We start from the raw sequence: 54105 nt of genomic DNA, 5'->3' as shown, positions 1-54105 counted from the left end.
CCGGGCGTCGCGGAGGTCCGCGGACTGACCGAGGCGGGGATAAACTCGCGCTGGGGCCCCGCGCACCGCTCGCGCCGCGATGGCGCGTGCTGGAAGGGCGACGATTTCTCGGTCTGCGTCTATTAGCGCAAACGCCGCCAGCCTTGACTTTTTGCACTGCAGCATGCATATGCCGGTCCATCGAGGCGTCATGCAGCGTGATCGGGTGTTCGCATCCAGGCTCCGCCTCGGTCGATAGCTAACAGGCTTCCCAAGTCACGCGGGGTGTCATTTTACCCCCGCCGCCCGTGCGTCCTTTCGGCGCGCGTGAGGCATTACAAAGAGATTCCATGACCAAATTTTCCCATCTCGGTCTCGCCGAGCCACTCGTTCGTGCGCTCGAAGCCAAAGGCTATTCCGTGCCCACCCCGATCCAGGAACAGGCGATCCCGACCGTGCTCGAAGGCCGCGACCTGCTCGGCATCGCGCAGACCGGCACCGGCAAGACCGCGGCGTTCGTGCTGCCGTCGATCCAGCGCCTCGTCGAAAGCGGCAAGCGCGTCCTTCCGACGCATTGCCGCATGCTCGTGCTCGCCCCGACGCGCGAGCTCGCCAGCCAGATCGCCGACAGCGCGCGCGAATACGGCAAGTTCAGCCGCATCTCGGTCGCGACCGTGTTTGGCGGGACCAGCATCAACAAGAACCGTCAGGACATGAGCCGCGGCATCGACATCCTCGTCGCGACGCCGGGGCGCCTGCTCGACCTGGTCGAACAGCGTTTCGTCAGCCTCGCGCTGATCGAGACTTTGGTGCTCGACGAGGCCGACCAGATGCTCGACCTGGGCTTCATCCATGCGCTCAAGAAGATCGTGAAGATGGTCCCGCGCCAGCGCCAGACCTTGTTCTTCTCGGCCACCATGCCGCAATCGATCCGTGACTTGGCCGACCAGTTCATTACCAACCCGGCGACCGTCGCGATCAAGCCCGCGGCGACGACGGCCGAGCGCGTCGATCAATACGCGACCTTCGTCAACCAGGCGGAGAAGCAGGCGCTGCTGACGATGACGCTCGCCGATCCCGCGATCGACCGCGCGCTCGTCTTCACCCGCACCAAGCATGGCGCGGATCGCGTGGTCCGGCTGCTTGGCCAGAACGGCATCGCGGCGAACGCGATCCACGGCAACAAGTCGCAGCCGCAGCGCGAACGCGCGCTTGGCCTCTTCAAGTCGGGGCAAGTGCCGATCCTGGTCGCGACCGACATCGCCGCGCGCGGGATCGACGTGTCGGGGGTCAGCCACGTGATCAATTTCGAGATCCCCAACGTGCCCGAGCAATACGTTCACCGCATCGGGCGGACGGCGCGCGCGGGCAATGACGGGATCGCGATCAGCTTCGTCGCCGACGACGAAAAGCCGTATCTGCGCGATATCGAGAAGACGATCCGCCAGAAGGTGCCGCTCAAGGCGCTGCCCGAGGGCTTCTTGGCGGAAGCGGCACGGCTGGCGTCGGTGCGCAAGAAAGCGGGCCATGTCGAGGTGACGCGCGACGAACGTCCGCGCGGCCCGAGCGGGCATCGCCCGCCGCGCAAGACGCACGATCCGCGTCCGGCCAACCCCTATGCCTCGCGTGGCCGTGGCGGCAATCGCCGCCGTGGCTCGTCGCAGCGAAATAGCGGCGCTATTTCGCGCTGAGCGGCGAGCCCGGCTGACGGGCCAGCGGCCCGATCGACGACGCGGCTTTGCCGCGGCGGGCCTTGGCGGGAACCCGAATTCCCTCTCCCCGATAGGAGAGGGTTTTTTCGCGTCCTTTCTTCATCGGCCCCGTGCGCTATCCTTGCTCGACAGGAGAGCGATATGGCGCGCAACGATTTCGACCCGGCCACCCTCACCCCCGACGGCCGTCCCGCCGCGAAGGAGCGGCTGTTCGATCCGGCGGCCGATGGCCCGTGGCGCGGCTTCGTCAACGGCGAGACGCTCGGCGGGTCGGTCACCGTGCTGACCTATGGCACCGACGAGATCGGCGTCGGCCCGCGGCTACACGTCCACCCCTATGACGAGACCTTCGTCGTAGTCGAAGGCCGGGCGCGCTTCTTCGTCGGCGATACCGTAATCGACGCGTCGGCGGGCGAAATCGTGTTCGGCCCCGCCGCGGTGCCGCATCGGTTCGAAAATCTCGGCCCGGGACGCCTCCAGACCGTCGACATCCACCACTCGCCGCGCTGGATCCAGACCGACCTGGACTAGAAGGCGCGAGCGGGGGCCGCCAAGGATCGTTGCGCCGCCTGGCGGGTTGAAACCGCGAGGAGGTTGCGCCGCCTGGCGGGTTGAAACCGCGAGGAGATTGTCATGCCCATCGCCACCACGACCGCCGCCGAACGCATCGCCCGCGTACTCGCCGGCCAGCACGCCAGCGCCAATGCCGAAGGCGGTGACGCCCCGGCCTCGCCGATCGTCGAGCAGACTTGGCGCGACCATTTGATGGATGCCGTCGCAGTGCTCAAGACGTTGCGCGAACCCGACGAAGCGATGGCGCAGGCTGGCGACGCCGACATGTGGGAACGCATGGTCCAGGCCGCGATCGAGCAGACCGAAGCGGAGTCGGTGGTGCTCTAATTCCTGACCGTCAGCCATTCCCCTTCGTCCGCCCGTTCGGTGCGCAACCGGTTGGCCGGCTCGGCCGTGTCTTCATACCCGATCGCCATCCCGCAGAAGAGCATCCGCTCCGCCGGCGTCCCCAGAAATGTTTCGATCGTGCGCGGGTAGATCGCCCAGCATTCCTGCGCGCAGGTCGCCAGCCCGGCCTCGACCGCGAGCAGCATCACGTTCTGCAGGTACATCCCCAGGTCCGACCATTGCGGCGGTCCCATCCGCCGGTCGACCGTGCAGAACAAAGCCGTGGGCGCGCCGAAGAAGGCGAAGTTGCGCGCGAACCACATCCGCCGCGCCGCCTTGTCCTCACGCGGAATGCCGACATGGCCGTACATCGCCTCGCCCACGGCGAAGCGCCGCTCGCGGTACGGCGCGGCGAGCTCGCGCGGATAGATGTCGTAGCCCGGCGTCTCGGTCTCGCCCGCCATCAGCTTGGCCGCCATGATCGTCTTGAGGTCGGCCAAGCTGTCGCCGCTCACCAGGTCGATATGCCAGGGCTGCAGATTGCCCCCGCTCGCCGCGCGCGCCGCCTTGACCACGATCTCGCGCAGCAAGCGCGGATCGACCGCCGTGTCGACGAACCCGCGCACCGACCGGCGCGCCGCGATGGCATCGGAGATGTTCATGCGCGCCACCCTTGCCGAGCGCTGCCGCACCTGCAAGAGGTCGGGTTCAGTCAATGGGGCGCAGCGGGGACCAACCATGCCGATCACGATGTTCAGCTTCGTCGGGCTGTACGACCGCACGCTCGCCTCGCTGGCGCATCTGCTCGACAAGGGCGCGGCGTTCGCGAGCGAGCAGGGACTCGATCCCGACGCGATCCTCGACTGGCGGCTGGTCGAGGACATGCATCCGCTGCGCTTCCAGGCCGAGGTGGTGGTCAGTTTCTCACGCCAATGGACCGCGCGCGCCGCCGGGCTGCCGGTGCCCGAGCGGCTGTCGGACAGCGCGAGCCTCGCCGATCTGCGCGCGGCGATCACCGCGGCGCAAGGCGATCTTGCCACGCTCACGCCCGAGCAATTCGCCGGCCGCGACGACGAGCCGATGACGGTCCCAATCACCGACACGATGGAACCGACATTGCCGACCGGCCAGTGGCTGTCGGTGTTCGCCACGACCAACATCTATTTCCACCTGTCGATGGCCTACGCGATCCTGCGGATGAAGGGCGTGCCGATCGGGAAGATCGACCTGTTCGCGGGACGGCTCTAGTCCTGAAACACCGCTGCGCGCTTGCCGATGTTGGCGGCGACCGCCTCCATCATGTTGGGCTTGCCGATCACCGCGACCTGTTCGTCGGTTTCCATCTGGAGCAGCGCGCGCGGGTCCATGTCGTGCGCGGCGTTGGCGAGGCGCTTGATGCCGCGGATTGCGTGCGGGCTGCGGCCGGCGATCGCGGTGGCAAGCTCCATCGCGGCGGCGTGCGGATCGTCGGCGATGCGGGTGATGAAGCCGTGGCGCAACGCCTCCTCCGCATCGAATTCGCGCGCGGTGTACGCCAGTTCGCGCAACACGTCGTCGCGCACCAGCCCGCGCCAGATCGGCCAGCCGGCCATGTCGGGAACAAGACCCCAGTAGCTCTCGCGGATCGCGAAGCGGCTGCCGGGGGCGGCAATACGGATGTCGGCTCCGGACATGATCTGGAAACCCCCGCCGAACGCCACGCCGTGGACCGCCGCGATCACCGGCATCGGCAATTGCCGCCAGCCCCACGTCACGTGCTGCGGCAGGATGCTGCCCTGATCGTTGCGCCCGCGCCCGGTGCCCGAGCCGCCGGCTTGCATGCTCGCCATGTCGAGTCCCGCGCAGAACGCCCGCCCCTCGCCCGACAGCACGACGCAGCGCACGTCGGTGCGCGGCGCCAACTCGTCGATTGCCTCGCCGATCGCGGCGAACATCGCCGGGTCGATCGCGTTCATCTTGTCGGCGCGGGTTAGCCGCACGTCGGCAATCTGGTCCGTGACGGTGATCGAAACACGGTCGTTCATGGGCATCCTTTCAAATCCGTTCGCTTCGAGCGCAGTCGAGAAGCGCGTTCCCAGCCCAGTGTCTCGACTTCGCTCGACACGAACGGGGGGGATCAGACGATCCGGCTCCCGGTCTCGCCCCAATACTGATCCCGCAGCAGGCGCTTGTAGAGTTTCCCCGTCGCATGCCGCGGCAGTTCGGCGGTGAAGTCGATCTGGCGCGGCATCTTTACCCCCGACAGCTCCTCACGACACCACGCAGTCAGTTCCTCCGCCAGCGCCGGCCCCGCCTCCGCCATGTCGACGGGCTGCACGACCGCCACCACACGCTCGCCCATTTCGGGGTCGGGCGCGCCGATCACCGCGACATCGGCGACCTTCGGGTGCGTGATGATCCGGTTCTCGATCTCCTGCGGGTAGATGTTCACCCCGCCCGAGATGATCATGAAGCTCTTGCGGTCGGTCAGATACAGGAACCCGTCCTCGTCGAGCCGCCCGATATCGCCGAGCGTCGACCAGCCGTGCGCGTTCCTCGCCTCGGCGGTCTTGGCCGGATCATTGTGATATTCGAACTGCCCGCCGCCCTCGAAATAGATCAAGCCCTCGGCGCCCGGCGGCAATTCCTCGCCATCCTCGCCGCAGATGTGCGCCACGCCATACGCCGGCTTGCCGACCGACCCCTTGTGCTCGAGCCATTGCGCCGATGTGATCGAGGTGAAGCCGTTCCCCTCCGACCCCGCATAATATTCGAAGATCACCGGCCCCCACCAGTCGATCATCGCCTCCTTGACCGGGATCGGGCAGGGTGCTGCGGCGTGGATCGCAGCATTCATGCTGGAGATATCGTGCCGCGCGCGCATATCGGGATCGAGCTTGAGCATGCGGACGAAGTGCGTCGGGACCCATTGGCTGCAAGTGGCGCGGTAGGTTTCGATCGCCGCCAGCGCCGCGAGCGGGTCGAAATGCTGCATCATCACGACAGTGCCGCCGAGCCGCTGGACGCTCATCGACCAGCGCAAGGGGGCGGCGTGGTACATCGGCGCGGGGCTGAGATAGATGCTGTCGGGCCCGAACCCGTAGAGCCCGGCGGCGAGCTGGATCAGCACGTTGGGCGCGGCGGGGCTGGGGTCCTCGGGCAGCGCGACGCGCACCCCCTTGGGCCGCCCCGTCGTGCCCGACGAATAGAGCATGTCGATCCCGGCGCGCTCGTCGGCGATCGGCGTGTCGGGTTGCGCCGCGAGCGCGTCCTCGAGGCTCTCCCACCCGATCACGCTCCCGCCGAGCACCAGCTTGCCGCGATCCCCAATCATCGGTCCGAGCCGCTCGACCGCCAGCCCGAGCGCCGCCGACGCCAGCACGAGCTTCGCCCCCGAATCCTCGACGATATAGTGCGCCTCCGGCGCGGTGAGCTTGGACGAGATGCAGACGTAGAACAGCCCGCTGCGCTGCGCGCCCCAGGTCAGCGCGAAAAACTCCGGCACGTTGTCGAGGAACAGCGCAACAGTGTCGCCGACCTGCAACCCCCGCGCGCGGAACAGCTGAGCCACCCGGTTCGAGCGGCGGTCGAGCTCGGCATAGCTCCACGTCTCGCCCGTTTCCGCGACGATCAGCGCGGGCTTGTCCGGGTTCGCCTTGGCATGGACGCTCGGGTGCATCCGCCCCTCCTTTTCGGCCACGCTAAGCGGGGTTGGCGGAGGCCGCAACTGGTTGCTAGGGCGGGTCGCGATGAACCACCTGCCCGGTTTCGACCCCCAGCGTTTCTTCGCCGCGCGAATCGGCCATGGCGGCGCCTTGGGCATCCGCTATCAGGCGCACGGGCCCGATTGGGCCGAACTGGCACTGCCGTATGACGAGAAACTCGTCGGCAATCTCGGCACCGGCGTGGTCGCATCGGGGCCGATCCTGTCGCTGATGGACATGGCGACGAGCATGGGGGTGTGGCTGCGTGCCGATGCGTTCGTGGCGCACGCGACGCTCGACCTGCGGGTCGATTACCTGCGCCCCGCGACTCCCGGCAAGACCGTGATCGGGCGCGGCGAATGCTATCGCCTGACGCGATCGATCGCGTTCGTGCGGGGGCAAGCGCATGACGGCGATCCGGCGGATCCGCTCGCGCACGTCGCGGGAACGTTCATGGCACCCGACGGCTATCCGCGATGATGAAGATGCCGCCCTATGCCGACCTGCTCGGGCTGATCGTCGAGAAGGACGACGCCGGCGCGCCGATGCTGATGATGCCGTTCCAAACCGACGTGCTCGGCCGCCCCGGTTTCCTGCACGGCGGCGCGATCAGCGGGCTGATGGAGATGGCGGCGATCGTCGCGCTCCACGACGCGCTGGAGGGCGAAGGCGGCGGCGAGATCAAGCCGATCAACGTCACGGTCGATTTCATGCGCGGCGGCCGCGACAAGGAAACGCGGTCGAAGGGCGTCATCACCCGGCTCGGCACCCGCGTTGCCAATGTCGAAGCGACCGCGTGGCAAGACGACCCCGCCAAGCCGATCGCCGCGGCGCGGATGAACTATCTGATCGTCAGGAGCTGAACCGATGATCGCCCTGCCCTTCCTGCTCGCCGCCTTGTCCGGTCCGCTCGCACCGTTCGATCGGCTGGTCGGGCATTGTTGGAGCACCGATATCGCCCCGGGCACCGCCGACCGGCACTGCTTCGCCTCGCTCTATGGCGGCGCGCATGTCCGCGACACGCACCAAGTCCGGCGCGGCGGTGCGGTCGTCTATGCCGGTGAGACGATCTACAGCGCCGAGGGTGACGCCATCGTCTTCACCTATGTCAATTCGCTCGGCGGAGTCGGCCGCGGCACCGCATCGGTCGATGGCGGCGCGATCACGTTCCGGTTGACGATGCGCACGACGCCCGCGTCGACGCCACAGGCGATGACGACAATCTGGCGCATCGCCGCTGACGGATACGAGACGAGCAGCGACGGTGTGGTACGCCGCTTCCGCCGCGACGATTAGGTCCGCGGCGTCAGCCGCACCAACTTGCCCTCGTCCTCCAACAGCCAGATCGACCCGTCCGGCGCCTGCGCCACGTCGCGGATGCGCGCGCCCATGCGCCATTGCGCGACCGGCGTCGCGGTGTCGCCTGCGATCCGCACCTGGATCAGCGCCTCGCCCGACAACGCGGCGATCAGCAGCGAGCCCTTGAGCGCCGGGAACATGTCGCCCGAATAGAGGATCATCCCGCCCGGGGAGATCGACGGGTTCCACCACAATTTGGGCGCTTCGAGGTCGGGGCGGCTGGGATGGTCGGGGATCGGCTGGCCCGAATAATTGTCGCCGTTGGAGACGATCGGCCAGCCGTAATTCCGGCCGGGCAGAATCAGGTTGAGCTCGTCCCCGCCGCGCGGGCCCATCTCCTCCTCCCACAACCTGCCGTCGGGCGCGAACACCATGCCGTACGGGTTGCGGTGCCCGGTCGTCCAGGTCATCGCCTCGACCCCGCCCCTGTCATACATCGGGTTGCCCGGCGCGGCCTTGCCGTCGAGCGTCAGCCGCAGGATCTTGCCGAGCGCCTGTTTGGGGTCCTGCGCCGGGGTGAAGCGCTGGCGCTCGCCTGAACTCAGGAACAGATATTTCCCATCGGGCGAGAACAGGATGTTTGCGCCGAACTGTCCGCCGGGACCGTTGGATCCCGAGCGCCAGATCACATGGAGGTTGCGTAACGCGGCGCCGCGGACCGGACACGGCGCTGCCACGCATTCGTCGTCGATATCGAGCTCCGCTTTGGCGAGCGCCAGCGCGCTGCCCCCCGCGCCGGATTCCGAATACGTCAGGTAGATCGTCGCGTTGCCGTGCATGAAGTCGGGCGCCGCCGCGACGTCGAGCAGTCCGCCCTGTCCACCCGTCGCGACCTTGGGCACGCCAGCGACATCCACTACCGCGCGGTCGCCGTTCCGCAGCTTCAGGCGGCCCACCTTCTCCGTGACGAGGGCCTTGCCATCGTGGATAAAGGCGATGGCGAACGGATCGTCGAACCTGCCGATCTCCGCGATCGCGAACGGCGGCGCCGTCGGGGTCAGGTTGGCGCGCCCTGTGGTCGCGGGCACATTGACGATATCCGGCTCGAGTGGCGAGTTGCGCGGCACGCTTTGCCCGCCGTCGCCCGGCGATGCTGAGCACGCCGCTATCGCGGCGATCCCGATCAGGAGGGATGTTCTCGCCACGATCATGCGCCTTTCACCTCGCTGTCCCCGCGCTCAACCGTCCGGCGCGCGATTTCGATCCGTCAGCGCGGCAGCGGAAAGACGCGCGCGGTCAGATACGCCCGGAACAGCTTCGCCGGCTTGTTCCCGCGCGCCATCCACAGCGCCATCGCGCCGGCGCTGACCGGGTCGTCGACCACCGCCGCGGGACCGCACATCCTGACCGACGGTTCGCTGTCGGCGCTGCCGTGCCCGTCCTCGCGGTTCGCCTTGTCGTAATAGAAATATTGCTTCGGCGGTTCGCACGCGATGACGGGGAGCAGCTTGTTCTTGCGGTAATCGCGCGCCGGCGGGTCGAGGCGCCGGACATGCCCCTGCGCATAGCTGTCCTGGATCGTGTGGAGCAGCGCGCCGAGCGCCGCGAGCCGCACCGCCGCGTCGTCCGATTCGGGTGCGGTGTCGCACGGCTTTTCGAGCCGCGGGTTGGTGCATTTGAAGGTGAAGAAGCGCCGCACGGTCCACGCCGCATCGGCGTCGCGGCACTTGGCGCCGTCGTCGAACACCGGCGCGAGCATGGAATCTTTCGACACCGTCGTGCACAACGAAGCGTCGGGCGCGACCGCGCCGGTCGCGACACGGTAGGTGAAGTCGGTCCAGGCCAATATCTTGTCGCGCGTCACCAGCTGCATCCGTGCGTTGACGGCTGGATCGGACGGCGCCGCGGCGATCAGCGCCGCGTCGTCAACGCTCATCATCGCGTGGAAGAAACCGAGCCGCCCATAATGCCCGCTGCACATCAGCCCCGCGCGATAGATGGTCGCGAAGACGCCCTTCTTTCCCACCTGATCGTCGCAGGTCTGCGACAGTTGAAAGAGATATTTGACCGTCTGCCCGGTGCTCATCGTCGCGGTCGCGCGGCCCGGATCGTCGCCCCAGCGCACCGCGGCCTCGATCCCCTTCTGGTCCTTGGGCTTGGTCGATACCGCCGGGATCGACGCGGCGATCGTGGCGTCGTCGAACGGGCAGCGCATCCGCCCGCCCGCCGGGACGACGCCCGACGCGAGGCATTGCTCGCTCATCCAGGCGAGCCGTTCGTGGACGGCATCGAGCGGGGCGATCTGAAACCCGCCGCCCGGCGCCGGAATCGTCGCCAGCACCGCCAGCGTAAGCAGGTATCGGCGCATGTTGCCCTCCCCCCTCGACCGGTCTTTTACTTACGCCGGAACGCGTTGCGATTGAAGTGCCTGTCCGGACCGTCGGGTGAAGCGCAGGCGTTCGCGTCAGCGCGTCGGGAAGACGTGCTGCTTCAGGTAAGTAACGAAATCGGTGGAGGGACGGCCCGCGCGTAGCATCGATATCAATGTCGCCCCGGCGCTGACCGGGTCGTCGACCGCGCCGCCGCTGCACGACACGGCATCGACCCACGGCTCTTCGTCGTAGGAACTGTGATATATGCGATTGCTTGGATCGTAATAATAATAAACCAGCGGTGCCGTACAAACGATGGCAGCGGGCGACGGCGATCCGCTCGACTGGCCATATCGCAGCCGCCGCACATGGCTTTGCGAATAGCTGTCCTGAATCATGTGAAGGAGGGCGCCCTCGGCGTTGGTACGGGTGGCATTGTCGTCGGCATTGTCAATGGCACCGCAGGGTTCGTTCAGACTCGGATTGACGCAAAAGAACGTGAAAAAACGCCCGACCGTCCAGGTGTCGGCGCGACCGGTGCAGAATGCCGGTTTGTCGAGATTGTCGCGAAACGCGTCGGTCAGTGCTGCATAGGCCGTGCTTGACGTGATCGCTTCGCATACCGGCTGACCGAGCGTTTGTTTGCCGACCGCGACATCGTAGGTGAAGGCCGCCCATGCGAGGATTTTGTCGCGCGTTCTGTCGCGCGCTTGCTCGCCTGATATGCGTGGAACATAGGCCAGGCCGCTCATCCGCTGCCAATCGTCGCTGCTCATCATTGCGTGCAGGAAGCCGAGCTTGCCGTAGTGCCCGCTGCACATCAGGCCGACATCGTACAGGGTCGTCCCGACATAATCCTTTTTCTTGCAGCCGAACTTCAGCAACGCACCGTATTTGGCGAGCGTGCGATGCTTCATGCCGGCGTTGCCGGGATCGTCGCTCCATCGCGTCGCGCGCTCCAACGGTTGCAGCCTCAGGAGCTTGGCGACGTTCCCTATGTCGCGATGCCGGAAATCCAATGACGCGATCTGCGAATCGCGCCAACGTGCGTCGTCGAATACGCAATGTACGCGGAAGCGGCCGTCGCCTTCATCGATCCCGTTATTGTCTTTTGCACATGCGGTGGAAAGATAGGTGAGCCGTTCGTGAATCGCCGGAAAAGTGGAGACCGTATAGCCATTGACCGCGACAGCCGATGACAGCGCGATCGCACCGACAAAAAGCCATAATGCTCTGCGCATCTTGCCCCCGATATTTGCCCGCAAGCGATATTACTGTCAGACTCGCCGACATCAAATCAAATTCGTCTATGTTTCGAACCTCCTTGCCCTCGCCCGCGGACCGGCTTATATCATCGCCACAATCTCTACATCGCCAGGTGAAGAGGTCGGAGGCTTCCGCTTCCGGCGCCGAACCTGCTTATCTGGACCACGCATGGCGGACATCGCCCGACTGACGCAATTGATCGAGCCCGAGGCGCAAGCGCTCGGCTTCGACCTCGTGCGCGTGCGGATGTTCGGCAGCGGCGACGACCGCACGCTGCAAGTGATGGCCGAACGCCCCGAGACGCGCCAGCTGACGATTGACGATTGCGCCGATCTGTCGCGCCGCATCTCGGACAAGTTCGACGAGATCGATCCGATCGAGGACGCGTACCGCCTCGAAGTGTCGTCGCCCGGGATCGACCGCCCGCTGACGCGCCTGCAGGACTTCGCCGACTGGGCGGGGCACGAAGCGCGGATCAAGCTGGCGCAAGAAATCGATGGCCGCAAGCAATTGACCGGCGACCTTGCCGGCGTCGACGGCGACCGCATCACCGTCGACATGCACAAGCATGGCAGCATGACGATCGGGTTCGACCAGGTCGCCGACGCCAAGCTCACGATCACCGACAAGTTACTAGCCGCAACCGCGCCCCTCAACGACGAGGGCGCCGAAGAATTCGAAGAAGAAGGACAGGATTGATGGCCACCGCCGTTACCGCCAACCGTGCCGAGCTGATCGCCATCGCCAATGCGGTCGCGACCGAGAAGATGATCGACAAGGGCATCGTGATCGAGGCGATGGAGGACGCGATCCAGCGCGCCGCCAAGGCTCGCTATGGCGCCGAGAACGACATCCGCGCGAAGCTCGACCCGAACACCGGCGACCTCCGCCTGTGGCGTGTCGTCGAAGTGGTCGAGGCGGTCGACAATTACTTCACGCAGGTCGACCTGAAGGGCGCGCAGAAGCTTCAGGCCGACGCCGCGATCGGCGACTTCATCGTCGATCCGCTGCCCCCGATCGAGTTCGGCCGCATCGCCGCGCAGGCCGCCAAGCAGGTCATCTTCCAGAAGGTCCGCGACGCCGAGCGCGAGCGCCAGTATGAAGAGTTCAAGGACCGCATGGGCGAGATCATCACCGGCGTGGTCAAGCGCGTCGAGTTCGGCCATGTCGTGGTCGATCTGGGGCGTGCCGAGGGCGTCATCCGCCGCGATGCGCAGATCCCGCGCGAGGTGGTGCGTGTCAACGACCGTATCCGCAGCCTGATCCTCAACGTCCGCCGTGAGAACCGGGGCCCGCAGATCTTCCTCAGCCGCGCGCACCCCGACTTCATGAAGAAGCTGTTCGCGCAGGAGGTGCCCGAAATCTACGACGGCATCATCGAGATCAAGGCCGCCGCGCGCGATCCGGGCAGCCGCGCCAAGATCGGCGTCATCTCTCACGATTCCTCGATCGACCCGGTCGGCGCGTGCGTCGGCATGAAGGGCAGCCGCGTCCAGGCGGTCGTGCAGGAAATGCAGGGCGAGAAGATCGACATCATCCCCTGGTCGGAGGATACCGCGACCTTCGTCGTCAACGCGCTCCAGCCGGCCAGCGTCAGCCGCGTCGTGATCGACGAGGAAGAGGACCGGATCGAGGTGGTCGTCCCCGACGATCAACTCAGCCTCGCGATCGGCCGCCGCGGGCAGAACGTCCGCCTCGCCTCGCAATTGACCGCCAAGGCGATCGACATTCTGACCGAGCAGGACGCGAGCGAGAAGCGCCAGCGCGAATTCCTCGAGCGCACCGAGATGTTCCAGAACGAGCTCGACGTCGACGAGACGCTCGCGCAGCTGCTGGTCGCCGAGGGCTTCGGCAGCCTCGAGGAAGTCGCCTATGTCGAGGCCGACGAAATCGCCACGATCGAAGGTTTCGACGAGGACCTCGCCGCCGAGCTGCAGAGCCGCGCGGGCGAAGCGCTCGAACGCCGCGACGCCGCAAACCGCGAGGAGCGCAAGGCGCTCGGCGTGTCGGACGATCTCGCTGCGATGCCCTATATGACCGAGGCGATGCTCGTCACGCTCGGCAAGGCCGGGATCAAGGAGCTCGACGACTTGGCCGACCTCGCGACCGACGAACTGATCGAAAAGAAGCGCCAGGAACCGCGCCGCCGCGCCGAGGACGCCCCCAAGCGCCCCGAGCACAAAGGCGGGGTGCTCGGCGAATACGGGCTGACCGAAGAGCAGGGCAACGAGATCATCATGGCCGCGCGCGCGCACTGGTTCGAAGACGAGCCCGCGGCTGACGGGGAGGACGCACATGCGGAATCCTCGCAATGACACGCTAGGTCGCCCCAGCAGTCACCAGCCAATCCGTCACCCCGGCCTTGAGCCGGGGCCTATGGCGCCCCGTGTCCGCCGATCACGATTTCGCGATCGGCGGCAATCCGAGGCTGATCGCCAGATCGTCCCAATTTGGGTTGTCGCGCTCGATCAGCACGATCTTCCAGTCGCGGCGCCAGCGCTTGGTCCGCTTCTCCGCGGTAAAGGCATCGTCCATTGTCGCGGTGGTGTCGAACCAGACCAGCCGCGTGCAACCATGTTCCTTGGTAAAGCCGTCGAATGTGCCTTCGCGGTGCTGGAGGACGCGCGCGACGATGTCGGCGGTCGCGCCGGTGTAGAGCGTGCCGTAGTGGCCGCTCGCCATAATGTAGACGCACGGGCTGCGCTCTCTCATGCCGGCGGGAGTTCCGAACCATGGGTCCCGGCTCAAGGCCGGGATGACGGCAGGGGGTGTGGCGCCGATGGTTGACCCGACCCGTACCTGCATCCTGTCGCGCGAACATGGGTCGCGCGATGGATTGATCCGTCTGGCGCTGGCGCCGGACGGCCGGGTGCTGCCCGATATCCGCGCCAAGGCACCGGGGCGCGGCGCGTGGATCGGGGTCGACCGCGCGACGCTTGATGCCGCGATCGCCAGGGGCAAGCTGAAGGGCGCGCTCGCGCGCGCGTTCAAGACGGGCGAGATTGCCATTCCCGCCGATCTCTCGGCGATGATTGCCGAGCAGCTCGAGCGCCAGTTCCTCGACCGGCTGGGGCTGGAGGCGAAAGCGGGCCACATCCTGACCGGCACCGCGAAGATCGATGCCGCGCTCCGCTCGGGCCAGGTCCACCTGCTGCTCCACGCCAGCGACGCGCGCCCCGATGGCGCGGGCAAGCTCGCCCAGGCATGGCGCGTCGGCCGCGATCGCGAAGGGTCGGGCGAAGGGGGCTTGGCGCTCCCGGTGCCGCGCACCATATTGTCCTTGGCGCTTGGCCGCGAAAATGTGGTACATGTCGCCGTGACCGACCCCGCTGCGGCGGTCCGCGTACAGGATACGCTGGATCGCTGGCGGCATTTTATCGGCCCTGATTTGACTCCTACGCCTTGCGAAACGGCCTCGCAGGGCGCATCGGCGCTTCCCGCGGAGGCAGACACGGCCGCAGACGATGAGGATTTTGCGTGAGCGACACCGATAACGAAAAGCCGAAACTCGGCATGCGCCAGCCGCTGGGGCTGAAGCGCACGGTCGAAACCGGCAAGGTGAAGCAGAGCTTCAGCCACGGGCGGTCGAACACCGTCGTGGTCGAGGTGAAGCGCCGCCGCGTGCTCGGCCCGGGCGCCGCGCCCGCCGAAACCCCGGTCGCCGAAGCGCCCGCGCCTGCGCCGGTCGAGGCCCGCGCGCCCGAAGCGCCGCGCGCCCCCGCCGCACCGCAACTGTCGGCGCAGGAACGCCAGGCACAATTGCTGCGCGAGGCCGAAGAGCAGCGGATGAGCGCGCTCGAGGATGCACGCCGCCGCGAGGATGCCGAGCGCCACGCCGCCGCCGAAGAGGAAAAGCGCCGCGCCGACGAGCGCGCCAAGAATCCGGCCGGCACCGCCCCCGGCGACAAGGCGCCCGAGCCAGAGATCGCTGTTGCCGCCCCCGAACCGGCGCCTGAGCCGACACCGCCCGCCGCGCCTGCGCCGATCGTCGCGCTCGAGCTCGACCCGTCGATGCCCGCGCCGCGCCGCTTCTCGCCGGTCGCGCGTCCCGAAATCCCCAAGCCGGCCCCTAAGCCGGCGCCTGCCCCGGCTGCCGAGGCGTCCGCGCCTCGCGCGCTGCCGAGCGGCCAGGCCACTCCGCGCCGCACCGCCGAAGTCGCGCAACCGCAGCGCCCCGCCGCGCGCGGGCGCACCGGCGACGAACGCCGCGGCGGCAAGCTGACGGTCAACCGCGCGCTCGGTGGCGAAGACGGCGCGCGCGCCCGTTCGCTCGCCGCGCTCAAGCGAGCACGTGAGAAGGAACATCGCCGGATGGGCGGCCCGCGCGAGGCGCAGGCCAAGCAGGTCCGCGACGTCGCGGTCCCCGAATCGATCACCGTCCAGGAACTCGCGATCCGCATGGCGGAGAAGGGCGCGGACCTGGTGAAAGCGCTGTTCAAGATGGGCATGCCCGTCACGCTGACGCAGACGATCGACCAGGACACCGCCGAGCTGCTCGTGACCGAATTCGGCCACAACATCACGCGCGTGTCCGACAGCGACGTCGACCTCGCGGCGGATATCGAGGTGGACGCGCCCGAGACGCTGAAACCCCGTCCCCCGGTGGTCACGATCATGGGCCATGTCGATCATGGCAAGACCTCGCTGCTCGACGCGCTGCGCGGTACCGACGTGGTCAAGGGCGAGGCCGGCGGCATCACCCAGCACATCGGCGCGTATCAGGTCACGCTGAAGGACAAGTCGAAGATCACCTTCCTCGACACGCCGGGCCACGAAGCGTTCAGCGAAATGCGCGCGCGCGGCGCCAACGTCACCGACATCGTCGTGCTGGTGGTGGCGGCCGACGACGGGCTGATGCCGCAGACGATCGAAGCGATCAACCACACCAAGGCGGCGGGCGTCCCGATGATCGTCGCGATCAACAAGATCGACAAGCCCGAAGCCAATGCCCAGCGTGTGCGCGAGCGCTTGCTCGAGCATGACGTCCAGGTCGAGGCGATGGGCGGCGAGACGCAGGACGTCGAGGTCTCCGCGACCAAGAAGACCGGGCTCGACCAGCTGATCGAGAAGATCCAGCTCCAGGCCGAACTGCTCGAACTCAAGGCCAACCCTGACCGCGCCGCCGAAGGCACGGTGATCGAGGCCAAGCTCGACAAGGGCCGCGGGCCGGTCGCGACCGTGCTCGTCACGCGCGGCACGCTCAAGGTCGGCGACGTGTTCGTGATCGGTGCCGAAAGCGGCAAGGTTCGTGCGCTCGTCAACGACAAGGGCATGCAGTTGAAGGAAGCCGGCCCGTCGATGCCGGTCGAGATCCTCGGCATGACCGGCGTGCCGGGCGCCGGCGACCAGTTGCAGGTGGTCGAGAACGAAGCGCGCGCGCGCGAAGTCGCGGCATACCGCGCCGGGGTGATCCAGGCGAAGCGCACGACCAACGCGCCCGCCAGCCTCGATTCGATGTTCTCCGCGCTCAAGGAAAAGCAGGCGATCGAATATCCGCTGGTGGTCAAGGCCGACACGCAGGGGACGGTCGAGGCGATCGTGGGCGCGATCAACAAGATCTCGACCGATTTGATTAAGGCGCGCGTGCTCCATTCGGGGGTCGGCGGTATCACCGAGAGCGACGTGACGCTGGCGGGTGCTTCGGGCGCGCCGATCATCGGCTTCAACGTCCGCGCCAACGCCAAGGCACGCGAGATCGCCGACCGGCAGAAGGTCGCGCTGAAGTACTATGACGTGATTTACGAACTGACCGACGAAATCCGCGCCGGCATGGCGGGCGAGCTCGGACCGGAAGCGTTCGAGACGGTCGTCGGCCGCGCCGAAATCCGTGAGGTGTTCTCGGCGGGCAAGCACGGCAAGGCGGCGGGTCTGCTCGTCACCGAAGGCGTCATCAGGAAGGCGCTCAAGGCGCGCATCACGCGCGACGACGTCATCATCTACACCGGCGAGATCGCGTCGCTGCGGCGCTTCAAGGACGATGTGGCCGAAGTCCGCGCGGGCCTGGAGTGCGGCGTGACGTTCAGCCAGAACTTCGTCGATATCAAGCCGGGCGACTTCCTCGAAACCTTCGAGGTCGAGATGCGCGAGCGGACGCTGTAATTACTTGCTCCCTCTCCCGTTGGGAGAGGGAGGGAGCCGTGAAGCGGCGGAAGGGTGAGGGTAGGTGACGGCGCCTTAGGCTGCCCTCACCCTCCCACTCGGCTTCGCCGAGCGGGCCCCACCCTCTCCCGCCGGGAGAGGGAATATGAAAGAACCTCAGGAAAAGTCCGTCCGCACGCTGCGCGTCGGCGAGCAGGTACGCCACATATTGTCGGAAATCCTCCAACGCGGCGACGTCCACGACGAAACGCTCGCCAGCCACATGGTCTCGGTCACCGAAGTCCGGATGTCGCCCGACCTGCGCCACGCGACGGTGTTCGTGAAGCCGTTGCTGGGGAAGGACGAGGAGGCAGTGCTCAAGGCACTCAGGACCAATACCGCCTACCTCCAGCGCGAGGTCGCGCATCGCGTGAAGATGAAATATGCGGCCCGGCTCAAATTCCTCGCCGACGAAAGCTTCGACGAGGGGCACCATATCGACACGCTGCTGCGCGACCCGCACGTCGCGCGCGATCTCGAAACCGACGATTAGCCGCGCCCGCCGCGGACCAGCAGCACGCCGCTCGCCCACAATATCAGCGCCGCGGCGGTCCCGGTTGCGAGTGAGCGGTCGGCCACCGGAAAGAACAAAACGGCCAACCCGACCACGATCAGCGCCGCGCCGGTGCGGTAATAGAGCGGCACCGGGATCCACCGCGCGAGCGGCAGGAAGTGCAGCCCGACGATGATCGCGATCGCGGGCATTACCACGGTCGGCACGTGCAGGTTGATCAGCACGTTGGCGACCAGGAAGATCGCGACGCCCTCGACCGCCGTCGCAATCCCCACCACGCGCCCCACATGGTCGCCCTCGACCGGACTGCCGGTCCCGACCGGTTGCCGGCTTGCCCAGAACAGCAAGCCGGCCGAAATCGCGATCGGCACGACCGCGAGCCATTCGGGCAGCTGTCCCATCCTGACCGCGGCCACGCCCCAGATCGCGGCCATGATGTTGAGCACCCAGATTCCGCCGCGCATTCGTCGTCCCCCTTGGCCTCCCGCGCCCGTAGACGAAGGCGAGGTTCCATGGCTAGGCTGGCGCCATGGCCAAGCTCTATTTCTACTACGCGTCGATGAATGCGGGGAAGTCGACCACCTTGCTCCAGGCGGATTTCAATTATCGCGAACGCGGAATGGCGACGATGCTGTTCACCGCGGCGATCGATGATCGCTATGCCAAGGGGACGATCACCTCGCGGCTCGACGTGTCGGCCAATGCGACGACGTTCGACCCCGAGACCGACATCGCCGCGATCGTCGCGGCCGCCCACGCGCACGAAAAGGTCGCGTGCGTACTGGTCGACGAGGCGCAGTTCCTGACCAGCGCGCAGGTCGACCAGCTCGCGCATCTCGCCGATGTCGTCGGCATCCCGGTGCTCGCTTATGGCCTGCGCACCGATTTTCAGGCCGATCTGTTCCCCGGATCGGCGCGGCTGCTCGCGCTGGCGGACTCGCTCGTCGAATTGAAATCGGTGTGTGAGTGCGGACGCAAGGCGACGATGAACCTGCGCGTCGACGAACAGGGCCGCGCGGTCGTCGCGGGCGCGCAGACCGAGATCGGCGGCAACGACCGCTATGTCGCTTTGTGCCGCAAGCATTTCGTCGCGGCGCGCCAGGCGAGCGCGGCGGCGGGCGCATGAGCCCTGACAATACGATCTACCAGATCGCGGTCTGGCTGATCCCGCTCGTCATCGCGATCGTGTTTCACGAAGTCGCGCATGGGTACGTCGCGCGGTTGCTCGGCGACCATACCGCCGAGCGGCTGGGGCGGCTGACGCTCAACCCCATCCGCCATGTCGACCCGGTCGGTACGCTCGCCGTGCCGATGGTCCTCGCGCTGGCGCATGCGCCGATCTTCGGCTGGGCCAAGCCGGTGCCGGTGGTCGCGGCGCGGATGCGGCATCCCCGGCGCGACATGGCATTGGTCGCGCTCGCCGGGCCGGGGACCAACCTGGTGCTCGCGACGATCACCGTATTGGTGGCGGCCGTGAGCGGCTTGAACCTGCTCGCCCCTGTCTCGATAGGTTTCGTTGGCGATAATCTCAGTAACTTCCTGCTAATCAATGTCTTCCTGGCAATCTTCAACCTGATGCCGATCCCGCCCTTCGACGGTGGACATGTCGTCGAGGCCGCACTACCGCGCCCGCTTGCCGCGCAATACGCCAGGCTTCACCGCTACGCCTTCCCGGTGATGCTGTTCCTGCTCGTCATCCTGCCGATGGTCGCGCCGCGCGCGAACGTCGTCGCGCAAGTCGTCGGGCCGATCGCCGACACGATCGTACGCGGGCTGCTGATGTTCGCGACCGCGCTGACCTGATCTTCAGCGCGGGTTCAGGCGGTGCGGGATAGAAGAACGCGAAAGGATCGTCTCATGCGCCAGTCGCTCGTCGCCCTCCCCTTGATCGCGCTCGCCGCGGCCACGCTCGCCACCCCGGCGCTCGCGCGCAAGACGCCGCCCGCCCCGGTCGAGCTCGGCAAGGAAACCAGCATCCCGTTCATCGGCACGATCGGGCTGTATAATTTCGAGGCGGACGGCCATCGCGGGGTGTGGCTGCAGGATCAGCGCCGCAAATGGTATTACGCGAGCATCTCGGGCATCTGCACCGGGCTGCCCTTCGCGACCCGGATCGGGGTCGACACGCGCTTCGGTGGGACGTCGCTCGATCGCACCGGCGTGCTGCTGGTCGACGGCGAGCGCTGTCACATCGACAGCCTCGTCACCAGCGCCGGCCCGCCGCCCAAGGTCAGGAAGCCCAAGAAGGGCTGAGCGTTTTTGTTGGTCCGGTACCGCCCGACCTAAAAGCGCGCTACGGCGCGGCATGCACGGCTGGATCATCCTCGACAAACCGCTCGGGCTCGGCTCGACGCAAGGCGTGAGCGCGGTCAAGCGTGCGCTTCGGCAGGGCGGCTATAGCAAGGCCAAGGTCGGGCATGGCGGAACACTCGATCCGCTGGCGACGGGCGTGTTGCCCGTCGCGATCGGTGAGGCAACCAAGCTCGCCGGACGGATGCTCGACAGCGACAAGGTGTATGATTTCACGGTTCGCTTCGGAGCGGAGACCGACACGCTCGACCTCGAGGGGAAGGTGATCGCGGAGAGCGACGTCCGCCCGACGCTGGCCGAGATCGAGGCGATCCTGCCGCGCTTCACCGGCCCGATCGATCAGGTGCCGCCGGCCTATTCCGCGCTCAAGGTCGATGGCGAGCGCGCCTACGACCTCGCGCGCGCCGGGGAGGAGGTCGCGCTCAAGAGCCGCAGCGTGACGGTGCATTCGCTGCAAATCCTCCCCGTTTACGGGGAGGGGGACCGGCCACAGGCCGGCGGAGGGGGCGGGCCGCAAACGTCTCGCTCGCGGCCCGCCCCCTTCGTCTATGCTTCGCATTGCCACCTCCCCGTAAACGGGGAGGAATTGCGGCAGGTAACCCTCACCGCGCAGGTCTCCAAGGGCACCTATATCCGCTCCCTCGCCCGCGACATTGCGCGCGCGCTCGCCACCGTGGGGCACGTCACCAAGCTCCGCCGCATCAAGGCCGGTCCGTTCGACCTCTCTTCCGCGATATCGCTGGACAAACTGGACGAACTCGCTAAGGGGCGCACCCTTGAACAACACCTCCTGCCATTGAGGGCGGGGCTGGACGACATCCCGGCTCTCTCCCTCGACCCCGACCAGGCAGGAGCGCTCCGACAGGGGCGCGTTCTGGCCGGGATTGCCAGAGACGATGGCCCCTACTTCGCAACCTTGGGCGAAACCCCTGTTGCATTGGTCGAGGTCACCAGCGGGGAGGCCCGCGTCGTCCGCGGCTTCAACCTGTAGTCACGCGATGTCGAAGGAAAGAACATGTCGATTACCGCCGAGCGCAAGGAAGCGCTGATCAAGGACCATGCCCGCGAAAAGGGCGACACCGGCTCCGCCGAGGTCCAGGTCGCGATCCTGACCGAGCGCATCACGAACCTGACCGAGCATTTCAAGACCCACGCGAAGGACAATCACTCGCGCCGCGGCCTGCTCATGATGGTCAACAAGCGCCGGTCGCTGCTCGATTACCTCCGCAAGTCGGACGGCGATCGTTATCTCGCCCTCATCGCGAAGCTCGGTCTTCGGAAATAACACGAAGGGCGGCCCCAAGGGTCGCCCTTTCGTCATCCCGGGCCCCGGCAATCCGGCCGAAGGCCCAAGGGACGCAACAGTCCCGCACCGCACGGGCCGGCTAGCCCGCACACAGGCCCCACGCGCATAGGGCGCGTGGCGTGAAGGAAATGAAATGTTCGATACCAAGAAGGTAAGCATCGAGTGGGGCGGCCAGACCCTCACGCTCGAAACGGGCAAGGTTGCCCGCCAGGCCGACGGCGCGATCATGGCGACGCTCGGCGAGACCGTCGTCTTGTGCGCGGTCACCGCCGCCAAGTCGGTCAAGGAGGGGCAGGACTTCTTCCCGCTCACCGTCCACTATCAGGAGAAGTACAGCGCTGCGGGCCGCATCCCCGGCGGCTTCTTCAAGCGCGAGCGCGGCGCGACCGAGAAGGAAACGCTGGTTTCCCGCCTCATCGACCGCCCGATCCGCCCGCTGTTCCCGGAAGGGTTCTACAACGAGATCAACGCGATCGCGCAGGTGCTGTCGTATGACGGCGAGAACGAGCCGGACATCCTCGCGATGGTCGCCGCCTCGGCCGCGCTGACGATCTCGGGCGTGCCGTTCATGGGCCCGATCGGCGCCGCGCGCGTGGGTTACGTCGATGGTGAGTATGTCCTCAACCCGACCGACGAGCAGGTCGCCGCGGGCGACCTCGACCTGGTCGTCGCCGCGACCTATGACGCGGTGATGATGGTCGAATCCGAAGCCAACGAGCTGTCGGAAGAGGTCATGCTAGGCGCCGTCCTGTTCGCGCACGACGCGTGCAAGGAAGTCGTCAAGGCGATCATCAGCCTCGCGGAGAAAGCCGCCAAGGACCCGTGGGAAATGGCGTCCACCGACGACAATGCCGCGATCAAGGCCAAGCTGAAGGATTTGATTGGCAAGGATATCGCCGCCGCCTACAAGCTGACCGACAAGTCGGCCCGTTCGAACGCGCTCAACGCGGCGCGCGCCAAGGCGAAGGAGCAGTTCACCGCCGACGGGCTGAGCCCGCAGGAAGTGATGGCCGGCATCAAGCTCACCAAGAAGCTCGAGGCGGAGATCGTCCGCGGCGCCATCCTGAAGGACGGCAAGCGCATCGACGGCCGCACCACCACGCAGATCCGCCCGATCGTTGCGGAAACGCACTTCCTCCCCCGCGCGCACGGCTCGGCCTTGTTCACCCGCGGCGAGACGCAGACCATCGCGACCGCGACGCTCGGCACCAAGGACGCCGAGCAGATGATCGACGGGCTCAACGGCCTGTCGTACCAGAACTTCATGCTGCACTATAACTTCCCGCCCTATTCGGTCGGCGAAGTCGGCCGCTTCGGCGCCCCCGGGCGTCGCGAAGTCGGCCACGGCAAGCTCGCCTGGCGCGCGCTGCACCCGGTGCTGCCGTCGAAGGAGGACTTCCCCTACACGATCCGCCTGACCAGCGACATCACCGAGTCGAACGGCTCGTCGTCGATGGCGTCGGTGTGCGGCGGCAGCCTCGCGATGATGGACGCCGGCGTGCCGATCAAGCGCCCGGTCAGCGGCATCGCGATGGGCCTGATCCTCGAGGGCAAGGATTATGCGATCCTGTCCGACATCCTGGGCGACGAGGATCACCTCGGCGACATGGACTTCAAGGTCGCGGGCACAGCTGCGGGCATCACCACGATGCAGATGGACATCAAGATCGCGGGCATCACGCGCGAGATCTTCGAGGCCGCGCTGAACCAGGCGAAGGACGGCCGCGCGCACATCCTGGCTGAGATGAACAAGGCGCTCGACCACACCCGCGAGGAACTGAGCGCCCACGCCCCGCGGATCGAGACGATGCAGATCGACAAGTCGAAGATCCGCGACGTCATCGGCACCGGCGGCAAGGTGATCCGCGAGATCGTCGCGACCACCGGCGCCAAGGTCGACATCGACGACGAGGGCGTGATCAAGGTGTCGTCGTCCGACCTCACCCAGATCGAGGCGGCGATGCAGTGGATCCGCGGCATCGTCGAGGAACCCGAAGTCGGCAAGATCTATGACGGCAAGGTCGTCAACCTGGTCGATTTCGGCGCGTTCGTGAACTTCATGGGCGGCAAGGACGGCCTCGTCCACGTCTCCGAGATCAAGAACGAGCGCGTCGAGAAGGTCTCCGACGTCCTGAGCGAAGGCCAGGAGGTCAAGGTCAAGGTGCTCGAGATCGACCCGCGCGGCAAGGTCCGCCTGTCGATGCGCGTCGTCGATCAGGAGACCGGCGCCGAGCTCGAAGACACCCGCCCCCCGCGCGAGCCGCGCGAGGGTGGCCGTGACCGTGGCCCCAGAGGTGATCGGGGCGGCGACCGTGGCGATCGCGGTCCGCGTCGCGATGGCGGCGACCGCGGCCCGCGCCGCGACGGCGACCGCGATCGCGGCCCGCGTCGGGATGGCGGTGGCGACCGTGGTCCGCGGCGGGAGCGTACCGATGCCGGCGAGGACCAGGGCCATGTGCCGGCGTTCCTGACGGGTGACCGGGATGATTGAGCCGAGAGGCTAGGTTGTTAGAAGAGGCCTCGGCGGTGACGCCGGGGCCTTTTTCAAATTTGCGCGATTTTGAGCGCTAGTCCTCTGACTTGCGCCGATCAAATTCAGCGAGACCAGAGAATAGATAACCGACCAAAGCTCCGCCCAACGCCGCCATTGCCGAGGCATCGAGCAAACCCTCCATTCCTAAAATTATTAGCGCTGGAGGAAGATTGCATACGCCAACCAGCTGCGTGATCCGCACGCCCATTCCGAAATGGGCACCTTCTTTGGTTTTTGCGAACATGCGTTGCACAAGGATCGCCAATGGAACGAGCATCATCGACGCCGCAAGAATGACCTCAATCCAAAACTTCGGTGTCATTTGGATTCTCCCGGCCAGTGCTTTATCTTCTCAATTTTAAGCTTTTCTTCGCGGCGCGTCTCATCCTCACCGCATTCCAGTTTGGGCGCGACCTCGCGAAAGCGTTCACTTTGGGCGTTTTTGTTGGCCAACGCGTGGACTCCTATGACATAACAGGCCGGTTTTCTTGAATTGAAACTGATGTTAGTGGGGGGAACGAGCGTGGCAAGTAGTCCGGCAATGGAGATAGTAGAGATAGGGCGCATTTTCCTCGACCTCGATAACCCGCGCCACGAGCCATACGAAACAGAAGCGCAAGTGATCGATTACTTGTGTCGATATGAAAATGTTCTTCCGCTTGCTAAGGATATTGCCACTAACGGTTTGAACCCTCTAGAACTACTGGCTGTCATTCCTGATGGCATCGCTGGGAAGGGCGAGAAACAATCTTATATTGTGGCGGAGGGGAATCGGCGACTGTGTGCGCTGAAGTTGCTCACCGACCCGGAACGCGCGCCTACGACGATGCGGAAGACGTTCGAAGCCCTAAGCGAGCATTGGTCCGCAATAGACGATCTCGTTTGCCGGGTCTTTCCAGATCGCGATGCTGTCCGCATGTGGCTCAGCCGCATTCACGAAGGCGAGCAGGGCGGCATTGGCCGGAAGAAATGGAACGCTGACCAGACGGCCCGCTTTAGCGGCGACACCAAGAACAAGGTTGCGCTGTCGATTCTCGATTATGCGGAAGCTGAAGGGATCATCACCGCCAATGAGCGGAAGGGCAAACTTACAACTGTTCAGCGGTACGTTGCTAACCCGCTGGTTCGTGAGGCTCTGGGCATCGACAACAGCGATATCGACAACGTTTGCCGCATTCGATCCAAGGACGACTTTGACCTGTTACTGCGCAAATTCCTCGGCGATCTCGGGCGCGGCTACGTCAACAGCCGCACGACAAAGGACCAGCATGTCGCCTATGCTCGCGAGCTGGCTAACGTACAGGGCCAGTCGAGCCAAACCGTACCACCCGAATCGATCAAGGTTCCTGTGGCGGGAAAGACCGCACCAAAGCGCCGAAAACCGGCAAAACGTAAACAGCCGAACGTACTAACCTACGAACAAGACATCATGAACGCGCTTACGGCGCTGGGCGGCGAAAAACTGCCGTCCCTATATAATTCAATCTGTACGGTGCCACTCAGCGACCACACGCCGTTGGTCACGATTGGCTCTTGGGCGTTATTGGAGTCGCTTTCGGGTCGAGCCGGGCGCAAGACAGACCAGGGCTTCCCGGCATACTTCAGCAAGTTGAAGCTCCAGCAATATGGCTTGGCCGTGGGCAAGGGTGACAAGGCAATCCACGACGCTCTCACCCGACTATCAACCTCAGGTGATGTTACGAAACACGATGGCAAGGCTGCGTTTTTCAACGGACCACAACTCATTAACGACATGGAAACATTGAAAGATTTAATTTTGAAATGTGCCGAGGAAGCCCAATCGAGTAAGCCGTAAAAAAGTTGTGGCCGAGCGGCCGACATGCCGGTAAATGGGCATGGCCCGTTCATCCTCTCCCCTGCGTTATCCCGGCGGCAAGACTTGCCTGTATGATCTCGCGGCGCGCATTCTTCGCCTCAATCGGTTGGAACGCGGGCATTATGCGGAACCCTACGCGGGCGGCGCCGGGTTGGCATTGTCCCTGTTATACGAGGGGCATGTCAGCGATATTCACTTGAACGATGTTGACCGGTCCATTTGGGCTTTCTGGCATTCCGTGCTTTTCGAGACTGAGGCTCTCGCTGCAAGAATCCGCGAGACTCGTGTCGATATGTCACAGTGGTACGAGCAGCGGCAGATCTACCTAAATCATCGTGACTATGACGACCTCACCGTAGGGTTTGCCACCTTCTTCCTGAACCGCACCAACCGCTCTGGCATCATCAAGGGTGGCGGCGTGATTGGCGGACTGGACCAAACTGGCAATTACAAGATCGATTGCAGATTCAACCGTGACGATCTCGCCAGGCGTATTCGCCGCATCGCGAAGTACCGCTCTCGCATTCACCTTTATCGCCGTGACGCGCTGCTTTTCATTGAGGAAATGGACGCGAACCTTCCGACACGCGCATTCTTCTGCATCGACCCGCCTTACTTCAACAAGGGGTCGAGTCTTTATACCAGTTTCTACAATCCAGCCGATCATCTGGCGGTCAGTCAAGCCGTGCTGCGGCTGTCGCGGCCGTGGATACTCACCTACGATCACACGCCTGAAATAACACACTTATATAAGACACGCCGTCAATATGGTTTCGATGTAAATTATTCGGTTCAGACGAAGCGAGTGGGAACAGAATTACTCGTTGCATCTAAAGGTCTAAAACTACCGGGCGAGGTGCGCGACCGGATGGTCTATCGTCCACAATATCGCACGGCCTAATAAGGATCGCGGGCTGCAGGCACCCGACTGACGCCCCGCCGCGGGAGTAAATCCCGCGTCGTCGGACGGCGCTGGGGGCGCCGCCGGCCGGCGCGGCGCTCTTTCGCGATTTAGCTTTCGCTAAATCTTGGCGCCGCGCTTTCCTACAGCCCCCGCTTCATCATACTTACCCGGCTTCCCCTTGTCCGCATCCCCGGGAGGCCACCCCATCATGCCCCGCAAGACATCCCCCGCCCGCGTCGAAGCCTTCTTTCGCGCGCTCGCCGAAACCGGCAACCAGACCATCGCCGCCGAACGCGCGGGCGTGTCGACCGTCTGGGCACGGCGGCACCGCGCGGCCGATCCCGTCTTTGCCGAACGCCTGGCGGCGACGATCGCGGCGGCGAGCGAGCGGCTGCGTGCCGCCGCTTCGGTCGGGCCGGATGGCAAGTGGCGCATGGCGGACGGCGAGGAGCTGGTCGTGCGGGGCCGATGCGCGCGGCGGGTGCAGATCGCCCGCGCCCGGCCGGGGCAATTCACGCCGCGGACCGAAGCGCGGTTCCTGAAGGCGCTCGCGCAGTGCTGCAACGTCGCGGCGGCGTCGCGCGCGGTCGGGCTGACCGCGACGGCGGCCTATTATCATTATCACCGCTGGCCCGATTTCGCGAAGCGCTGGGACGCGGCGCTGGAGGAGGGGTATGTGCGGCTCGAAATGGCGCTGTTCGAGGCGGCGGGGCGCGTGTTCCGGGCGGTCGATTATCCGCAGGACGTGCCGATCGAGCCGATGAGCTTCGACCAGGCGATCACGCTGCTCCACCAGCATCAGCTGCGCGTCCACGGCACCGGCAAGCCGCAGGGCGTGCGCCGGGCGTGGAAGCCGAAGACGGGCGACGAGGCGTTCGCCGAACTGGCGCACAAGCTCGACCGGATGGAGAAGATGATCCGCGCGCGCGAAGGCGGCGACCCCGCCGCGCAACCCGCCGCGGTGCAGCGCTCGCTCGCGCGCGGGATGCGCGTGGTGCGCGGCGACGGCGGCCACGGCTAGCGCCTGTTGGCGGGAGCAGAGCAAGGCGCCAGGCGCGGACTCGCCGCTCGCCCGGCCGGCGCGGCGCCGACCGCGCGACCGCCAACGGCCCGGGATACTGGCTGGGGCTCGCCGTGGTGCTGGCGGCGGTGCTGGCCGGGCTGATGGTCATGGCCGGGCAGATCGGCCAGGCCCGGGCCGGCCATGCGCGCGCGGAAACACCCTCACTTCGCGAAATAGGCGGTCACCTGGTCGACATCGCGGTCGAACGCGGCGATGTCCTTGGGCAGCAGATCGAAGCTCCACAGGTCTTTCGGCGTGCCGTTGGCGTTCACGCCGTTCCCGGCCAGCGTGAAGCTGATCGCGCCGTACCGCGTCGCGCTGACCCCCAATTCGGTCTGGCTGTCGAAATAATAGTCCTGCTCGGTGGCGTGGCCGGCCGCCCGGGCCTTCTTCCAGATCCTGACGAACTTGCGCCAGTCGTCGGCGGTCAGGAAGATCGCCATCAGCCTGGTGTACGGCGTGGTGGCGCGCGCTTGCTCGTCCAGCGTTTCGAATTCGACGCCGACCGTGGCGGTCTTCGCCGGGTCGGCGCGAGTCGGCTTGGCCGTGACGACGAACAGCGCGGACGTGCCGCCGTCGCTATAGAAGGTCCCGACGATCGTCAGGTTGCTCGGCGCGGTCAGTTGCGCGCGCGCCGCGACGCTCGGCACCGCGAGCGCAAGGATCGCCGCGAGCAGGCGAACGCCGCGCCAGCTCAACCGGGCACGCATTTGCCGCGGTCCGTCACGTCGCCGAAAATGTCGGCGAGCGTGTAGCGCGCCGTCGCGCGGTTGAAGAGGAAGACGTTGGGGCCGAACGCTGCGGTGAAGACGTTGCCCTTGTACGTGCAGTCCGCGGCCTTGGCGCAGGCGTTGGCGCCCCACGCGCCCGTGCCAGGATCGAACGTCCGGTAATCGCCGGCGCCCAGTTCGACGCGAAACGCCCTGGCCGATCCGTCGGCGGTGCAGGTATAGGTCTTCACGGGCGCGGGCGCCGCCCCGATCAACAGCGCCAGCGGTATCAGCAGAGCATGGTCCTTCACCGGACGCCCTCCAGCCTGATCTTCGTGCGCGCCAGGTTACGCCCATGCGGGGCGGCGCGAAAGCGAAATTGTTACGGGGGCGTTCGAAGCGGTCGGGCAGTGACGGTGCGGCGGTTTTCTATGGCGTTCGAAACAGCGGAACGAGGCATTGGTGATCCGCCACTAGACGAGCCACGCGATCGAGCTGCTGCTTTCCAATCGAATTCGAGACGACAATATTTGAAAATCGCGCGATCGTGATATGATGACTTCCGTATTGGAGATCGGAAATGAACACGATCGGCCTGATGGCAGGCGTATTGGGTTCAGCCTTTTTTGTGAGCTCGATCCTGCATGCGCTCTTCAACGCCGTTTACACGAAGATCGAAATAGCCAATGTCAAGCTGCTCTACTGGCACTACACTATCCTATATATGTTCACCGGAACAACGATTCTGTTCGGTTATCGCTATTTCGACACATACGCTCGCGTTCTTCAGTTTTTCGTTCCGTTCTGGCTCGCGCTGCATGGACTGAGGCTCGTCCTGGATTGGAGCGATGGCGTGGGCTCCCGACGGAAAGACGTGGTCATCCGTCAATTCAACGACGCGCTGGCGAACATCGTCACCGTCGTGTTCGTACTGTCGGTCGCAGCGAGCGGGGACCCGTATCTGATCGTCATCGCGCTCGGGCTCAGCTTCGGCATGGTGGGAAAGGAATTCCTCTTCCGGACATGGACCGACATCGTCAAAAGGCGAAAAAACAATCGAAAGACCGCTCAGCAAGGCCCGGGTCGTGCGAGTCCGGCCGAGTTTGTGGTTTTGCACGGCTTCGCCAACACGTTCAAATCCGCGGCTTATATGATCCTGGGATTCGCACTCGCGTATCGGTGCCTCGCGACGATCTATCCAGAGTATGTGAACCTCATCTTTGCGGGCCAGGCACATATCAATGAGTTTCACCGAGCAATCGCTTTTACGGCGAAGAATTTTCAGCTGACCGTGGGCGATGAAACCGATCAGCTCCTCTTTTCCATCGTTGGACTGGAGGGATTATGTGCGATCGTTATCGCGCTGTCTTTCGCAGCAGTGCCGTACAAACGAAATTAGGCTGGCGGTCGGGGCCCTGCCCGATCGGGAACGATCGCTGACGCCGCGCTTTCCTCCAGACGGGTGCCGGCATGGTTACGTCGCTTCCCATCTTATCCCTGGCCGGCCGACCCCCTACCCGCCAAATTATCCCTCCGCCCGCCACGTTCCTCGCGGTGCTGACGGAGACCGGCAACCAGATGGTCCACCGGGCGGCTGAACTCCGGACAGGAGGCTCCAGCGATAAGCTCACAGCACGATGGGCCCCGGCACGAGGCCGGGGTGCCGGGAAAAAGGGGAGAGGCAGCCGACACGGGGCTGAATCCCGTGTCGTCGGACGGGAGGCTGCGCGGGGCGCGGTTGGCTCGCGCCAATCTTGGCGCCGCGCCTAGACGCTCGATCGCGCGATATGATCCACCACCGCCGGATGCAGCGGGGTGTCGAACTGGACGCCCATCCGCGCGCCGTCGTTCCACACGACTTGGCCCGCGAACGACTGGAACTTGCTGATGTTGACGAAGATGCGCGCGCCGACCGGATAGTAACCCGGCGCGCTGATCGCGCAGCCGCCGACCGACAGGTTCTGGATCACCCCCGTCTCGCGCCCGCCGGTTTGCGCGCGCACGGTGACCGAGCTGCCGATTTCGACGCGCCCGAACTTGCGCTGTTCGACGCGAGGGCTTTTTTCCAGCGTGCAGGCCAGGTTGAGCATGGCCCGAAGAGTGACGCAGCAGGCGTTACCAGAAGGTAAAGACGGGGGTCGGCGAGCCGAGGGCCGAGGGCCCAGACCCATGACTGGCAATGGCCGTGATCGCCCGGAGAGCCACGCTGGCAAGGAACGCAGCGCAGACGCGTAGCTGGGGCTACGCGCAAGCAAGTGACGCCGTCCAGCGCGGCTCTCCGGGCGACCGCGAAGCGGCGGGCGGATTTTGGCGTAGGGGACGTCGTCGCTCGTCGGTCACGATGCGCAGAGGCATCGCTCCCTCCTCGCTCCTAGCCCTGCACCAAAATCCGCTCCGTCACGACCGTTGCCAGTCATGGGTCTGGGCCCTAGTGCGGCGCGACCGCCGCGAGCCGCGGCGGCGCCGCCTGCTCGGCCTTGTCGGCGTACATGTCCGCCATCTGGAGGTGGATGCGCGAAATCCCCGCATCGCTCGCGCTCGCGGCAAGGTCGCGCTCGGCGGCTTCGCGCTTGCGATAGTATTCGGCCTCGAAATCCTGCGTCATGACCGCTTCCCCATCGAGTCGCAGGCGATTTTGTCACAGCGACCGAGCGCCGCAATAAAGCAGGTTAATTCGTGACTTACTTGGCGAACGTCAGGTTCTGATCTCGACCGCTTCGCCGAACGTCACCGTGCCGACCGGCTCGCGCGCGGCATCGACGATGTGGATCCGGTGGCCGGGCGCGAAATGGCCGAGCTTGACCGTTTCCGCGGCGAGCGAGCGCGCCGCGGCGACGGCATAGGCGTGCGCGGCGATGTCGTCGGCCAGCTCGGCGCCTTCGAAATCCTCGGTCACGTCGTCATTGTCGATGTTGAAATAGTAGAGCGGCATTAGCCGCGTTTCTAGGCATCCGGCCGCCAGTTTGCCTTAACCCCCGTCAAACCCGCGCGTTAACTGCGGTCGGCTGGTGTGCGCCAGGTGGAGATAGCCGGGCTGGAAATCGCCGGCGCGCGCCAGATCGTGCCAGTTGGCGGTCGAGATCGCGCGGATCGTGCGCTCGATCAGCCCGTCGCGCTCGAGCCCCTTGAGCGTGCGGTTGACGTGGACCGAGGTCAGCCCGGTCGCGTCGGCGAGCTGTTCCTGCGTCATCGGCAACTCGTATCGCGAACGCTCGCCGAGCCCGGCGGCCTCCAGCCGGACCGCGAACTCGCACAGCAGATGCGCGATCCGCGCGCGTGCGTCGCGCCGCCCGACGTTGAGCATCCATTCGCGAAAGATCGAGCCGTCGACGAGCGTCTCGTGCCACAGCGCCATCCCGACCGACGGCATCGCGAAGGCGAGCGCGCGCACCGCGTCGACCGGGATGAACGCCGCCTCCACACGCGTCAGCGCCTGGACGCCGTGATCGGCCGCGCCGAGCAAGGCATTGTGCAGGTCGACCATGTCGCCCGGCATATGGATCGACAGGATCTGGCGCGCGCCGTTCCCGGCGACTTTCTGGCGAAAGGCATAGCCCCACAGCAACGCGCAGGCATGCGCCGGGCGCTCGCCTTCCCATACGATCGTCTGGCCGGGATCGAGGCGACGGACCGTGTGCGGCAGCGCGAGCACGGCCCGCTGCTCGGGCTCGCCCAGCGGCGCCCACATTTCGAGCTTTTTCAAAAGCGGCGCGAGCGCCGCGCACGGGCTGTCGAGCATAGCCAGGGCTCCTCTTGTGGCGGGAGCACTGACGACGGTCTCTCAGTCCCCGGCAGGCCATGAAACCCCGGGAATGGACTCGGCTTACGCTACTTTAGGGCCATAGCCTAACGAATATCACGGCTTAAGACTGATCTGCATCAAGCACAGCGCGCCGCGGACCGCGATTCAGTTCCGGAAGCTGGGATCGATCCGGTCGAGCTTCCTGAGCAATGCCGGCCACGCCAGCATCTGCGCCGCCATCGCCATCCCGCCCGGGGGCGTCTGGCCGGCGACCTTTTCCTCGGTGCCCTGCGGCGGGTTGTTGAGGTTCTCCAGCCCCGCCGACAGCATCTTGACCTGCGCCTGGCACGCGCGTTCGAGGAAATAGAGCCGCAGGAAGCAATCGCCGACGCTCTTCCCCACCGCGAGCGTGCCGTGATTCCTGAGGATCATCGCGTGCTTGTCGCCGAGGTCCTGCACCAGCCGCTCGCGCTCCTCCAGGTCGGTCGCGATACCCTCGTAATCGTGATACGCGACATTGTGCTTGGCGATCATCGCGGTCTGCGTGTGCGGGAGCAGCCCGAACTCCATCGCCGACACCGCCTGGCCGTCGGGCGTGTGGAGGTGCATCACCGCCGCGGCATCCTCGCGCGCCATGTGGATCGCGGAGTGGATCGTGAAGCCCGCCGGATTGACCGGATGCTCGGACTTGCCGACCGGGTTGCCGTCGGTGTCGATCTTGACGAGGTTCGACGCGGTGATCTCCTCGAACATCATGTCGTAGGGGTTGATCAGGAAATGGTGCTCCGGCCCGGGGACGCGCGCCGAGAGGTGCGTGAAGATGAGGTCGTCCCAGCCGTAGAGCGCGACGAGGCGGTACGCGGCGGCGAGGTCGACCCGCGCCTCCCATTCGCCGGGGGCCATGTCGTTGGTGGTGTCGACCTCTGCCAGCGTCGCCATTGATCCTCTCCCTATTCCTTGGTCGGGAGCGAGCATACCGCAATTTCAAACGTTAGGGGAAGGCGGGATCAAATCTCCCGTTCACGGGGAGGTGGCGCGCGTAGCGCGACGGAGGGGGGCGGGCCGCGAGCGATGCCGAAGAGGCGAACCCCCTCCACCAGCTTCGCTGGTCCCCCTCCCCGTAAACGGGGAGGATTCCAGTGGGGAGCTTCTGTTGCCCGGTGCTCCCCGAACCGCTGGATTCCCTTCTGTTGCCCGGTGGGTCCGACCGCGCATTTTAGTCTAACCTTGGGCCGTTAGGCCGTGGGGTTAGGCCGCCATAGCGAGTGCTTCGTTATCGTTGGCACTTGTGTATGGGCCGTCACGGTGGTCCCATTCCGGGCAAAAGCTGGCGCCTTTCAACACACGTCGATCCTGGTTCGGCCCCGTCAGAAACCCCCGCTCTCGCCGGGGCATATGGTGGAGCCGCCGGGTACTGCCCCCGGGTCCGATGCGTCTATTCTACGCCTGCGTTTATCGCCATAGCCGGGCCGAAACCCTTGCACCGCCAATATAGGCGCTCGGCGATTAAAGAAAAGTGGGGGAGGATTCCTTTGCGGCGCTCACGCGCCGAGGCGGTGCCAGCCCACTCCCCCTCCCGACCGCCCACAGAGTATCCTGAAATGGGCGGTCGGAGGGGGAGTGGGCTGGTGCCGCAGCGATTGGACGGAGGTCCAATCGCCCAAACAAAAAGGGCCGTATCCGCCACGCCTGCGCCACATTGTGCGGAGATATAGTATCGCAACCATGTTGACGCAGCGTTCCCGTTACGCGCTCCGCGCGATGCTTTATCTGGCCGAAGCGCCCGCGGGCGGCCCGCCGATCCCGATGAACCGCATCGCCGACCATGCCAACGTCCCGCGCAAGTTCCTCGAACTGATCCTCGCCGATCTGCGCGAGGCCGGGTTCATCCACAGCCATCGCGGCAAAATGGGCGGATACTGCCTGTCGCGCCCGACGCACCTGATTTCGCTGGGCGAAATCATCCGCGTGATCGAGGGGCCGTTGGCGCTCGTGCCGTGCGTCAGCCGCACCGCCTACCGCCGCTGTGCCGATTGCAAGGACGAGGCGACGTGCGCGATCCGCAATGCCATGGCGCGCGTCCGCGACGAAACCGCGCGGATCCTCGACGGCACCAGCCTGGCCGACGCGATCGCGGAGGATCTGGCCGCGGCCTGATCAGTCGTCGCCGGACCCTGGTTCGGCCATGTTGCGATGCTGCTGCGCCAGTACCGCCTGGGGCACGACGCCCGCCGCCGCGACTTGCAGCTTGTTGTACCAGCCCGACACGATATGCCCCTTGCCGGCCATCATCGCGTCCCAGCCGTCCTGCGCGACCTTCGCCGGATCGGCCTTGCTGTCGTCCTGCCCGACCTGCGTGTCGTCCATCCCCGCGCGATTGAAGAATTCGGTGTCGGTCGCGCCCGGCATCAGCGTGGTCAGCGTGACGCCCTTCGAGTCCTTGATCTCGTTGCGCAGCGCTTCGGTGAAATTGTCGACGAACGCTTTGGTCGCGTTATAGACCGCGTTGAACGCGCCCGGGATGTAACCGGCGATCGACCCGGTCACCAGAATCTTGCCGTCGTCGCGCGCGACCATGTCGGCCAGCACGCGCTGGAGGAGGTACACGGTGCCGGTAATGTTGGTGTCGACCGAGTGGCGCCACGTCGCGACATCCTGGTCGAGGAACGCGCCGCCAGTGCCGGTTCCGGCGTTGGCGCACAGCACGTCGATCCGACGCCCCTGCGCCGCCGCGAGTAGCGTATCGACCCCGTCGATCGTTGCAAGGTCGGCCTCCACCGATTGGACGGCCGTTCCGAATTGCTCGAAATCGCGCGCCGCCGCATCGATCAGCGGTTCGTCGGCGACGACGATGATGTCGTAACCGTCCTTCGCGGCGATCGTCGCCAATTCGAACCCGATACCGGTCGAGGCGCCGGTGATGATCGCAAGCTTGTCGGCCATTCGTTTTCTCCTATGCGGCGGCGGCCATGCCCGGTTTGAGAACGATCTTGGTCGCTTCGTTCTGCTGGTCGTGGAACAGCTCGTAGCCCTTGGGCGCGTCCTCGAGCGGCAGGCGGTGCGAGATCAGGAAGGTCGTATCGATCTTCCCGTCGAGGATCGCCTGGAGCAGCCCGGGCATGTAATGCTGGACGTGGGTCTGGCCGGTCTTGAGCGTCAGCCCCTTTTCCATGAATGCGCCGAGCGGGAATTTGTCGACGAACCCGCCATAGACCGCGGGCATCGACACGCGCCCGCCCTTCCGGCACGCGATGATCGCCTGGCGGATCGAATGCGGGCGGTCGGTGCCCAGGAAGGTCGACGCCTTGATCTGGTCGATGACGTTATCGACGAAGAAGCCGTGCGCCTCCAGCCCGACCGCGTCGATCACCCCGTCGGGGCCGATCCCGCCGGTCATCAGCATCAACGCTTCATAGGTTTCGGTTTCCTCGAAATTGATCGTCTCGGCGCCGAATTTTCTCGCGAGCTCCAGCCGGTGCGGGAAATGGTCGATCGCGATCACGCGCTCGGCGCCCATCAGGAACGCCGACTGCACCGCGAACAGACCGACCGGGCCGCAGCCCCACACCGCAACGGTGTCGCCGGGCTCGATCTGTGCGTTCTCCGCCGCCATCCAGCCGGTCGGCAGGATGTCCGACAGGAACAGCACCTTGTCGTCCTCGACCCCGTCGGGGACGACGATCGGGCCGACGTCGCTGAACGGCACCCGGACATATTCGGCCTGGCCGCCGGCATAGCCGCCGGTCATGTGGCTATACCCGAACAACCCCGACATCGGCTGGCCGTAGACTTGCTGCGCGATGTCCTGATTGTCGGCGGGCAAGCCGTTGTCGCACGCCGAATATTGATGCTTCCCGCAATGGTAGCAGGACCCGCAAGCGATCGTGAACGGCACGACCACGCGCTGGCCCCTTTTTAGCGTCGATTTTGGCCCGACCTCGACCACTTCGCCCATGAATTCGTGGCCGAGAATATCGCCCGCCTGCATCGTCGGGATATAATGGTCGTAGAGGTGGAGGTCGGACCCGCAGATCGCGGTCGACGTCACCTGAATGATCGCGTCGCGTGGATTGACGATGCCGGGATCGTCCACCGTATCCATGCGCACATCATGCTTGCCGTGCCACGTCAGCGCTCTCACAGCCCCATCTCCTCGAATTGCTTGGCATTCATGGCGGGGGTCGCGATCTCGCCGGTTTCCATCAATTGCTTGAAGCGGCGGAGGTCGCGCCGCGCCTGGATCGCGGGCTCGCGCTGAAACGCTTTCGCGATCAGCTTGCCGATCGTGCCGCCCGGCGGCTCATACGCGATCGTCGCGGTGACGACGGTGCCGCGCGCGCCCGCGTCGCGGAAGGTGATGCGTCCCGAGTTGGGCACGTCGGCGCCTTCCTCGGACTGCCAGGTAAGCTCTTCGCCCGGGACTTCGTTGGTGATCCGCGCATCCCATTCGACCGTCTTGCCGCCGGGCGCCTTGACCACCCAGTGCGAGCGCGCGTCATCGAGCATTTCGATCCGCTCGACGTTCTCCATGAAGCTCGGCAAATTGGCAAAGTCGCGGTAATAGGCGAACAGTTCGTCCGCGGGCCGGTTGATCGTCACCGCCGTCGCGTTCAGCTCGCGCGCCGGATGGGCGCTCTTGCTGGTTACCGCCGGCGCATCGTCTTGGTCGGTCGCCATGTCATCCCTCTATCGGTTGAGCACGGCGAACGTCCGCGCGCGCCAAGCGATCCGCCCGGCGCCACGCAAACCAATGTAGATTATGATGTTTTTTGGGTCGTCAGGCTTTCTTCGCGCGAAGCTCGTCGCGGATTTCGCGCAGCAGCACCACGTCGGCGGGATCGGCCGGGGCGGCTTCCTCGGGCTTGGGCATCACGCGGTTCACCGCGCGGATCATCAGGAAGATGATGAAGGCGATGATGACGAAATTGACCGCTTGGGTGATGAACTCGCCATAGCCGAGCAGCGGCACGCCTGCCTTCTTGAGCGCGGCATAGTCGGTCGATCCGGCCAGCGCCGCGGGGACTTTTTCGGGGTTGAGCACGAGGAAGTAGCTCGAGAAATCGAGCCCGCCGAATATCTTGCCGATCAGCGGCATGAGAATGTCGTCGGTCAGGCTGGTGACGATCTTGCCGAACGCCGCGCCGATGATCACCGCGATGGCCAGGTCCATCACGTTGCCGCGCATGATGAACGCCTTGAATTCCTTGAACATCGTCCGACCCTTTCGCGTTGGCTGGTTTGACGCAGGTTAGGCCCGGAAAACGCCGACCCGCAACCACCATGTCGCATTTCCCTTTTCGCGCGATTGGCGACCCCCTACATTGCGGCCAGCAAGGGATCTGGAGGGGTAGCCCCATGAAGTTTCGTGTGATGATCACTGTCGCCGCCGCCGCGATGTTGTCCGCCTGCGGGATCAATTCGGTGCCGACCGCGGAGGAGAATGCCAAGGCGCGCTGGGCCGACGTGCAGACCCAGTATCAGCGCCGGGCGAATCTGATCCCCAACCTCGTCGCCACGGTGAAGGCCGCCGGCGCGCAGGAAAAGGACATCCTCGTCCAGGTGACGCAGGCACGCGCCTCCGCCAACCAAGTGCAGGTGTCGGGCGGCGACCTGACCGACCCGAACAAGATGGCGGCGTACCAGCGCGCGCAGGCCGGCATCACGCTGTCGCTGCAGCGGCTGCAGGAGGCATATCCCGAGCTCAAGAGCCAGGGCAATTACACCACGCTGATGAGCCAGCTCGAAGGGACCGAGAACCGCATCTCGATCGCGCTCAACGACTATAATTCGGCGGTGCAGGCGTACAACACGCGCATCCGCACCTTCCCCGACGCGATCGGCGCCAAGGTCTTCTACGGCGCGAAGCCGATGGTGCCGTATCAGGCGACGGCGCCGGGGGCGGAAAACGCGCCCACGGTCAATTTCGGTAATTCGAACTGAACTGACACATAGGAGATCGGGGCGATGATGCTCCGCAGGCTCGGCTGGTTGCTGGCGTTGGTGCTGTTCGCGGCAGCAGCGCCCGCCGCTGCGCAGACCTTCCCCAAGTTCACCGGGTTCGTGGTCGACGCGGCGAACGTGCTGCCCGCCGACACCAAGGCGGCGCTGACCGCGAAGCTCGACGCGCTGCAAAAGGACACGCATCGCCAGCTGATCGTGGCGACGATCCCCGACCTGCAGGGCTATCCGCTCGAGGAGTATGGCTACAAGCTCGGCCGCGCGTGGGGCGTGGGGCTGAAGGACGCCAATAACGGCATCATCCTGTTCATCGCGCCCAACGAGCCGGCGGGGCATCGCGGGCCGCGGATCGAGGTCGGCAAAGGGCTGGAGCCGGTCGTCACCGACGCGCTGGCCAGCGTGATCATCAACGACAAGATGATCCCGCTCCTCAAGGCCGGACAAGTGCCCGAGGCGATGACCGCGGGGACCGACGCGCTGATCGAGCAACTCCGCGCGAGCCCCGACGAGGCCAAGGCGCGCACCGACGCCGCGGTCGCCGATTTCGACAAGCAGCACAAACGGTCGGCGCGCGGTGGCGGCGGCGGCTTTCCGGTCGGGTTCGTCATCTGGCTGATGATCATCGGGTTCGTCATGCTGTCGCACCTGCGCAGCCGCGGCGGCAGGAAATACCGTAACGGCCATGCCCCGGTGGTGCTGTGGGGCCCGGGGCTCGGCGGCTGGGGCGGCGGTGGATCGTCGTGGAGCTCGGGCGGTGGGTCGTCGTGGGGCGGGTCCGACAGCGGCGGTGGCGGCTGGGGCGGTGGCGGCTTTTCGGGCGGCGGCGGCGGGTCGTTCGGCGGCGGCGGCGCATCGGGGGGATGGTGATGACGGCGTTTCCCTTGAGCGATGCGGACCGCGCGATGGTCGGCGCGGCGGTGACCGCGGCCGAAGCCGGGACCGACGGGGAGATCCTGACGATCGTAACCCCGCGATCGGACGAATATCGCGACACCGGGCTGGTGTACGGCGTGCTGGCGATGCTGCTGATCGTGGCATCGGCCGCGACGTGGCCATGGTGGATCGACGCCAAGATCACGTTCGTCACCGGCGGCTGGGGCGAGGCGCCGAGCGCCGCGCTGCGCTACCTGGCCTTGCTGTTGTACGAAGCGGTCGTATTCGGGATCGTGCTGCTCGTCTTCCGGTCGTATCGGGTGCGGATCGCGCTGACGCCGAACCGGGTCAAGGCGGCGCGCGTTCACGGGCGGGCGGTTCGATACTTCAAGGTCGGGGCGGAGAAACGCACCGTCGCGCGCGTCGGCGTATTGCTCTACCTCTCGCTCGACGAGCGGCTGGCGGAGATCGTCGCGGACGAGGCGATCCACGCCAAGGTGCCGCCCGAAGCGTGGGGCGACGCGATGGTCGCGCTGGTCGATGAGGTCCGCGCCGGAAAGCCCGCGCACGGCATGGCGGCGGCGGTCGGCGCGATCGGTACGATCATCGGCGAGCATTTCCCCAAGACCGACGACGACATCAACGAGCTGCCCGACCGGCTGATCGAATTGTGAGCGTCCCCGACGCGGACACGGCCGAAGAGACCGTATGGGCCGGGCGCTTCCTCGAAATGAAGCAGCGCGGGCGGTGGGAATATGTCGGGCGCGTCGGGGGCACGCAGGCGGCGGTCGTGATCGCGATCGATGACGGACATGTGCTGCTGGTCGAGCAATATCGCGTGCCGCTCGGCCGCGCGTGCCTCGAACTGCCCGCCGGACTGGTCGGCGACGAGCAGGCGGGCGAGAGCGCCGAGACCTCCGCCGCGCGCGAGCTGGAGGAGGAAACCGGCTACCGCGCCGCCAAGGTTACGGCGCTCGGCACTTTCTACGCTTCGCCCGGCATGGTCAGCGAATGCTTCACGCTGGTCCGCGCGGAGGGGCTAAGCAAGGTGAGCGACGGCGGCGGGACGACGGACGAGAATATCGCGGTGCACCGCGTGCCACTGGCGGGGATCGCCGATTTCATCGCCGAACGCCGCGCGGCGGGCACCGCGATCGACGTCAAATTGCTGACGCTGCTGGGGCCGTCGTTTCTAGGCTGACCAAATCCTCCCCGTTTACGGGGAGGATTTGGTCAGCGGAAATTGTCGGCGTAGGCCTGGAGCTTGAGCGTCCGCGTCGGCGCGGGGACGACCTCGAACGCGAGGCCGGCCTTTTCGGCATAGGCGATCGCCGCTTCGGCGGTCGCGAATCCCAGCCGCACTTGCTCGCGCGTGTCGCCCGAGCCGGCCCAACCGGTCAGCGGATCGGGGCGCTTGGCCTCGGCGGGCTCGAATTCGAGCAGCCAGCGATCGGTCCGCGCGCGGCCGGACTGCATGGCGTTCTTGGGGCGTTGGTAGATGCGGGCTTTGGCCATGGGATGCCTGTAACGCTACTTTGCGCGCCTTGCATCCGCGTTTTTCGTGCGGAGCGTGGGATTGGCCGCGGCGGGATCGTCGGGCCAGGGATGGCGCGGATAGCGACCGCGCATTTCCTTCGCCACCGCCGCCCAGCTTCCGCTCCAGAAACCGGGCAAGTCACGCGTCGTCTGGATCGGGCGGCCGGCGGGCGAGGTGAGGCTGAGCACCAGCGGCACCGCGCCGTTCGCGACGGTCGGATGCGTGGCGAGCCCGAACAAGGCTTGCGGGCGAAGCTCGACGGTCGGGCCGGCTTCGGCGGCATAATCGATCGCCGCGCTCGACCCGGCGGGCGTGTCGAGCCGCGCCGGGGCGATCCAGTCGAGGCTGCGCATCGCGTCCCAGCCGGCTAGGTTGCGCAGCGCCTCCGCGAGATCGGCATCGGTCAGCTGCGACAGGCGGCGCTTGCCATCGAGGAGCGGCGCTAGCCAGCCGTCGAGCTGGTCGGCCAACGCAGCATCGTCGAGCGCGCCGTCCCAGCCATGCGCGGCGGCGAACGCCGCCCGGTGGCGCAACGCGGTGGCCACCTCGCCCCATGGCAAGAGCGTCAGGCCATGCTCGCGCACCCCTTCGACCAGCGCCGCGGCAATCGCGGCGGGGTCGGTGTTCGTGTCCGGACCGCGCGACAGGGCGATCGCGCCGAGCCGCCGCTCGCGCACCGCCTCGACCGCGCCGGTCGCGGGATCGAACGCGAAGGTGCTGCGCGTCTCGATCCGGTCGGCGAACAGCGCCTCTATCGTCGCCTGATCGATTGCCGCCGCCGACAGGATGCGCGCACCAGCGGCGATCCCCTGCGTTTCGGCCACCGCGAGCCATTCCGCGGTGGCGAGGCTGTCGCTCGGGTCGAGCTTGAACCCGCGCCCGCCGACCGACGCCCAGCGCTCGCCGGTCGGGTCGCGGCGGCGCGACACGCGGTCGGGGAAGGCGAGCGCGATGGCGACATTTACACCGTCACCCCCGCGAAAGCGGGGGCCCATCTCCCCAACCGTGCCGCTAGCTGTGCTCTCAGGAGCTGGGTCCCCGCTTTCGCGGGGATGACGAATGAGGCCAGACCACCGTTCCGCCAGCCGCCGCGCACTATCCGCCCGCTGTCCGCGTTCCCCGCGAAACCGCAGCACCCGCGTCTCGATATCGGTCCCCGATCCGCCCAGCCCGCGCTCGCCGAGCAGCACGGCGACCTCGGCGGCCTCCCTGCCCAGCCCCATCTCCCCCGCACGCACCAGCATGTGCGCCAATCGCGGCGCCATAGGCAGCTTAGCGATCGCGCGGCCATGCGGCGTCGGGCGTCCATCGGCGTCCAACGCCTCCAACACCGCCAACCGCGTGCGCGCCTCCGTCACCGCAGCCTCGGGCGGCGGGTCGAGCCATGCCAGCGACCGCGGATCGGCGACGCCCCAGATCGCGCAGTCGAGCACCAGCGCCGACAGGTCCGCTTCGAGGATCTCCGGCGGGTCGAACCGCGGCGGGCCGGCGGTCGCGGCTTCTTCCCACAAGCGATACGCCACGCCCGGCCCCTGCCGCGCGGCGCGGCCGGCGCGTTGCGTCGCCGCGGCCTGGCTCGCGCGCTCGGTCACCAGTCGCGTCATCCCCGCCGCGCGGTCGTAGCGCGGGCGGCGCGCGAGGCCTGAATCGACCACGACCGAAATGCCGTCGAGCGTCAGGCTGGTCTCGGCGATGCTGGTCGCGAGGACGAGCTTGCGGCGCGTTTCAGGCGCGATCGCGGCGCGTTGCGTGGGCGGCGCGATCTGGCCGTGGAGCTTGTGCAGCGCGATGCCGGGGAGATCGCCGAGCCGTTCCGCGACACGATCGATCTCCACCACGCCGGGGAGAAAGGCGAGCACGCCGCCCCTCTCCTCGCGCAACGCCAACCGGATCGCGCTCGCCATTTCGTCCTCAATCCGCGTCTCCCCGCGCCGGCCCAAGTAACGCAGGTCGAGCGGCCAGCTCCGCCCCGCGCTCTCGATCACCGGCGCGTCGCCGAGCAATGTGCCGAACCGCACGCCGTCGAGCGTCGCCGACATCGCCACGATGCGCAGGTCGGGCCGCAGCGCCGCTTGCGCGTCGAGCGCCAGCGCCAGCCCGAAATCGCTGTCGAGGCTGCGCTCGTGGACTTCGTCGAACAGCACCGCCGACACGCCCGAGAGTTCGGGATCGGCCTGGATCCGCGCGACGAAGATTCCCTCGGTCACCACCGTCACGCGCGTCGCCGCCGAGCGCTTCGAATCCATCCGCGTCGCATAGCCGAAGGTCTTGCCGACCGGCTCCCCCGCCAACACCGCCATCCGCTCGGCGGCGGCGCGCGCGGCGATCCGGCGGGGCGAGAGCAGCAGCACTTCGCCGGTGCACCACGCTTCTCCCAGCAACGCCGGCGCCACCGCAGTGGTCTTGCCCGCACCCGGCGGCGCGACGAGCACCGCGTTCGTCGCTTGCGCAAGCGACGCCAGCAGATCGGGCAGAACGGCCAGGACGGGAAGATCGGTCATTGATCCGCGTCCTAGTATCACACCCCGCCCCAATGCTAGGCAGGGCGACGATGCACGGATCGCACGATCATCACAGCCATGACCACAAGCATGATCATAAGCACGGTCACGCGCATGGCCACGGGCACGGCCACAGCCACGGTCCGGGCGGGCACAGCCACGGCCCGCTGACCTTCGACCGCGCGTTCGCGATCGGCATCACGCTCAATATCCTGTTCGTGATCGCCGAGTTCGGGCTCGGCTTCATCTCGCAATCGGTCGCGCTGATGGCCGATGCGGGGCACAACCTGAGCGACGTGCTCGGGCTGTGCGTTGCCTGGGCCGGGGCGACCTTGGCCAAGGCGCTGCCGTCGAAGCGCTTCACCTATGGCCTGAAGGCCTCGACCATCCTCGCTGCGCTGATCAACGCGCTCCTGCTGCTGATGGCGATGGGCGCGGTCGTATTCGAGGCGGTGATGCGCCTGGGCCAGCCCGCCAACGTCAAGGGCATGGTCGTCGTCGTGGTCGCCGCGGTCGGCATTTTGGTCAATGCCGCCACCGCCTGGCTGTTCGCGCGCGGGCAGAAATCGGACATCAATTTGCGCGGCGCGTACCTCCACATGGCAGCCGACGCGACCGTCTCGGCGGGGGTGATGCTCGCGGGGCTCGCGATCTGGTGGACGGGGGCGGCGTGGATCGACCCGGTGACGAGCATCGTCGTGTCGGCGCTGATCTTCTGGCAGACATGGGGGCTCTTGCGCGAAACGGTCGAGATGTCGTTGAACGCCGTCCCCCGCGCGATCGATTTCGACCAGGTAGAGGCGGCGCTGAAGGCCCTGCCGGGGGTAAGCGCGATGCACGACCTCCATATCTGGCCGATGTCGACCACCGAAACCGTGCTGACCGCGCATCTGGTGATGGCCGCGCCACCGGGCGACGGCTTTCTCGCCGACGCGCAGACGATGCTCCACGACCGCTTCGGGATCGGCCATGCGACGATCCAGGTCGAGCGCGGGGAGGATTGCGCGAGCGGGTGCTGACTGGGCTAGGGGCGCCGGCGGCAAAGCCGCCGTCGGCCGGTTCGCTGCGCGACACCGGCGCGGACGTGGCCGCGCCTGCGACCGTCAGTACGCCCGCGCCACCGCGAACTCGACCGCTTCGGTCATCGCGTCGCGCGCCTTGGACGGCGCGAAGCCGGCGATGGCATCAATCGCGCGTTGGCCGTAGTGGCGGGCGCGCGCGAGCGTGTCGTCGATCGCGCGGGTGGCGCGGACCAGATCGACGGCGTGCGCGAAATCCTCGTCCGACGCGCGGTGGCCGAGCACGGCGTCCTTCCAGAACTTGCGGTCGGCCTCGTCGCCGCGTGCATAGGCCAGGATCACGGGCAGCGTGACCTTGCCCTCGCGGAAATCGTCGCCGGTGTCTTTGCCCATCGTGCCGGCGTCGGAAACGTAGTCGATCGCGTCGTCGACCAGCTGGAAGGCGACGCCCAGATTGCGCCCGAACGCGTCGAGCGCGGCTTCTTCGCCCTCGGGCCGTTCGGCGACGACCGCAGCGATGCGGCATGCAGCAGCGAACAGCGCGGCGGTCTTCGCGCCGATGATGTCGAGGTAGCGTTCCTCGCCCAGGTCGACGCGGCGCGCGGCGGTCAGCTGGTTGACCTCGCCTTCCGCGATCACGGCCGACGCGTTCGACAGGATCTTGAGCACCTTCAGGCTGCCGTCCTCGACCATCAGCTCGAAGGAGCGCGAGAACAGGAAATCGCCGACCAGGATCGACGCCGGGTTGCCCCAGATCAGGTTTGCGGTGCGCTTGCCGCGGCGCAAATCGCTGCCGTCGACGACATCGTCGTGGAGCAAAGTCGCGGTGTGGATGAACTCGACCGCCGCCGCGAGGCGATGATGCCGCGTGCCGGTGTAGCCCAGCAGCTTCGCGCTCGCGAGCGTCAGCATCGGGCGCATCCGCTTGCCGCCGCCCGCGATCAGATGCCCGGCGAGCTCGGGGATCAGCGGGATTTCGGACTGCATGCGGTCCAGGATCACCGCGTTGACCGCGTTCATGTCGGCCGCGACCAGGTTCATCATCGGCTCGAGGCTGGGGGCGGGCCGGCTGGGATCGAGGCGGTGGATCGTGGCGCTCATCTCGGCCCGGGCTGTGGCCGAGCGCGTCCGCGAAGGCAAGCGCCGGTTGCGCAAGCCGGGATGCATGCGCCACAAGGGCGACTCGGGGAGGTCCTATGAGCGACGACGTGCTAGATGGCTATCGCAGCAGCATCGACAATATCGACGCGGCGCTGGTCCATATCCTCGCCGAGCGGTTCAAGGTGACCCAGGCGGTCGGGCGCTACAAGGCCGAGGCTGGGCTGCCCCCCGCCGACCCGGGGCGCGAAGAGCGCCAGATCGCGCGGCTCCGCCGGCTCGCAGAGGAGGCGCGGCTCGACCCCGAATTCACCGAGAAGTTCCTGCGCTTCATTATCGACGAAGTGATCCGCCACCACGAGCGGTTTCGCGGCGAGGGTTAGGCGAGCTCTTCTCCGGGCAGCAATTCGGTATCGACCGTCGCTTGCGCAAACGCGGCGTAGCGCGCGCCGCGAATCGTGCCGGCAAAGATCGCCTCGACCGCGGCGACGGTGTCGGGGGTCAGTGCGATCGTCGCGGCGGCAACGTCCTCCTCAAGATGCGCGATGCGGCGCGTGCCGGGGATCGGAACGATAATCTCGTCCTTCGCGAGTACCCAGGCGAGCGCAAGTTGCGCGGGGGTGTGGCCGAGGTCGGCGGCGAGCGCTTCGAACTTCGCGACCACCGCCAGATTGTGCGCCAGATTCTCGCCGTTGAAGCGCGGCATCGTGGTGCGGATGTCATGCTTGTCCCAGCGATCGTCGCGCACCCCGCGCGCCAGCATCCCGCGCGCGACGGGCGAGAAGGCGACGAAGCCGATCCCCAACTCGCGGCACGCATCGAGCACCGCGACCTCAGGATTGCGAACCATCGGCGAATATTCGCTCTGCACGGCGGCGATCGGGTGCACGGCGTGCGCGCGGCGGATCAGGCCGGCACCCATTTCGGAGAGGCCGATCGCGCCGATCTTCCCCGCCTCCACCGCGCGGGCGAGCGCACCGACCGACTCCTCTACGGCCACGTTCCGGTCGGGGCGGTGGAGGTAATAGAGGTCGATATGATCGGTCCCGAGCCGCGCGAGCGCGCGGTCGAGCGTCGCGGTGATCGCCTCTGGTGACCCATCGAGTACGCGGGTCTTGCCGTCGGGCGCGTCCATCACGCATTTCGACGCGAGCGTGAACTCGGCCTTGCGGCGCATCGCGTAGCGCTGGATCAGCCGCTCGCTCTGGCCGAGGCCGTAGATCGCGGCGGTGTCGAGGAAGGTCACGCCGAGGTCGAGTGCGCGATTGAGCAACGCGCCCGCTTCTTCATCCGACGGTGGTGTGCCGTAAGCGTGACAGATATTCATGCAGCCCAGCCCGATCGCGGAGACGGTGAAGGGGCCGAGGGTACGCGTGGGCAGGGTCATGAAACGCTTTCGGGATTGGGCAGGTCGCCCTCCAGTACCGGGGCGGCGTGGCGTTGTCGCGGCTCGCGGACACGGAAGATCAGCAGGCTCACCGCGACGCTCAGGAACCCGAACGCGGTCCACATCACCGGCGGATAGCCGAAGCGATACGCGACCAGTCCGCCGATCAGCGGGCCGATCGCCGAGATCGTCCCCTCGATCGTCGTCGACAGCGCGAGCCGCATCGCGACGTCGGCGCGCTCGCCGAATTCGAGCACCATCGTCTGCTGGCTCATCTGATACCCGCAATTGCCCGCGCCGAGGCAGCAGAAGGCGGCGAAGACGGCCCACGGATGGTGGACGCTCAGCAACAGCACGATCCCGCCCGCCCATAGTGCTGCCGCCATGGTGAAGGTCGAGCGATAGCCGGTGCGGTCGCCGAGATTGCCCCAGACGAGGTTCGACGCGGTGTCGGCGCCGAGATAGGCGAGGCTCAACTCGCCAATAACGATACCCGAGAGACCAAGCTGGCTGCCGGCGTAGAGGATGTAGAACGGCGTGGCGATGCGCGCGCAGACGCAGCACGCCTCGGCCAGGATGAACCAGCGATAGCCGCGATCCTCGAGCAATTGCGGAAAGGTTTTGACGCGATCGACGAACTTCATCGGCGGGCGCACGGTCACGGGCACCGGCTCGACCATGCGCAGCCGCAGCACGGTCAGCCCCATGCTGGTCAGCACGAACGCGACGAAGAAGGTCGTGGCATAGCCGTTGCCCAGCACGTTGCCGCCGATCAGCCAGCGCCCGGCGGCGTAGGACAAGCCCGCCGCGACGATCCCGCCCGTTACGTTGCGATACGCCTGCAATCGCCCGCGGCGGTGGATCGGGATGACCTTCGCCATCAGCATCTGGAACGCGACGCGCTGCGTCCCGTTGAACGCGCCGAGCAGAAAGAACAGGCCGAGCGTGACGACCAGCAACACCTCGCCGCGCAGGAACCAGCCGGCGAGCGCCATCCCCAGGATCATCACGCGCATCATCGTGCCGGTGCGGATCGCGTAGGGGAGGATGCGCTCCTTGGTCTCGAACCGCGAGGCGCTGAAGATCGGCGACAGGATCGCGCCGAACTGGAGCAGCGCGGTGCCGAGCCCGACCAGCGCGTCGGACCCGGTCAGGCGGTGGACGTAGGTCGGGATGAAGGTCGGCGCGTAGATCAGCCGGAAGCCGGTCATCCCGAGCATGCCATGCGTGAAGTGCGCGGCGTAGTTGCGGCGCAGGTTGGCGGCGACGAACGCGTCATACTCGGCCTCGCGTTCGGCGAGGGTGCGCGTGTCGTCGGGGATCGCGATCATTCGGGCGCGAACATCGGCACCGGCGGGCCGCCGTCGGTCGGCGTGAATTGCACGCGCACGCGCTGGCCGATGCGGAGCGCATCATGGTCGTCGGTCGCGACGTTGGTCAGCACCGCCGGGCCTTCGTCGAGCATGACGTACGCCAGCGTGAACGGCGCGTCGGGGCCGCGGCGCATCGTCGACAGCGAGTAGATTGCGCCCTTGCCGCTGCTCTCGACCCATCGCGTCTCGGTTTGGCAGAACGGGCACAGCGCGCGGGGGTAGTAATGCGACCGGCCACACGCGTCGCACTGGCCGATCAGCAATTTGCCCTGGGCGGCAGCGTCGAAGAAGCGCTGGTTCTCGACATTGGGCTGGGGTGCCGGGATCTTCCGCATCATTGGCGCTCCAGCACCAGGGTTGCCGCGCCGTGCCGCGCGCCGAGCGAGCCGCCGATCCCGGTCGCCACCGCGAGGTCGCAGTCCGGCACCTGCACCGCCGGATGCGCCTCACCACGCAATTGCCGCACTGCCTCGATCACCTTGGTGATGCCGCCGCGATTGGTGGGATGGTTGTTGCAAAGGCCCCCGCCGTCGGTGTTGAACGGGAGCTTGCCGGTGCCCGAGATGAGGTTGCCGTCCGCGACGAACCTGCCGCCCTCGCCCTTCTTGCAGAACCCGAGATCCTCGAGCTGGATCAGGACGGTGATCGTGAAGCTGTCGTAGATCGAGGCGTATTTGATATCGCCCGGCGCGCATCCGGCTTCGGCGAACGCCGCCGGTCCGGATACCGCCGCCGCCGAGGTGGTGAGGTCGAGGTTCATGCCGCCCATCGGGCCTTTGACGTGTTCGCCCGCGCCGCGCACCGCGACCAAGGGACGCTTGAGCGATTTCGCCACCTCGGGCGCGACCACCAGCAACGCGCCGCCGCCGTCCGACACCACGCAGCAATCGAGCCGGTGGAGCGGGTCCGAGATCATCGGCGAGGCGAGCACGTCGTCGACCGTCACGACGTCGCGCAGCATCGCGTGCGGATTGTATTGCGCGTGGGTCGAGGCGGCGACCTTGATCCAGGCGAGCTGTTCCGCCGTGGTGCCGTATTCATACATGTGCCGCGCGGCGCACATGCCGTAGCTGTTGTGCGTCGACATGCCGACCCAGCCCTCGAACGGCGCCTCCGGCGCGCCGCCGGGGAAGCGCCCGAACGGCTCCGAGCGCGGGCGCCCGGCGAGCGTGATCAGCGCGACCGAGCATTTCCTTGCGGCGATCGCCTGCGCGGCGTGGGACACATGAAGGATGTACGACGACCCGCCGGTCTCGGTGCTGTCGATATGGCGCAGATTCCGCAAGCCCATGTAATCGGCCATCGACATCCCGCCGAACCCCGGCGCGTCGCCCGCGCAGAAATAGCCGTCGACGTCGGCGAGGCTCAACCCGGCATCGGCGAGCGCGCCCGCCGCGCATTCGGTGTGGAGTTGCGGGGTCGATTTGTCGGGCGCGAGCCGGGTGGGATGCTCGAACGCGCCGGAAATGTAGGCCTTGTTGCGGATCGTCACGCGGCAGCCTCGCCAAACGCGGCGAGCGCGCGTTCCTTGACCGCCTTGTAATCGAGCTTGCCGTTGGGCGCGCGCGCGACGCTGTCGACCACCAGCACATGGCGCGGCGCCTTGTAGGTCGCAAGCTGGCTGCGAACATGCTCGCGCAATTCGGCCTCGTCGGGCGCAGCGCCGGGATGTGGCTCGACCAGCGCGACGATCCGCTCGCCGAAGCGCGCGTCGGGCACTCCGGTCACCGCCGCGTCGCGCACCGCCGGGTGGCGCTTCAAGGCTTCCTCGACCTCTTCGGGAAACACCTTCTCGCCGCCGGTGTTGATGCATTGCGACCCGCGCCCGAGGATGCGCACCGTGCCGTCGGCGTCGACGCTCGCCCAGTCGCCCGGCATCGACCAGCGCTTGCCTTCATAGGTCGGGAAGGTCTGCGCGGATTTCGCCGGGTCCTTGTAGTAACCGAGCGGGATCGGCCCCCCGACCGCAAGCCGCCCGCTTTCGCCCGACCCGGGTTCGACGCGGCGCCCGTCCTCGGCGAAGATCGCGCAATCGGGGCCGAGCTCGAACGTCGCGGTCGCCCTTTCGCCTGCGGCGTTGGTGGTCGACAGCCCCATTCCGAACGCTTCGGAGGATGAGTAGGAATCCATCAGATTGACCTGCGGGATATGCCCGATCAGCCCCAGCTTGTTCTCGCGGTTCCACATCGCACCCGACGATCCGATGATGAACAGCGACGACAGGTCCCACCGCCCAGGATTGGCGTCGAGCGCTTCGAGCAGCGGCTGCGCGAACGGCTGGCCCACGATCGTCATCCGCGTGACGCGCCAGCGCTCGACCGCGCTCCACACCTCCTCCGGCTCGAACTTGCCATGCGGGAGCAGCACGACCGCGCCGCCCGCACCGATCGCGGTGAACGCGCCGATCAGCCCGGTCGCGTGCATCAGCGGCGGCGCGATCAGCGAGCGCGGCTTGATCGGGGAGGCGGCGGCGCGCGGGCCGGCTTCCTCGGGCGATGCCAGCGGGCCGGTACCGAGCAAAGGGTTGGCGCCGTAATTGCCCTTCGCCATCAAATCGCCCTGCCGCCACATCACCGCCTTGGGCATGCCGGTGGTGCCGCCGGTAAAGATGAGGAGCAGGTCGTCCTCGGCCCGGCCCCACGGCGCGACGGTCGGGCGGACGGCGGGGATGCGAGCACCAAGCGCGGCGAAATCCTGCGCCCAGAGCGGCGGGTCGATGCCGTCGCGGCCGATCGCGATCCAGCTTCTGACGCCCGGCATCGTGGCGCGGATCGGGTCGAGGATCGATGCGAACCCCGCCTCGAACACCACCGCCTCGGCATCGCCATTGTCGAGCAGATAGCGGACTTCCTCGGGCCCGTAGCGGTAATTGACGTTGAACGGCGCCAGCCCCGCCTTGAACGCGGCGTAATAGGCGATCAGAAATTCGGGGCAGTTGGTGGCGTAGACGGCGACCTTGGCCTGGTGCCCGAGTCCGGCGGCGAGCAGATGCGCGGCAAGCGCATCGGCCTGCGCGTCGAACTCGGCGAAGCTGACCACGCGGTCGCCTTGGACGATGGCGGGCTGGTCGGGGACCGCCGCCGCGACCGATTCCCAGATATTGGCGTAGGTCCAGGCGCTCATCCGGCTCTCCCGCCGCGCGTTCGAGTGACGCTACGGCCTGCGGTAGAATTGGAAGATCGGGTATGCTGCCGTCAAGTGCCTATAGCTCGGTACGAACGTGCCACAGCTCGGGAAACAGCTCGACGTCGAGCATCTTGCGCAGATAGCTGACCCCGCCCGTGCCGCCCGTCCCGCGCTTGAGACCGATGACGCGCTCGACCGTGGTCACGTGGTTGAAGCGCCAGCGGCGGAAATAATCCTCGAGGTCGACCAATTTCTCGGCGAGCTCGTACAGCGTCCAATATCGTTCGGGCGCCTGATACACCGCACGCCATGCCGCCTGCACGTTCTCGCTTTCCCCGCGCGGATCGGCGAGGTCTGCCCGCTCCTGACCCACATCGAACCCCGATCGGCCGAGCAGCCGCACCGCCTCGTCGTAGAGGCTCGGCCGCGCGAGGATCGCCTGTAGTTCGGCGACGATCTCCGGCCGGTGCGCATGGGGTTTCAGCATCGCGGCGTTGCGGTTGCCGCACAGGAATTCGATCGCGCGGTACTGGTGGCTCTGGAACCCCGACGACTGGCCGAGCTGGTCGCGGAACTCGGTATATTCGCTCGGGGTCAGCGTCCTGAGCACGTCCCAAGCATTGTTGAGCTGTTCGAGGATCCGCGACACGCGCGCGAGCATCTTGAACGCGGTCGGCAAGTGATCGGCGGCTATCGCGTCGCGCGCCGATTCGAGTTCGTGCACCGCGAGCTTCATCCACAATTCGGACGTCTGGTGCTGAACGATGAACAGCAATTCGTCGTGCGCCGACGAGCGCGGCTGCTGCGCGCCGAGGATCAGGTCGAGGCGGAGGTAATCGCCATAGGCCATCTTGTTGGCGAAATCGGTTTCGGGCGCATCCGTCATGTGACGGCGCTCCGCGTCGCATAAGCCGGGTCGTCCCACAAGCGTTCGACCATCACGCGCTCGAGCACTTTCGCCGCGGCGACCACCTCCTCCTCACTCAGATAGAGCGGGGTGAAGCCGAAGCGGATCAGGTCGGGCGCGCGGAAATCGCCGATCACGTTGTTGGCGATCAGCGCCTGCATGATCGCATAGCCCTGGGGGTGGCGGAACGAGACCTGGCTGCCGCGCTGGGCCGGGTCGCGCGGGCTGGCGAGCTTCAGGTCGGGACAGCGCGCCTCGACCTCGGCGATGAAGCGCTCGCTCAGCCGGATGGACGCGGCACGGACGTCGGCCATGTCGACCCCCTCCCACGCATCGAGCGCGGCGTCGAGCGCGGCGAGCGCGAGGATCGGCGGGGTGCCGACGCGCATCCGCTCGACGCTGGCGTGCGGGCGGTAATCGAGATCGAACGCGAACGGCGCTTCGTGCCCCATCCAGCCCGACAGGATCGGCTGCGCGCTCTCGGCGAAACGCGGCGCGACATAGATGAACGCCGGCGCGCCGGGCCCGCCGTTGAGATATTTATACGTGCAACCGACCGCGAAATCGGCGTCGGTGGCGGTCAGGTCGACCGGGATTGCGCCCGCCGAATGTGCCAGGTCCCACACCGCGATCGCCCCCGCCGCGTGGGCCCTCGCGGTCAGCGCCGCCATGTCGTGCAGGCGCCCGGTACGGTAATCGACCTCGGTGATCAGCGTCACCGCGACGCTCTCGTCGATCGCATCGGCGACCTCCTCGGGCGCGACCAGCCGCAATTCGAGCCCGCGCCCGAGCGCCTTGAGCAATCCCTGCGCGATATACAGGTCCGACGGGAAATTGCCGGTGTCCGACAGCACGACGTTGCGCTCCGGCCGCATCGCCAGCGCCGCCGACAGCGCCTGGAACACCTTGACCGATAGCGTGTCGCCCGTCGCGACACTCCCCGCCGGCGCGCCGATCAGCCGCCCGATGCGGTCCCCCACGCGCGACGGCAGGTTGATCCAGTCGCTGGTGTTCCACGCCTTGATCAACTCGCCGCCCCATTCGCCGCGCATCACCTCGGCGACGCGCGCTTCCGCCGCCCCCGGCAACGGCCCGAGCGAATTGCCGTCGAGGTAAAGCACGCCCGGCGGCAAGTGAAACAATGCGCGCGTCGCGGCGAAATCGGTCATGCCGACGACAGGCCCCGAAATCATGGTGTTGTAAAGAGGCCGTGCTATCGCTGCGCCAATGACCGGCATCCGCAACATCGTCGTCCTGACCGGGGCCGGGGTATCCGCCGAGAGCGGGATCGCGACGTTTCGTGGGCCGGGCGGGTTGTGGGAAGGGCACCGCGTCGAGGATGTCTGCACCCCGCAGGCGCTGGCGCGCGATCCCGCGCTCGTCCACCGCTTCTACGATCTGCGCCGTGCGGCGCTCGCCGGGGTCGAGCCCAATGCGGCGCACCGCGCGCTGGCGCGGCTCGACGCCGAATGGCCGGGCGAGGTGCTGATCGTCACGCAGAACGTCGACGACCTGCACGAGCGCGCCGGGGCGCGGCGCATGCTCCACATGCATGGCGAGCTGAAGTCCGCGCTGTGTTCGGCGTGCGGCGATCGACGGGCGTGGTGCGGCGACATGCCGCCGCGGACCGTCTGCGCGGCGTGTGGCGCAACGGCGGTCCGGCCCGACATCGTGTTCTTCGGCGAAATGCCGTACGCGATGGACACGATCGAGCGGGCGCTGGCGCGGGCCGATCTGTTCGTATCGATCGGCACGTCGGGGGCGGTCTATCCCGCCGCGGGGTTCGTCCAGACCGCCAAATATCACGGCGCGCGGACGCTGGAGATCAATCTCGACCGGTCGGAGGGCAGTAGCTGGTTTCACGAGAGCCGGCGCGGGCCCGCGGGGGAATTGGTGCCGGCCTGGGTGGCGGAAGTGCTTGCCTAGTCAACCCAATCCAGGCCGATGTCACGATAGACTTCGCGATCCTCGTCCCAATCGGCCTTTACCTTGACGTGGAGGTACAGGTGCACCGGTCGGTCGAGCAGTTCCATCAGTTCCGCCCGCGCCCGCGCCCCG

63 protein-coding genes and 1 other RNA gene (2 of these 64 running past the window's edge) are annotated in these 54105 nt (G+C 66.6%); 31 read left to right on the top strand and 33 right to left on the bottom strand.

The window, feature by feature from the left end:
* The 4 genes from E7773_RS10190 to E7773_RS10175 form a co-directional block, all read left to right on the top strand.
* A protein-coding gene (locus tag E7773_RS10190) for a hypothetical protein (protein WP_293990751.1) crosses the window boundary here: on the top strand, window positions 1-126 show its 3' portion. The gene continues 219 nt to the left of window position 1, outside the view; only the last 126 of its 345 coding nucleotides appear in the window; the start codon falls outside the window, past its left edge; the stop codon is at window positions 124-126.
* 203 nt (window positions 127-329) lie between these two features.
* Entirely contained in the window at window positions 330-1670 is a 1341-nt protein-coding gene (locus tag E7773_RS10185; protein ID WP_293990749.1) for a DEAD/DEAH box helicase, read from the top strand.
* A gap of 162 nt (window positions 1671-1832) precedes the next feature.
* Entirely contained in the window at window positions 1833-2222 is a 390-nt protein-coding gene (locus tag E7773_RS10180) for a cupin domain-containing protein (protein ID WP_293990747.1), read from the top strand.
* 102 nt (window positions 2223-2324) lie between these two features.
* Window positions 2325-2591, top strand: coding sequence for a hypothetical protein (locus tag E7773_RS10175; RefSeq protein ID WP_293990745.1), 267 nt, complete (start codon window positions 2325-2327; stop codon window positions 2589-2591).
* On the opposite strand, the gene E7773_RS10170 is transcribed toward E7773_RS10175, so the two are convergent.
* A complete protein-coding gene (locus tag E7773_RS10170) occupies window positions 2588-3253 on the bottom strand; it encodes a nitroreductase (RefSeq protein WP_293990743.1) in 666 nt (221 codons plus the stop codon). The two genes, E7773_RS10175 and E7773_RS10170, sit on opposite strands and share 4 nt — an antisense overlap.
* Window positions 3254-3329: 76 nt before the next feature.
* Here E7773_RS10170 and E7773_RS10165 point away from each other — a divergent pair, with 76 nt between their 5' ends.
* On the top strand, window positions 3330-3839 hold the full coding sequence (locus E7773_RS10165; protein WP_293990741.1) for a DUF1993 domain-containing protein: 510 nt from the start codon (window positions 3330-3332) through the stop codon (window positions 3837-3839).
* On the opposite strand, the gene E7773_RS10160 is transcribed toward E7773_RS10165, so the two are convergent.
* Together E7773_RS10160 and E7773_RS10155 are read right to left on the bottom strand one after the other, a co-directional pair.
* Window positions 3836-4615 (bottom strand): crotonase/enoyl-CoA hydratase family protein, encoded by a 780-nt coding sequence (locus E7773_RS10160; protein WP_293990739.1) that lies wholly within the window; start codon window positions 4613-4615, stop codon window positions 3836-3838. The two genes, E7773_RS10165 and E7773_RS10160, sit on opposite strands and share 4 nt — an antisense overlap.
* A 92-nt stretch (window positions 4616-4707) precedes the next feature.
* Window positions 4708-6249, bottom strand: a complete 1542-nt coding sequence (locus E7773_RS10155) for an acyl-CoA synthetase (protein WP_293990737.1) — start codon at window positions 6247-6249, stop codon at window positions 4708-4710.
* A gap of 70 nt (window positions 6250-6319) precedes the next feature.
* On the opposite strand from E7773_RS10155, the gene E7773_RS10150 reads away from it, so the two are divergent.
* From E7773_RS10150 to E7773_RS10140, 3 genes are read left to right on the top strand one after another with little or no spacing between them, the layout of a single operon-like run.
* Window positions 6320-6754, top strand: coding sequence for a PaaI family thioesterase (locus tag E7773_RS10150; protein WP_293990735.1), 435 nt, complete (start codon window positions 6320-6322; stop codon window positions 6752-6754).
* Window positions 6754-7137, top strand: coding sequence for a PaaI family thioesterase (locus E7773_RS10145; protein ID WP_293990796.1), 384 nt, complete (start codon window positions 6754-6756; stop codon window positions 7135-7137). Before E7773_RS10150 ends, E7773_RS10145 begins: the two co-directional genes overlap by 1 nt.
* Window positions 7138-7141: 4 nt before the next feature.
* Entirely contained in the window at window positions 7142-7570 is a 429-nt protein-coding gene (locus E7773_RS10140; RefSeq protein ID WP_293990733.1) for a hypothetical protein, read from the top strand.
* On the opposite strand, the gene E7773_RS10135 is transcribed toward E7773_RS10140, so the two are convergent.
* From E7773_RS10135 to E7773_RS10125, 3 genes are all read right to left on the bottom strand, one after another.
* The gene (locus E7773_RS10135) at window positions 7567-8784 is read right to left on the bottom strand and encodes a PQQ-dependent sugar dehydrogenase (protein WP_293990731.1); all 1218 of its coding nucleotides are present in this window, start codon (window positions 8782-8784) and stop codon (window positions 7567-7569) included. The two genes, E7773_RS10140 and E7773_RS10135, sit on opposite strands and share 4 nt — an antisense overlap.
* Window positions 8785-8840: 56 nt before the next feature.
* The gene (locus E7773_RS10130) at window positions 8841-9941 is read right to left on the bottom strand and encodes a hypothetical protein (protein WP_293990729.1); all 1101 of its coding nucleotides are present in this window, start codon (window positions 9939-9941) and stop codon (window positions 8841-8843) included.
* Window positions 9942-10037: 96 nt separating this feature from the next.
* Window positions 10038-11186, bottom strand: coding sequence for a hypothetical protein (locus E7773_RS10125; protein ID WP_293990727.1), 1149 nt, complete (start codon window positions 11184-11186; stop codon window positions 10038-10040).
* Window positions 11187-11379: 193 nt separating this feature from the next.
* On the opposite strand from E7773_RS10125, the gene rimP reads away from it, so the two are divergent.
* Both rimP and nusA read left to right on the top strand, forming a co-directional pair.
* A complete protein-coding gene (rimP, locus tag E7773_RS10120) occupies window positions 11380-11910 on the top strand; it encodes a ribosome maturation protein RimP (protein ID WP_293990725.1) in 531 nt (176 codons plus the stop codon).
* Window positions 11910-13526 carry a transcription termination factor NusA gene (nusA, locus tag E7773_RS10115; protein ID WP_293990723.1) on the top strand — a complete coding sequence of 539 codons (1617 nt, stop codon included), beginning with the start codon at window positions 11910-11912 and terminating at the stop codon, window positions 13524-13526. Before rimP ends, nusA begins: the two co-directional genes overlap by 1 nt.
* An 82-nt stretch (window positions 13527-13608) precedes the next feature.
* Here nusA and E7773_RS10110 read toward each other — a convergent pair whose 3' ends face one another.
* On the bottom strand, window positions 13609-13923 hold the full coding sequence (locus tag E7773_RS10110; RefSeq protein ID WP_293990721.1) for a GIY-YIG nuclease family protein: 315 nt from the start codon (window positions 13921-13923) through the stop codon (window positions 13609-13611).
* A gap of 67 nt (window positions 13924-13990) precedes the next feature.
* On the opposite strand from E7773_RS10110, the gene E7773_RS10105 reads away from it, so the two are divergent.
* From E7773_RS10105 to rbfA, 3 genes are all read left to right on the top strand, one after another.
* Window positions 13991-14692, top strand: a complete 702-nt coding sequence (locus E7773_RS10105) for a DUF448 domain-containing protein (RefSeq protein WP_293990719.1) — start codon at window positions 13991-13993, stop codon at window positions 14690-14692.
* Window positions 14689-17310, top strand: coding sequence for a translation initiation factor IF-2 (gene infB, locus E7773_RS10100; RefSeq protein WP_293990717.1), 2622 nt, complete (start codon window positions 14689-14691; stop codon window positions 17308-17310). Before E7773_RS10105 ends, infB begins: the two co-directional genes overlap by 4 nt.
* 145 nt (window positions 17311-17455) lie before the next feature.
* Window positions 17456-17842 carry a 30S ribosome-binding factor RbfA gene (rbfA, locus tag E7773_RS10095; protein ID WP_293990715.1) on the top strand — a complete coding sequence of 129 codons (387 nt, stop codon included), beginning with the start codon at window positions 17456-17458 and terminating at the stop codon, window positions 17840-17842.
* Here rbfA and E7773_RS10090 read toward each other — a convergent pair.
* Window positions 17839-18327: a hypothetical protein gene (locus E7773_RS10090; RefSeq protein WP_293990713.1), complete on the bottom strand. Its 489-nt coding sequence runs from the start codon at window positions 18325-18327 to the stop codon at window positions 17839-17841. The genes rbfA and E7773_RS10090 overlap by 4 nt on opposite strands.
* 65 nt (window positions 18328-18392) lie before the next feature.
* Here E7773_RS10090 and E7773_RS10085 point away from each other — a divergent pair, with 65 nt between their 5' ends.
* The 6 genes from E7773_RS10085 (at window position 18393) to pnp (ending at window position 23970) form a co-directional block, all read left to right on the top strand.
* Window positions 18393-18989 (top strand): thymidine kinase, encoded by a 597-nt coding sequence (locus E7773_RS10085; protein ID WP_293990711.1) that lies wholly within the window; start codon window positions 18393-18395, stop codon window positions 18987-18989.
* The gene (locus E7773_RS10080; protein WP_293990709.1) at window positions 18986-19666 is read left to right on the top strand and encodes a site-2 protease family protein; all 681 of its coding nucleotides are present in this window, start codon (window positions 18986-18988) and stop codon (window positions 19664-19666) included. The genes E7773_RS10085 and E7773_RS10080 overlap by 4 nt, the downstream gene beginning before the upstream one ends.
* Before the next feature lie 54 nt (window positions 19667-19720).
* The gene (locus E7773_RS10075; protein WP_293990707.1) at window positions 19721-20116 is read left to right on the top strand and encodes a DUF6491 family protein; all 396 of its coding nucleotides are present in this window, start codon (window positions 19721-19723) and stop codon (window positions 20114-20116) included.
* A gap of 52 nt (window positions 20117-20168) precedes the next feature.
* Entirely contained in the window at window positions 20169-21164 is a 996-nt protein-coding gene (truB, locus tag E7773_RS10070; protein ID WP_293990705.1) for a tRNA pseudouridine(55) synthase TruB, read from the top strand.
* Window positions 21165-21188: 24 nt separating this feature from the next.
* Window positions 21189-21458: a 30S ribosomal protein S15 gene (gene rpsO, locus E7773_RS10065; RefSeq protein ID WP_293990703.1), complete on the top strand. Its 270-nt coding sequence runs from the start codon at window positions 21189-21191 to the stop codon at window positions 21456-21458.
* A 154-nt stretch (window positions 21459-21612) separates the two neighbouring features.
* The gene (gene pnp, locus E7773_RS10060) at window positions 21613-23970 is read left to right on the top strand and encodes a polyribonucleotide nucleotidyltransferase (protein WP_293990701.1); all 2358 of its coding nucleotides are present in this window, start codon (window positions 21613-21615) and stop codon (window positions 23968-23970) included.
* 76 nt (window positions 23971-24046) lie between these two features.
* Here pnp and E7773_RS10055 read toward each other — a convergent pair whose 3' ends face one another.
* Window positions 24047-24334, bottom strand: a complete 288-nt coding sequence (locus E7773_RS10055) for a hypothetical protein (RefSeq protein ID WP_293990699.1) — start codon at window positions 24332-24334, stop codon at window positions 24047-24049.
* Window positions 24331-24465, bottom strand: coding sequence for a hypothetical protein (locus tag E7773_RS10050; protein WP_293990697.1), 135 nt, complete (start codon window positions 24463-24465; stop codon window positions 24331-24333). Before E7773_RS10050 ends, E7773_RS10055 begins: the two co-directional genes overlap by 4 nt.
* A gap of 88 nt (window positions 24466-24553) precedes the next feature.
* Between E7773_RS10050 and E7773_RS10045 the strand changes: the two genes are divergently transcribed.
* The 3 genes from E7773_RS10045 to E7773_RS10035 all read left to right on the top strand — a co-directional run bounded on the left by E7773_RS10045 (window position 24554) and on the right by E7773_RS10035 (window position 27774).
* Window positions 24554-25828, top strand: coding sequence for a hypothetical protein (locus E7773_RS10045; RefSeq protein WP_293990695.1), 1275 nt, complete (start codon window positions 24554-24556; stop codon window positions 25826-25828).
* A gap of 34 nt (window positions 25829-25862) precedes the next feature.
* Entirely contained in the window at window positions 25863-26750 is an 888-nt protein-coding gene (locus E7773_RS10040) for a DNA adenine methylase (RefSeq protein ID WP_293990693.1), read from the top strand.
* Between the two features lie 211 nt (window positions 26751-26961).
* Window positions 26962-27774 carry a hypothetical protein gene (locus tag E7773_RS10035; RefSeq protein WP_293990691.1) on the top strand — a complete coding sequence of 271 codons (813 nt, stop codon included), beginning with the start codon at window positions 26962-26964 and terminating at the stop codon, window positions 27772-27774.
* Window positions 27775-27977: 203 nt separating this feature from the next.
* Here the strand turns inward: E7773_RS10035 and E7773_RS10030 are convergent, their stop codons facing one another.
* The gene (locus E7773_RS10030) at window positions 27978-28526 is read right to left on the bottom strand and encodes a hypothetical protein (protein ID WP_293990689.1); all 549 of its coding nucleotides are present in this window, start codon (window positions 28524-28526) and stop codon (window positions 27978-27980) included.
* Window positions 28511-28837 carry a hypothetical protein gene (locus E7773_RS10025; protein ID WP_293990687.1) on the bottom strand — a complete coding sequence of 109 codons (327 nt, stop codon included), beginning with the start codon at window positions 28835-28837 and terminating at the stop codon, window positions 28511-28513. The genes E7773_RS10030 and E7773_RS10025 overlap by 16 nt, the downstream gene beginning before the upstream one ends.
* Before the next feature lie 269 nt (window positions 28838-29106).
* On the opposite strand from E7773_RS10025, the gene E7773_RS10020 reads away from it, so the two are divergent.
* Window positions 29107-29925 (top strand): hypothetical protein, encoded by an 819-nt coding sequence (locus E7773_RS10020; RefSeq protein ID WP_293990685.1) that lies wholly within the window; start codon window positions 29107-29109, stop codon window positions 29923-29925.
* 367 nt (window positions 29926-30292) lie between these two features.
* Here E7773_RS10020 and E7773_RS10015 read toward each other — a convergent pair whose 3' ends face one another.
* The 6 genes from E7773_RS10015 to ssrA all read right to left on the bottom strand — a co-directional run bounded on the left by E7773_RS10015 (window position 30293) and on the right by ssrA (window position 33788).
* A complete protein-coding gene (locus E7773_RS10015; protein ID WP_293990683.1) occupies window positions 30293-30616 on the bottom strand; it encodes a PilZ domain-containing protein in 324 nt (107 codons plus the stop codon).
* A gap of 338 nt (window positions 30617-30954) precedes the next feature.
* Window positions 30955-31131: a hypothetical protein gene (locus tag E7773_RS10010; protein ID WP_293990681.1), complete on the bottom strand. Its 177-nt coding sequence runs from the start codon at window positions 31129-31131 to the stop codon at window positions 30955-30957.
* 90 nt (window positions 31132-31221) lie between these two features.
* Window positions 31222-31458, bottom strand: a complete 237-nt coding sequence (locus E7773_RS10005; RefSeq protein WP_293990679.1) for a hypothetical protein — start codon at window positions 31456-31458, stop codon at window positions 31222-31224.
* 36 nt (window positions 31459-31494) lie between these two features.
* Window positions 31495-32265 carry a Crp/Fnr family transcriptional regulator gene (locus tag E7773_RS10000; RefSeq protein ID WP_293990677.1) on the bottom strand — a complete coding sequence of 257 codons (771 nt, stop codon included), beginning with the start codon at window positions 32263-32265 and terminating at the stop codon, window positions 31495-31497.
* Window positions 32266-32433: 168 nt separating this feature from the next.
* The gene (locus tag E7773_RS09995) at window positions 32434-33207 is read right to left on the bottom strand and encodes a class II aldolase/adducin family protein (RefSeq protein ID WP_293990675.1); all 774 of its coding nucleotides are present in this window, start codon (window positions 33205-33207) and stop codon (window positions 32434-32436) included.
* Between the two features lie 199 nt (window positions 33208-33406).
* Window positions 33407-33788, bottom strand: a transfer-messenger RNA (tmRNA) gene (gene ssrA, locus E7773_RS09990).
* Between the two features lie 205 nt (window positions 33789-33993).
* Here ssrA and E7773_RS09985 point away from each other — a divergent pair.
* Entirely contained in the window at window positions 33994-34425 is a 432-nt protein-coding gene (locus E7773_RS09985; protein ID WP_293990673.1) for an Rrf2 family transcriptional regulator, read from the top strand.
* On the opposite strand, the gene E7773_RS09980 is transcribed toward E7773_RS09985, so the two are convergent.
* The 4 genes from E7773_RS09980 to mscL all read right to left on the bottom strand — a co-directional run bounded on the left by E7773_RS09980 (window position 34426) and on the right by mscL (window position 37480).
* Window positions 34426-35211 (bottom strand): SDR family NAD(P)-dependent oxidoreductase, encoded by a 786-nt coding sequence (locus E7773_RS09980; RefSeq protein ID WP_293990671.1) that lies wholly within the window; start codon window positions 35209-35211, stop codon window positions 34426-34428.
* A 10-nt stretch (window positions 35212-35221) separates the two neighbouring features.
* Entirely contained in the window at window positions 35222-36409 is a 1188-nt protein-coding gene (locus E7773_RS09975; RefSeq protein ID WP_293990669.1) for a zinc-dependent alcohol dehydrogenase, read from the bottom strand.
* Window positions 36406-36945 carry an SRPBCC family protein gene (locus E7773_RS09970; protein WP_293990667.1) on the bottom strand — a complete coding sequence of 180 codons (540 nt, stop codon included), beginning with the start codon at window positions 36943-36945 and terminating at the stop codon, window positions 36406-36408. The genes E7773_RS09975 and E7773_RS09970 overlap by 4 nt, the downstream gene beginning before the upstream one ends.
* Before the next feature lie 100 nt (window positions 36946-37045).
* Window positions 37046-37480: a large conductance mechanosensitive channel protein MscL gene (gene mscL, locus E7773_RS09965; protein ID WP_293990665.1), complete on the bottom strand. Its 435-nt coding sequence runs from the start codon at window positions 37478-37480 to the stop codon at window positions 37046-37048.
* Between the two features lie 143 nt (window positions 37481-37623).
* Between mscL and E7773_RS09960 the strand changes: the two genes are divergently transcribed.
* The 4 genes from E7773_RS09960 to E7773_RS09945 are packed head-to-tail and all read left to right on the top strand — an operon-like array spanning window position 37624 to window position 40300.
* Window positions 37624-38208, top strand: coding sequence for a LemA family protein (locus E7773_RS09960; protein WP_293990663.1), 585 nt, complete (start codon window positions 37624-37626; stop codon window positions 38206-38208).
* 24 nt (window positions 38209-38232) lie between these two features.
* Window positions 38233-39093, top strand: a complete 861-nt coding sequence (locus E7773_RS09955) for a TPM domain-containing protein (protein ID WP_293990661.1) — start codon at window positions 38233-38235, stop codon at window positions 39091-39093.
* The gene (locus E7773_RS09950; RefSeq protein WP_293990659.1) at window positions 39093-39773 is read left to right on the top strand and encodes a hypothetical protein; all 681 of its coding nucleotides are present in this window, start codon (window positions 39093-39095) and stop codon (window positions 39771-39773) included. Before E7773_RS09955 ends, E7773_RS09950 begins: the two co-directional genes overlap by 1 nt.
* Window positions 39770-40300 (top strand): NUDIX hydrolase, encoded by a 531-nt coding sequence (locus E7773_RS09945; RefSeq protein ID WP_293990657.1) that lies wholly within the window; start codon window positions 39770-39772, stop codon window positions 40298-40300. Before E7773_RS09950 ends, E7773_RS09945 begins: the two co-directional genes overlap by 4 nt.
* A gap of 32 nt (window positions 40301-40332) precedes the next feature.
* On the opposite strand, the gene E7773_RS09940 is transcribed toward E7773_RS09945, so the two are convergent.
* Complete coding sequence (locus E7773_RS09940) at window positions 40333-40614, bottom strand: NADH dehydrogenase ubiquinone Fe-S protein 4 (RefSeq protein ID WP_293990655.1); 282 nt, start codon at window positions 40612-40614, stop codon at window positions 40333-40335.
* Between the two features lie 15 nt (window positions 40615-40629).
* Window positions 40630-43137 (bottom strand): ATP-dependent helicase HrpB, encoded by a 2508-nt coding sequence (hrpB, locus tag E7773_RS09935; protein WP_293990653.1) that lies wholly within the window; start codon window positions 43135-43137, stop codon window positions 40630-40632.
* Between the two features lie 50 nt (window positions 43138-43187).
* Between hrpB and E7773_RS09930 the strand changes: the two genes are divergently transcribed.
* On the top strand, window positions 43188-44156 hold the full coding sequence (locus E7773_RS09930) for a cation diffusion facilitator family transporter (protein WP_293990651.1): 969 nt from the start codon (window positions 43188-43190) through the stop codon (window positions 44154-44156).
* A gap of 84 nt (window positions 44157-44240) precedes the next feature.
* Here the strand turns inward: E7773_RS09930 and E7773_RS09925 are convergent, their stop codons facing one another.
* Window positions 44241-45257 (bottom strand): polyprenyl synthetase family protein, encoded by a 1017-nt coding sequence (locus E7773_RS09925; protein WP_293990649.1) that lies wholly within the window; start codon window positions 45255-45257, stop codon window positions 44241-44243.
* 95 nt (window positions 45258-45352) lie between these two features.
* Here E7773_RS09925 and E7773_RS09920 point away from each other — a divergent pair, with 95 nt between their 5' ends.
* Window positions 45353-45637, top strand: coding sequence for a chorismate mutase (locus E7773_RS09920; protein WP_293990647.1), 285 nt, complete (start codon window positions 45353-45355; stop codon window positions 45635-45637).
* On the opposite strand, the gene E7773_RS09915 is transcribed toward E7773_RS09920, so the two are convergent.
* The 7 genes from E7773_RS09915 to kynU all read right to left on the bottom strand — a co-directional run bounded on the left by E7773_RS09915 (window position 45634) and on the right by kynU (window position 53240).
* Window positions 45634-46641 carry an aldo/keto reductase gene (locus E7773_RS09915; RefSeq protein WP_293990645.1) on the bottom strand — a complete coding sequence of 336 codons (1008 nt, stop codon included), beginning with the start codon at window positions 46639-46641 and terminating at the stop codon, window positions 45634-45636. The genes E7773_RS09920 and E7773_RS09915 overlap by 4 nt on opposite strands.
* Window positions 46638-47972, bottom strand: a complete 1335-nt coding sequence (locus tag E7773_RS09910) for an MFS transporter (protein ID WP_293990643.1) — start codon at window positions 47970-47972, stop codon at window positions 46638-46640. The genes E7773_RS09915 and E7773_RS09910 overlap by 4 nt, the downstream gene beginning before the upstream one ends.
* Window positions 47969-48352: a Zn-ribbon domain-containing OB-fold protein gene (locus E7773_RS09905; protein ID WP_293990641.1), complete on the bottom strand. Its 384-nt coding sequence runs from the start codon at window positions 48350-48352 to the stop codon at window positions 47969-47971. Before E7773_RS09905 ends, E7773_RS09910 begins: the two co-directional genes overlap by 4 nt.
* Window positions 48349-49506 (bottom strand): thiolase domain-containing protein, encoded by a 1158-nt coding sequence (locus tag E7773_RS09900; protein ID WP_293990639.1) that lies wholly within the window; start codon window positions 49504-49506, stop codon window positions 48349-48351. Before E7773_RS09900 ends, E7773_RS09905 begins: the two co-directional genes overlap by 4 nt.
* The gene (locus tag E7773_RS09895) at window positions 49503-51137 is read right to left on the bottom strand and encodes an AMP-binding protein (RefSeq protein ID WP_293990637.1); all 1635 of its coding nucleotides are present in this window, start codon (window positions 51135-51137) and stop codon (window positions 49503-49505) included. The genes E7773_RS09900 and E7773_RS09895 overlap by 4 nt, the downstream gene beginning before the upstream one ends.
* A 79-nt stretch (window positions 51138-51216) precedes the next feature.
* Window positions 51217-52026 (bottom strand): tryptophan 2,3-dioxygenase, encoded by an 810-nt coding sequence (kynA, locus tag E7773_RS09890; RefSeq protein ID WP_293990635.1) that lies wholly within the window; start codon window positions 52024-52026, stop codon window positions 51217-51219.
* Entirely contained in the window at window positions 52023-53240 is a 1218-nt protein-coding gene (kynU, locus tag E7773_RS09885; protein ID WP_293990632.1) for a kynureninase, read from the bottom strand. Before kynU ends, kynA begins: the two co-directional genes overlap by 4 nt.
* Window positions 53241-53274: 34 nt before the next feature.
* On the opposite strand from kynU, the gene E7773_RS09880 reads away from it, so the two are divergent.
* Window positions 53275-53973, top strand: a complete 699-nt coding sequence (locus E7773_RS09880) for an NAD-dependent deacylase (RefSeq protein ID WP_293990630.1) — start codon at window positions 53275-53277, stop codon at window positions 53971-53973.
* Here the strand turns inward: E7773_RS09880 and era are convergent.
* Window positions 53970-54105, bottom strand: the end of a protein-coding gene (era, locus tag E7773_RS09875; protein WP_293990628.1) for a GTPase Era. The gene runs 758 nt beyond the window's last position; only the last 136 of its 894 coding nucleotides appear in the window; its start codon lies beyond the right edge, outside the window — the gene reads right to left on this strand; the stop codon is at window positions 53970-53972. The genes E7773_RS09880 and era overlap by 4 nt on opposite strands.

The organism is Sphingomonas sp. (genome assembly GCF_004799495.1).
GTDB lineage: Bacteria > Pseudomonadota > Alphaproteobacteria > Sphingomonadales > Sphingomonadaceae > Sphingomonas.
The sequence above is the reverse complement of the archived record's forward strand: the minus strand, read 5'-3'. Positions and strand labels throughout refer to the sequence as shown.

Coding starts and splice junctions, on each gene's coding strand:
- E7773_RS10185 (WP_293990749.1), top strand. CDS start 330: ATGACCAAATTTTCCCATCTCGGTCTCGCCGAGCCACTCGTTCGTGCG.
- E7773_RS10180 (WP_293990747.1), top strand. CDS start 1,833: ATGGCGCGCAACGATTTCGACCCGGCCACCCTCACCCCCGACGGCCGT.
- E7773_RS10175 (WP_293990745.1), top strand. CDS start 2,325: ATGCCCATCGCCACCACGACCGCCGCCGAACGCATCGCCCGCGTACTC.
- E7773_RS10170 (WP_293990743.1), bottom strand. CDS start 3,253: ATGAACATCTCCGATGCCATCGCGGCGCGCCGGTCGGTGCGCGGGTTC.
- E7773_RS10165 (WP_293990741.1), top strand. CDS start 3,330: ATGCCGATCACGATGTTCAGCTTCGTCGGGCTGTACGACCGCACGCTC.
- E7773_RS10160 (WP_293990739.1), bottom strand. CDS start 4,615: ATGAACGACCGTGTTTCGATCACCGTCACGGACCAGATTGCCGACGTG.
- E7773_RS10155 (WP_293990737.1), bottom strand. CDS start 6,249: ATGCACCCGAGCGTCCATGCCAAGGCGAACCCGGACAAGCCCGCGCTG.
- E7773_RS10150 (WP_293990735.1), top strand. CDS start 6,320: ATGAACCACCTGCCCGGTTTCGACCCCCAGCGTTTCTTCGCCGCGCGA.
- E7773_RS10145 (WP_293990796.1), top strand. CDS start 6,754: ATGAAGATGCCGCCCTATGCCGACCTGCTCGGGCTGATCGTCGAGAAG.
- E7773_RS10140 (WP_293990733.1), top strand. CDS start 7,142: ATGATCGCCCTGCCCTTCCTGCTCGCCGCCTTGTCCGGTCCGCTCGCA.
- E7773_RS10135 (WP_293990731.1), bottom strand. CDS start 8,784: ATGATCGTGGCGAGAACATCCCTCCTGATCGGGATCGCCGCGATAGCG.
- E7773_RS10130 (WP_293990729.1), bottom strand. CDS start 9,941: ATGCGCCGATACCTGCTTACGCTGGCGGTGCTGGCGACGATTCCGGCG.
- E7773_RS10125 (WP_293990727.1), bottom strand. CDS start 11,186: ATGCGCAGAGCATTATGGCTTTTTGTCGGTGCGATCGCGCTGTCATCG.
- rimP (WP_293990725.1), top strand. CDS start 11,380: ATGGCGGACATCGCCCGACTGACGCAATTGATCGAGCCCGAGGCGCAA.
- nusA (WP_293990723.1), top strand. CDS start 11,910: ATGGCCACCGCCGTTACCGCCAACCGTGCCGAGCTGATCGCCATCGCC.
- E7773_RS10110 (WP_293990721.1), bottom strand. CDS start 13,923: ATGAGAGAGCGCAGCCCGTGCGTCTACATTATGGCGAGCGGCCACTAC.
- E7773_RS10105 (WP_293990719.1), top strand. CDS start 13,991: ATGGTTGACCCGACCCGTACCTGCATCCTGTCGCGCGAACATGGGTCG.
- rbfA (WP_293990715.1), top strand. CDS start 17,456: ATGAAAGAACCTCAGGAAAAGTCCGTCCGCACGCTGCGCGTCGGCGAG.
- E7773_RS10090 (WP_293990713.1), bottom strand. CDS start 18,327: ATGCGCGGCGGAATCTGGGTGCTCAACATCATGGCCGCGATCTGGGGC.
- E7773_RS10085 (WP_293990711.1), top strand. CDS start 18,393: ATGGCCAAGCTCTATTTCTACTACGCGTCGATGAATGCGGGGAAGTCG.
- E7773_RS10080 (WP_293990709.1), top strand. CDS start 18,986: ATGAGCCCTGACAATACGATCTACCAGATCGCGGTCTGGCTGATCCCG.
- E7773_RS10075 (WP_293990707.1), top strand. CDS start 19,721: ATGCGCCAGTCGCTCGTCGCCCTCCCCTTGATCGCGCTCGCCGCGGCC.
- truB (WP_293990705.1), top strand. CDS start 20,169: ATGCACGGCTGGATCATCCTCGACAAACCGCTCGGGCTCGGCTCGACG.
- rpsO (WP_293990703.1), top strand. CDS start 21,189: ATGTCGATTACCGCCGAGCGCAAGGAAGCGCTGATCAAGGACCATGCC.
- pnp (WP_293990701.1), top strand. CDS start 21,613: ATGTTCGATACCAAGAAGGTAAGCATCGAGTGGGGCGGCCAGACCCTC.
- E7773_RS10055 (WP_293990699.1), bottom strand. CDS start 24,334: ATGACACCGAAGTTTTGGATTGAGGTCATTCTTGCGGCGTCGATGATG.
- E7773_RS10045 (WP_293990695.1), top strand. CDS start 24,554: ATGGAGATAGTAGAGATAGGGCGCATTTTCCTCGACCTCGATAACCCG.
- E7773_RS10040 (WP_293990693.1), top strand. CDS start 25,863: ATGGGCATGGCCCGTTCATCCTCTCCCCTGCGTTATCCCGGCGGCAAG.
- E7773_RS10035 (WP_293990691.1), top strand. CDS start 26,962: ATGCCCCGCAAGACATCCCCCGCCCGCGTCGAAGCCTTCTTTCGCGCG.
- E7773_RS10030 (WP_293990689.1), bottom strand. CDS start 28,526: ATGCGTGCCCGGTTGAGCTGGCGCGGCGTTCGCCTGCTCGCGGCGATC.
- E7773_RS10020 (WP_293990685.1), top strand. CDS start 29,107: ATGAACACGATCGGCCTGATGGCAGGCGTATTGGGTTCAGCCTTTTTT.
- E7773_RS10015 (WP_293990683.1), bottom strand. CDS start 30,616: ATGCTCAACCTGGCCTGCACGCTGGAAAAAAGCCCTCGCGTCGAACAG.
- E7773_RS10010 (WP_293990681.1), bottom strand. CDS start 31,131: ATGACGCAGGATTTCGAGGCCGAATACTATCGCAAGCGCGAAGCCGCC.
- E7773_RS10005 (WP_293990679.1), bottom strand. CDS start 31,458: ATGCCGCTCTACTATTTCAACATCGACAATGACGACGTGACCGAGGAT.
- E7773_RS10000 (WP_293990677.1), bottom strand. CDS start 32,265: ATGCTCGACAGCCCGTGCGCGGCGCTCGCGCCGCTTTTGAAAAAGCTC.
- E7773_RS09995 (WP_293990675.1), bottom strand. CDS start 33,207: ATGGCGACGCTGGCAGAGGTCGACACCACCAACGACATGGCCCCCGGC.
- E7773_RS09985 (WP_293990673.1), top strand. CDS start 33,994: ATGTTGACGCAGCGTTCCCGTTACGCGCTCCGCGCGATGCTTTATCTG.
- E7773_RS09980 (WP_293990671.1), bottom strand. CDS start 35,211: ATGGCCGACAAGCTTGCGATCATCACCGGCGCCTCGACCGGTATCGGG.
- E7773_RS09970 (WP_293990667.1), bottom strand. CDS start 36,945: ATGGCGACCGACCAAGACGATGCGCCGGCGGTAACCAGCAAGAGCGCC.
- mscL (WP_293990665.1), bottom strand. CDS start 37,480: ATGTTCAAGGAATTCAAGGCGTTCATCATGCGCGGCAACGTGATGGAC.
- E7773_RS09960 (WP_293990663.1), top strand. CDS start 37,624: ATGAAGTTTCGTGTGATGATCACTGTCGCCGCCGCCGCGATGTTGTCC.
- E7773_RS09955 (WP_293990661.1), top strand. CDS start 38,233: ATGATGCTCCGCAGGCTCGGCTGGTTGCTGGCGTTGGTGCTGTTCGCG.
- E7773_RS09950 (WP_293990659.1), top strand. CDS start 39,093: ATGACGGCGTTTCCCTTGAGCGATGCGGACCGCGCGATGGTCGGCGCG.
- E7773_RS09940 (WP_293990655.1), bottom strand. CDS start 40,614: ATGGCCAAAGCCCGCATCTACCAACGCCCCAAGAACGCCATGCAGTCC.
- hrpB (WP_293990653.1), bottom strand. CDS start 43,137: ATGACCGATCTTCCCGTCCTGGCCGTTCTGCCCGATCTGCTGGCGTCG.
- E7773_RS09930 (WP_293990651.1), top strand. CDS start 43,188: ATGCACGGATCGCACGATCATCACAGCCATGACCACAAGCATGATCAT.
- E7773_RS09925 (WP_293990649.1), bottom strand. CDS start 45,257: ATGAGCGCCACGATCCACCGCCTCGATCCCAGCCGGCCCGCCCCCAGC.
- E7773_RS09920 (WP_293990647.1), top strand. CDS start 45,353: ATGAGCGACGACGTGCTAGATGGCTATCGCAGCAGCATCGACAATATC.
- E7773_RS09915 (WP_293990645.1), bottom strand. CDS start 46,641: ATGACCCTGCCCACGCGTACCCTCGGCCCCTTCACCGTCTCCGCGATC.
- E7773_RS09910 (WP_293990643.1), bottom strand. CDS start 47,972: ATGATCGCGATCCCCGACGACACGCGCACCCTCGCCGAACGCGAGGCC.
- E7773_RS09905 (WP_293990641.1), bottom strand. CDS start 48,352: ATGATGCGGAAGATCCCGGCACCCCAGCCCAATGTCGAGAACCAGCGC.
- E7773_RS09895 (WP_293990637.1), bottom strand. CDS start 51,137: ATGAGCGCCTGGACCTACGCCAATATCTGGGAATCGGTCGCGGCGGCG.
- kynA (WP_293990635.1), bottom strand. CDS start 52,026: ATGACGGATGCGCCCGAAACCGATTTCGCCAACAAGATGGCCTATGGC.
- kynU (WP_293990632.1), bottom strand. CDS start 53,240: ATGATTTCGGGGCCTGTCGTCGGCATGACCGATTTCGCCGCGACGCGC.
- E7773_RS09880 (WP_293990630.1), top strand. CDS start 53,275: ATGACCGGCATCCGCAACATCGTCGTCCTGACCGGGGCCGGGGTATCC.